45 protein-coding genes and 1 tRNA gene (2 of these 46 running past the window's edge) are annotated in these 57,671 nt (G+C 42.7%); 23 read left to right on the forward strand and 23 right to left on the reverse strand.

Translation table 11 applies throughout. The annotated features are described in order from the left end of the window. Nucleotides 1-1,073: the 5' portion of an anaerobic ribonucleoside-triphosphate reductase gene (gene nrdD, locus DW025_RS00780; protein ID WP_015533701.1), read on the reverse strand. It extends 1,054 nt beyond the left edge of the window; the window shows 1,073 of its 2,127 coding nt (coding positions 1-1,073); its start codon is at nt 1,071-1,073; its stop codon lies off the left edge, out of view. Nucleotides 1,074-1,555: 482 nt separating this feature from the next. Here nrdD and tig point away from each other — a divergent pair, with 482 nt between their 5' ends. The 7 genes from tig (at nt 1,556) to lysS (ending at nt 10,972) form a co-directional block, all read left to right on the forward strand. Then, nucleotides 1,556-2,794, forward strand: coding sequence for a trigger factor (gene tig / locus DW025_RS00785; RefSeq protein WP_118017187.1), 1,239 nt, complete (start codon nt 1,556-1,558; stop codon nt 2,792-2,794). Nucleotides 2,795-2,817: 23 nt separating this feature from the next. Then, entirely contained in the window at nt 2,818-3,924 is a 1,107-nt protein-coding gene (locus DW025_RS00790; protein WP_118017189.1) for an FKBP-type peptidyl-prolyl cis-trans isomerase, read from the forward strand. 182 nt (nt 3,925-4,106) lie between these two features. After that, nucleotides 4,107-6,314, forward strand: a complete 2,208-nt coding sequence (locus DW025_RS00795) for a fibronectin type III domain-containing protein (RefSeq protein ID WP_118017191.1) — start codon at nt 4,107-4,109, stop codon at nt 6,312-6,314. Nucleotides 6,315-6,331: 17 nt separating this feature from the next. After that, nucleotides 6,332-8,527, forward strand: coding sequence for a hypothetical protein (locus DW025_RS00800; protein WP_118017193.1), 2,196 nt, complete (start codon nt 6,332-6,334; stop codon nt 8,525-8,527). Between the two features lie 178 nt (nt 8,528-8,705). Next, nucleotides 8,706-8,789: transfer RNA gene (locus DW025_RS00805), tRNA-Leu, on the forward strand. Between the two features lie 77 nt (nt 8,790-8,866). After that, entirely contained in the window at nt 8,867-9,352 is a 486-nt protein-coding gene (gene greA / locus DW025_RS00810) for a transcription elongation factor GreA (RefSeq protein ID WP_117550872.1), read from the forward strand. A 6-nt stretch (nt 9,353-9,358) separates the two neighbouring features. Further along, nucleotides 9,359-10,972, forward strand: coding sequence for a lysine--tRNA ligase (gene lysS / locus DW025_RS00815; protein ID WP_119998156.1), 1,614 nt, complete (start codon nt 9,359-9,361; stop codon nt 10,970-10,972). A 384-nt stretch (nt 10,973-11,356) separates the two neighbouring features. Here the strand turns inward: lysS and DW025_RS00820 are convergent, their stop codons facing one another. The 22 genes from DW025_RS00820 to DW025_RS00925 form a co-directional block, all read right to left on the reverse strand. Next, a complete protein-coding gene (locus tag DW025_RS00820; protein WP_133302851.1) occupies nt 11,357-12,103 on the reverse strand; it encodes a hypothetical protein in 747 nt (248 codons plus the stop codon). A 10-nt stretch (nt 12,104-12,113) separates the two neighbouring features. Then, the gene (locus tag DW025_RS00825) at nt 12,114-13,916 is read right to left on the reverse strand and encodes a DHH family phosphoesterase (protein ID WP_119998160.1); all 1,803 of its coding nucleotides are present in this window, start codon (nt 13,914-13,916) and stop codon (nt 12,114-12,116) included. Nucleotides 13,917-13,930: 14 nt separating this feature from the next. After that, the gene (locus tag DW025_RS00830) at nt 13,931-16,819 is read right to left on the reverse strand and encodes a hypothetical protein (protein ID WP_119998162.1); all 2,889 of its coding nucleotides are present in this window, start codon (nt 16,817-16,819) and stop codon (nt 13,931-13,933) included. Next, nucleotides 16,774-17,883 (reverse strand): hypothetical protein, encoded by a 1,110-nt coding sequence (locus DW025_RS00835; protein ID WP_119998164.1) that lies wholly within the window; start codon nt 17,881-17,883, stop codon nt 16,774-16,776. The genes DW025_RS00830 and DW025_RS00835 overlap by 46 nt, the downstream gene beginning before the upstream one ends. Next, on the reverse strand, nt 17,880-18,989 hold the full coding sequence (locus DW025_RS00840) for a CHC2 zinc finger domain-containing protein (protein WP_119998166.1): 1,110 nt from the start codon (nt 18,987-18,989) through the stop codon (nt 17,880-17,882). Before DW025_RS00840 ends, DW025_RS00835 begins: the two co-directional genes overlap by 4 nt. 14 nt (nt 18,990-19,003) lie before the next feature. After that, nucleotides 19,004-21,397, reverse strand: coding sequence for a hypothetical protein (locus DW025_RS00845; protein ID WP_119998168.1), 2,394 nt, complete (start codon nt 21,395-21,397; stop codon nt 19,004-19,006). Continuing rightward, on the reverse strand, nt 21,394-21,774 hold the full coding sequence (locus DW025_RS00850; RefSeq protein WP_119998170.1) for a hypothetical protein: 381 nt from the start codon (nt 21,772-21,774) through the stop codon (nt 21,394-21,396). The genes DW025_RS00845 and DW025_RS00850 overlap by 4 nt, the downstream gene beginning before the upstream one ends. Nucleotides 21,775-22,131: 357 nt before the next feature. Beyond that, nucleotides 22,132-23,616 carry a hypothetical protein gene (locus DW025_RS00855; protein ID WP_119998172.1) on the reverse strand — a complete coding sequence of 495 codons (1,485 nt, stop codon included), beginning with the start codon at nt 23,614-23,616 and terminating at the stop codon, nt 22,132-22,134. Nucleotides 23,617-23,630: 14 nt separating this feature from the next. Then, nucleotides 23,631-24,497 (reverse strand): hypothetical protein, encoded by an 867-nt coding sequence (locus DW025_RS00860; protein ID WP_119998174.1) that lies wholly within the window; start codon nt 24,495-24,497, stop codon nt 23,631-23,633. A 27-nt stretch (nt 24,498-24,524) separates the two neighbouring features. Further along, nucleotides 24,525-25,007, reverse strand: coding sequence for a hypothetical protein (locus DW025_RS00865; protein ID WP_119998176.1), 483 nt, complete (start codon nt 25,005-25,007; stop codon nt 24,525-24,527). Between the two features lie 6 nt (nt 25,008-25,013). After that, complete coding sequence (locus DW025_RS00870) at nt 25,014-28,592, reverse strand: LPD11 domain-containing protein (RefSeq protein WP_119998178.1); 3,579 nt, start codon at nt 28,590-28,592, stop codon at nt 25,014-25,016. 14 nt (nt 28,593-28,606) lie between these two features. Then, nucleotides 28,607-28,897, reverse strand: a complete 291-nt coding sequence (locus DW025_RS00875) for a hypothetical protein (protein WP_119998179.1) — start codon at nt 28,895-28,897, stop codon at nt 28,607-28,609. A gap of 78 nt (nt 28,898-28,975) precedes the next feature. Continuing rightward, on the reverse strand, nt 28,976-29,953 hold the full coding sequence (locus tag DW025_RS00880; RefSeq protein ID WP_119998181.1) for a hypothetical protein: 978 nt from the start codon (nt 29,951-29,953) through the stop codon (nt 28,976-28,978). Continuing rightward, entirely contained in the window at nt 29,950-31,002 is a 1,053-nt protein-coding gene (locus DW025_RS00885) for a hypothetical protein (protein ID WP_119998183.1), read from the reverse strand. The genes DW025_RS00880 and DW025_RS00885 overlap by 4 nt, the downstream gene beginning before the upstream one ends. A gap of 89 nt (nt 31,003-31,091) precedes the next feature. After that, entirely contained in the window at nt 31,092-32,459 is a 1,368-nt protein-coding gene (locus DW025_RS00890) for a hypothetical protein (RefSeq protein WP_119998185.1), read from the reverse strand. 260 nt (nt 32,460-32,719) lie between these two features. Further along, a complete protein-coding gene (locus tag DW025_RS00895; protein ID WP_119998187.1) occupies nt 32,720-33,256 on the reverse strand; it encodes a metal-dependent hydrolase in 537 nt (178 codons plus the stop codon). A 106-nt stretch (nt 33,257-33,362) separates the two neighbouring features. Beyond that, a complete protein-coding gene (locus DW025_RS00900) occupies nt 33,363-33,926 on the reverse strand; it encodes a hypothetical protein (protein WP_119998189.1) in 564 nt (187 codons plus the stop codon). A gap of 13 nt (nt 33,927-33,939) precedes the next feature. Next, a complete protein-coding gene (locus DW025_RS14710; protein ID WP_165854719.1) occupies nt 33,940-34,203 on the reverse strand; it encodes a hypothetical protein in 264 nt (87 codons plus the stop codon). A gap of 49 nt (nt 34,204-34,252) precedes the next feature. Continuing rightward, nucleotides 34,253-36,049, reverse strand: a complete 1,797-nt coding sequence (locus DW025_RS00910; protein ID WP_119998193.1) for an ATP-dependent metallopeptidase FtsH/Yme1/Tma family protein — start codon at nt 36,047-36,049, stop codon at nt 34,253-34,255. A 29-nt stretch (nt 36,050-36,078) separates the two neighbouring features. Then, nucleotides 36,079-36,450, reverse strand: coding sequence for an H-NS family histone-like protein (locus DW025_RS00915; protein ID WP_119998195.1), 372 nt, complete (start codon nt 36,448-36,450; stop codon nt 36,079-36,081). A 423-nt stretch (nt 36,451-36,873) separates the two neighbouring features. After that, entirely contained in the window at nt 36,874-37,419 is a 546-nt protein-coding gene (locus DW025_RS00920; protein WP_133302853.1) for a hypothetical protein, read from the reverse strand. Nucleotides 37,420-37,433: 14 nt separating this feature from the next. Next, nucleotides 37,434-37,739, reverse strand: coding sequence for a hypothetical protein (locus tag DW025_RS00925; RefSeq protein WP_119998199.1), 306 nt, complete (start codon nt 37,737-37,739; stop codon nt 37,434-37,436). A 1,476-nt stretch (nt 37,740-39,215) separates the two neighbouring features. Here DW025_RS00925 and DW025_RS00930 point away from each other — a divergent pair. The 16 genes from DW025_RS00930 to DW025_RS01005 form a co-directional block, all read left to right on the forward strand. Then, nucleotides 39,216-39,704, forward strand: coding sequence for a replication/maintenance protein RepL (locus DW025_RS00930; protein WP_119998201.1), 489 nt, complete (start codon nt 39,216-39,218; stop codon nt 39,702-39,704). Further along, a complete protein-coding gene (locus DW025_RS00935) occupies nt 39,694-40,035 on the forward strand; it encodes a hypothetical protein (RefSeq protein ID WP_119998202.1) in 342 nt (113 codons plus the stop codon). The genes DW025_RS00930 and DW025_RS00935 overlap by 11 nt, the downstream gene beginning before the upstream one ends. Before the next feature lie 12 nt (nt 40,036-40,047). Beyond that, nucleotides 40,048-40,401 (forward strand): hypothetical protein, encoded by a 354-nt coding sequence (locus tag DW025_RS00940; RefSeq protein ID WP_119998204.1) that lies wholly within the window; start codon nt 40,048-40,050, stop codon nt 40,399-40,401. A gap of 21 nt (nt 40,402-40,422) precedes the next feature. Then, the gene (locus DW025_RS00945) at nt 40,423-40,842 is read left to right on the forward strand and encodes a hypothetical protein (RefSeq protein ID WP_119998206.1); all 420 of its coding nucleotides are present in this window, start codon (nt 40,423-40,425) and stop codon (nt 40,840-40,842) included. Next, nucleotides 40,839-41,210, forward strand: a complete 372-nt coding sequence (locus tag DW025_RS00950) for a hypothetical protein (RefSeq protein ID WP_119998208.1) — start codon at nt 40,839-40,841, stop codon at nt 41,208-41,210. The genes DW025_RS00945 and DW025_RS00950 overlap by 4 nt, the downstream gene beginning before the upstream one ends. Beyond that, nucleotides 41,207-43,393, forward strand: coding sequence for a type IA DNA topoisomerase (locus tag DW025_RS00955; protein ID WP_119998210.1), 2,187 nt, complete (start codon nt 41,207-41,209; stop codon nt 43,391-43,393). The genes DW025_RS00950 and DW025_RS00955 overlap by 4 nt, the downstream gene beginning before the upstream one ends. Before the next feature lie 70 nt (nt 43,394-43,463). After that, nucleotides 43,464-43,748 carry an HU family DNA-binding protein gene (locus DW025_RS00960; RefSeq protein ID WP_119998212.1) on the forward strand — a complete coding sequence of 95 codons (285 nt, stop codon included), beginning with the start codon at nt 43,464-43,466 and terminating at the stop codon, nt 43,746-43,748. A 100-nt stretch (nt 43,749-43,848) separates the two neighbouring features. Continuing rightward, complete coding sequence (locus DW025_RS00965) at nt 43,849-44,346, forward strand: hypothetical protein (RefSeq protein WP_119998214.1); 498 nt, start codon at nt 43,849-43,851, stop codon at nt 44,344-44,346. Then, entirely contained in the window at nt 44,309-44,683 is a 375-nt protein-coding gene (locus DW025_RS00970) for a hypothetical protein (protein WP_119998216.1), read from the forward strand. The genes DW025_RS00965 and DW025_RS00970 overlap by 38 nt, the downstream gene beginning before the upstream one ends. Nucleotides 44,684-44,971: 288 nt before the next feature. Next, on the forward strand, nt 44,972-46,318 hold the full coding sequence (locus DW025_RS00975; protein ID WP_119998218.1) for a plasmid recombination protein: 1,347 nt from the start codon (nt 44,972-44,974) through the stop codon (nt 46,316-46,318). Between the two features lie 18 nt (nt 46,319-46,336). Then, nucleotides 46,337-48,910 (forward strand): VirB4-like conjugal transfer ATPase, CD1110 family, encoded by a 2,574-nt coding sequence (locus DW025_RS00980; RefSeq protein ID WP_119998219.1) that lies wholly within the window; start codon nt 46,337-46,339, stop codon nt 48,908-48,910. A 263-nt stretch (nt 48,911-49,173) separates the two neighbouring features. Further along, a complete protein-coding gene (locus tag DW025_RS00985) occupies nt 49,174-49,404 on the forward strand; it encodes a hypothetical protein (RefSeq protein WP_119998221.1) in 231 nt (76 codons plus the stop codon). Next, nucleotides 49,352-49,792: a hypothetical protein gene (locus tag DW025_RS14675; protein WP_133302854.1), complete on the forward strand. Its 441-nt coding sequence runs from the start codon at nt 49,352-49,354 to the stop codon at nt 49,790-49,792. The genes DW025_RS00985 and DW025_RS14675 overlap by 53 nt, the downstream gene beginning before the upstream one ends. Nucleotides 49,793-49,814: 22 nt before the next feature. Continuing rightward, nucleotides 49,815-50,873: a GGDEF domain-containing protein gene (locus DW025_RS00995; protein WP_119998225.1), complete on the forward strand. Its 1,059-nt coding sequence runs from the start codon at nt 49,815-49,817 to the stop codon at nt 50,871-50,873. 11 nt (nt 50,874-50,884) lie between these two features. Further along, complete coding sequence (locus DW025_RS01000; protein ID WP_119998227.1) at nt 50,885-51,511, forward strand: hypothetical protein; 627 nt, start codon at nt 50,885-50,887, stop codon at nt 51,509-51,511. 30 nt (nt 51,512-51,541) lie between these two features. Further along, a protein-coding gene (locus DW025_RS01005; protein WP_119998229.1) for a hypothetical protein crosses the window boundary here: on the forward strand, nt 51,542-57,671 show its 5' portion. 905 nt of this gene lie beyond the right edge of the window; the window shows 6,130 of its 7,035 coding nt (coding positions 1-6,130); it begins with the start codon at nt 51,542-51,544; its stop codon lies beyond the right edge, outside the window.

Raw genomic sequence — 57,671 nt, forward strand, 5'->3', positions numbered from 1 at the left:
AGCTCTGTGATATAGTCGTACTCACCGCCCTTGAGGCAGTTGTGCTCGTCAAGGACATATATGAGCTTAGGGAATGCAGGTGTAACATACACGCCTGCCTCGTTCTTGATTCCCTCAAGTCTCTGTCTGAGGATCTCCTCGATGATCATGGCGTTCTCCTTGATGTACTCGTCGTCCTCTCTGAGGTTGAGGAAGAGAGTGACAAATGGAGACTGGCCGTTGGTGGTCATCAGAGTATTTATCTGATACTGGATAGTCTGGACTCCTGACTTCAGCTCGTCCTTGAGTCTCTCTGTGATGAGCTTCTCAAGTGTGTCAGGGTCTATCTTGTCGCCGAACTCTTCGGTGTATCTCTTTTTATATTTGTTGTAGCTCTTTCTGAGGTACTTTCCAAGGTGACGGACATCGACTGACTGACCGCCGTACTGGCTGGATGCGACAGATGCGATGATCTGAGTCACGATGGTACATGCCACCTGGAAGCTCTTCGGGCTCTCTATGAGCTTGCCGTTCATGACTGTGCCGTTGTCAAGCATATCCCCAATGTTGATAAGGCAGCAGTTGAATATAGGCTGGAGGAAATAATCTGCGTCGTGGAAGTGGATAGCGCCCTCCTCATGAGCCTTGGAGATCTTCTCAGGGAGGAGCATTCTCTTGGTAAGATCCTTTGATACCTCTCCTGCGATAAGATCACGCTGTGTGGATGCGACGGTGGCATTCTTGTTGGAATTCTCCTCCATGACATCCTTATTCCTGTTCTGGATAAGACTGAGGATAGAATCATCAGTCGTATTTGCCTTTCTGATGAGCTCACGGCTGTATCTGTATATAATGTAGGTCTTGGCAAGGACAAACTTGCCGTCGGCCATCAGCCCCTGCTCGATGATATCCTGGATATCTTCAACGAGCATTCTCTTTCGGTTCTTGGCTTCGATGCTTCCGACGATCTCCTCGATCTTCTCGTCAGAGATCTTCTCACAAGGCTCCACCTCCGAGTTAGCCTTCTGGATAGCCAATATGATCTTGCTTCGGTCGTAAGTAACAGCACGACCGTCTCTCTTGATAACTTGCATTTCCCATTCTCCCTGTGTGTGATGTGAATGGGCGTTAAAAAAAGTACGCCCCCTAAATATTGTATACTACCATACAGGAGACATCAATATATGGTATGCCGGCTGAAAAAGCCGCAAAAAAATTAGCGACAAATAAGGTGCCTCGTCGCAAATCTCACACTGATGTCTCAACATGGTCGATTATATCATTCCCAATTTTGTTTGTCTACAGGTTATTTGCAAAAAGTACAAAATATAGAAAAATAAAAAATATGTAGACACAACATATTGTGGATTTGCCTTTGATTAATGTGGGACAGATAAAATACATCACAAAAACAGATGTAAAACTGCCTGTTATAGGAATGTGAAATCATTTGTGAGAATTCTATGAATTATTTCAAATTGCTTTATTTTTACAGGAAAATATGGTATAAGTTTACTCGTTGAAGTTTATCATGAAGATGGTTACACTTCTAATAAAAAGTAAAAGAGGTATGATTATGCGAAAATTTAATAAGGGATGTGCAGTTGTTCTTGCACTCGCTCTGTCCATGTCATTTATGACAGGCTGTGGCGACAGTAATGGTACGAGTGGAAAGCTGGATAATACAGCGAGTAAGGCAACATCTTCTGATGCTACAGAGAGTGCTGACAATTCATCAGAAGAATTTGCTTCTATAGAGGATATGGTGGATCAGTATGCGGCAGATGTCACACTCGGTGAATACAAGGGCATGGAGTATGAGGAGAAGGGCACTGATGTCACGGATGATGAGGTTCAGGCCAAGGTTGATTCATTTGTGAACGGACTTGCTACATTTGATAAGGACACAACCAGCGAGGCGAAGAACGGAGATACAGTAAATATTGACTTTGTCGGAACTGTAGATGGTGAGGAGTTCGAAGGTGGTAACACCAACGGAAGCGGATATGATCTCGTCCTTGGTTCTGGTTCATTCATAGATAACTTTGAGGATCAGATAGTTGGACATAAGCCGGGAGAGACATTTACCGTGAATGTAACCTTTCCTGAGAATTATGGCAAGGATGAGTTAAATGGCAAGGCGGCCAAGTTCGAGACGACACTTAACTATATAAAGATAGATAAACCGGCTACATACAATGATGAGCTGGTTGCAAACAATACTTCATATAAGACAACTGCTGAGTATGAGGCATCTGTACGTGAGCAGCTTAAGCAGAGCAAGGAGGATTCAGCTCTTGCAAGTGCTCAGAATGAGGTCATGGTTGCCGTTATAAACAACAGTACAATAGAGAACATATCAGCAGATGATGTTCAGGCGAATGCTGACAAGATCATAACATCCATAAAGACTCAGGCAGAGACAAACGGAATAGAGTATGACACATATATCTACTACTACTATGGATATGATGACAGCGCTGCATTTGAACAGTATGTACAGCAGGTTTGTGAGGAATCACAGAAGGAGAGAATGGTAGTATGTGCCATTGCCAAGAAGGAGAATATCAGTGTCACAGATGACGAGGCTGATAAGTATATAGCTGATTATGCAACGAAGAACAGTGTTGATGAGTCTACACTCAGACAGAATCTTACAGACGTTGAGATAAAGTACAACGCTCTGGCAGAGAAGGTCATGAATTTCCTTATGGACAATGCAAAGGCAACAGCGGCTTCGACAACTGAAACGACAGAGACCTCAGAGTCAACAGACAGCACAGAGGCCGCTGACGCAGAGCAGGCTGAAGAGTAAATAAAGGGGTACGGAGAAAAGATATGAGAGCAAGGAAGATAATTGCAGCAGGAATGGTGGCAGTCATGTGCGCAGGTCTGATGACAGGCTGTGGCAGCAATGACACAAAGAGCCAGTTTAAGAAGTTTTCAAAGTGTGCGACCATAGACAAGGCGGCATACACTGATATCGAATATGTTCCAGCATCGAGAGAGGTGACCGAGGACGATGTAAACAGTGCGATAAGCAGTTTTTGCAGTGACAATTCTGAGACTACACAGGACAAGACCAGCACAGTGGCAGATGGCGACAAGATCAATGTGGACTATGTTGAGACTGTCTCAGGAACAGAGAAGGACAGCAAGACAGATTACACACTGACCATGGGAAATAACACTCTTGGTGATGGCAGTGACGATCAGCTCATAGGAAGCAAGCCGGGGGATGTCAAGACGATCACAGTGACATATCCTGATGATTACAGCGACACAACAGTTGCCGGACTTACAGCAGAGTACAAGGTTACGATCAATTATATATCAGTTACCACGGTGCCTGAGTACACAGACGCACTGGTCAAGAAGGCTACTAATGGTGAGTACACAACAACCGATGACTACACAGCACATCTGAAGGAAGATGTTCAGAAGGACAAGGACGATTCCGCGGACGAGACAGACAGAGCTTCTGTTCTCAAGGCTGTTGAGGAGAAGGTTACATTTGACAAGTATCCTGAGGATGAGGTAGCTTCATACGTTCAGTCCATGGTGTCAAATGTGAGAAGTGCCGCAGACAACTACGGAATCGACTTCGAGGCATATATGAAGTATTTCTATGGATATGAGGACGAGGCATCATTCCTTGAGTACCTTCACACCACAGTTGAGAACGTCATGAAGGAGAAGATCGTTGTGTCATGCATAGCAATGGACAATGACCTCATCGCCGATAACGCAGACATAAAGGCGTACAGACAGAAGGTTATGGACAAGAACAATCTGGAGAATGACTCAGACGTGGACAAGTATTACTCAGAGTCAGACCTGATGTTCTATGCCACAGAGGAGAACGTGCTTGACTATCTCATGAACAGATCAGTTCAGGTGGAGGCAACTGCAACAGATGCATCTGAGGCAGCCACAGAGGAGTAAGCTGCACTCGATATATTTGAATATGGATAAGCTGATAGAGACCGAGGTTTTATGCCCGGTCTCTATTGTCGTCTATAGACAAATGAATCTGTGGTTTATCCACATTGACTAAGGGGCTCCGGGAATTTAAAATAAAAGAGAACATGTCTTTATTTTAAAGATAGAAAAGGAAAGGGGATATTATGAGAAAGAACATTGCGAGAAAATGTCTGTGCATTGCTCTGGCTTCAGCCATGATGCTCGGTGAGGCGGGCACGGCTATGGCAGCCAGTGTGGAAAATGCGGCAGACGGAAGAATTGCTGCCACAGTGGCGGCGGAGGAACAGGCTGATGTGGCGGCAGCCAATGTCAGCATATGGTATGCGGGAGCTTATAAGAACTCAAGGACCATAACGATCAATGCAAGCGGCCGGGCTTACAGAGTTGAGGTCTGGGTCAATGGAGTAAAGTGCGGGGAACAGTACAACGGAGAGGACCAGCAGTCCTTTAGTATTAACTGTGAGATCCCGGCGCTGCTTGATTCCACCTACAACGCAGAGGTCAGAGCCTACGATTCAAATGGAGAGGTGACTGTACAGAAGGTTTCACCGGTCAAAACTGACAAGGTGAGCTTTGATGGTGATCCTAGTGTTAGTGCAGGATATACAGTCGGAAGCACTGGCTATGCAAAACCAGGCTATGTGTCTGTCAGCGTATATCTTGATAGCAGGCATTCAGATGAGGTCAAGTATGAGGTTCAGAGAGCGACCAAGTCAGGTGGGCCATTTACCACGATCGCAACGGGAAGTGAATCTTACACGTCAAGACTTGCATATCTTGACAGCACTGCGAAGACCGGAACTACATATTATTACAGATTCAGGATCGTGAGCGGTTCAGATCAGTATGTGAAGACGAGCAAGGTCATAGCTACAAGTAAGACAGCTTCAGTAAAGGTGGGCATTCCAGAGGTGGATCAGCTCTATGCTTCAAGCATGAATGTATCAGAAAAGATAAGTAAGCCGGGAGTATTCCTGTGGATGACCAGCAATTTTGCAAATCAGTACGATGTGTACCGCTCAACAAACAAGAGCAAGGGCTACAGAAAGATAAAGACTATATATTCTGCTGATTTCACGGACACAGCGGTCAAGAGTGGAACGGTATACTACTACAAGGTAGTGCCAAAGTATTACGACTCACAGACACGAAAGATAACAACAGGAAAGACATCTGGTGTTGTCGGCGTAAAGTTTATCATGAATGCAGCAGGTGCACCTAGCCTTATACAGACAGGCAACAGATCACTGAAGTGTACATGGGCTGCGGACAATACCGCAGACGTATCATACGAGGTATGGGCAAAGAGAACCGATATAACCGGTGATGCATACAAGCGTATGGTGGTCACCAAGAAAAACTCATGCACCCTTACAAAGCTTGATCCGAACGGAACATACAAGGTGATGATAAGGACAGTCAAGAAATCAGGAGCTGCCGTGAGATATGAGACGACAGATACATCTGAGAGGACCATGGGTTACACCAAGAGAGTCCAGGATCTGACTGCGGGAGCTGTATCTTCATCACTGAACGGCAAGAAGGATGTCCTGTCTGTAAGATATTCTCTCACATGGTACAGAGACTGGGGCGCATCAGGATATGTTATATCAGGCCTCAACAGCAGTACAGGCAAGATAGAGACCATCAAGAAGATAACATCGGGAAGAAAGACATCATATACATTTACAAACACAAGTGCCAAGGGCAAGGAGCGCAAATACTCCCAGATATATGTGAGACCATATAAGGGAAAGGCAAGCGGCGAGGATAACACTCTGTGGAATTCAGAGATGCCAAGTGCAAAGCGTGTTAAGGCTGTAAAGAAGAGCGCGACATCGACCAAGATAACATGGTCTGCTGTAAGCGGTGCAAGGGAATACTATGTATACAGAACTACAGAGCTCGGTGTACGTCAGTACATAGGAGCCACAAAGGCGACCAACTTCACGGATGTGAACGTGACAGACGGAATGAAGTATACATACTCTGTTGTTGTAGGCACAGACTTTGGATTCAGCAGCGGATATGATATGTATGTCAGTGACTATACACACAAGCTTGCATCACCGGCCATAACAAAGGTTGTAAATGGTTCCAAGGGTACAGCGACTGTAACATGGAAGAAGGTTACAAATGCAACCAGATACTATGTATATCGCTCAACCAGCAAGAATGGAACATACAAGCTGGTCGGCAAGACTGGAGCTACAAAACTTTCATACATGAACAAGAAGCTCAAGAAGAGAACGACCTATTACTACAAGGTTGTGGCTTCAACAGTTAATGATGGAGGAAAGACAGTCAAGTCAGTTGCATCACATGCAAAGGGAATAAAGATCCGCAAATAGATGAAAAGGGGTAAACTATGAAGAATAGATTGATAAAGAAAGCTTTATGCGTGGCGCTTGCTTCAACCATGGTGTTTGGTGATGCATTGCCAGCAATGGCAGCAGACGGCAGTGCAGATGTACAGTCCGCTCAGGCTGAGGTGGCGTTTGCTGAAGAAGCATCCATAACATATTTTAGTGTAGGAGGTCAGGATACCGTAAGCAGCGGTTCTGTACATATAAGCGCTCTGGGATATGGAACAGAGGCTGTTCTCTATGTAAATGGAGCATGGTATGACTCGTGGACAGACAGTGACTATGACGGAAGCTGGCATGTGGATACGGAATTCAGAGGAGTTGCCGGTGCGACATATCAGTTTAAGCTGGTAGTCAGTGATGACAATGGACAGACGGTGTCGCAGGAGTCGGGAAAGATATATTTTGAAGCACCTAAGTTCAGCCGCAGCAGGAAGCCTTCAGAATACGTATCATATTCTACGGGAGATACCGGATATAGAGAATTAGGTGGAGTATCTGTGTCGTTCCCATTTGACAGCTACGTACAGAATGATATCTGGTATGAGGTGTACAGATCCACAAAGCCATCAGGAGGCTTTACGAAGATTTTGTCGGGCGTCGGTTACATGTATGGAGCTTCTGAAGTGAGGTATTATGATAATAATGTAAAAGTAGGAAATACCTATTACTATATGGCGAAGATAGTAACCGGAACTGACTCATACAATAAGACATCCAGGGTTGTAGAGACATCAGCCGTTGCAAAGGTGGACTGCAGGCTTGGAACAGCGGAGCTTTCAGTCGATAGAGGCGCAAAGGGTGCTGATATAACGGTAAGCGATTACGGCGCTGCCAACCAGTTCGATCTGTACCGTTCAACTTCAAAGACAAAGGGCTTTAAGAAGATAAAGACGATATACACACCGGAGTATACAGATACAACAGTTAAGGCTGGAAAGACATACTACTACAAGGTAGTTCCAAAGTATTATGATGCCTCTACCAGAGCGGTTTCAAAGGGAACTGCAAGTGAGGTCCGCGGCGTAAAGATACTCATGGGTACCACAGAGCTCACAGCGGTTCAGAACACAAAGAGCTCAGTAAAGCTCACATGGGATAAGGCAGCCGGAGCAAATATGTATGAAGTCTGGTATATGAGATCCGATATATCGGGAGACAGATATAAGAGAGCTGTTGCGACAAAGGGAACATCATGCACCATCAAGGGACTTGCATCTGGCGCTGAGTATTCATTCAAGCTTAAGAGCCAGAGCGTTTCAGGTGGAAAGGTCATTTGTGAGAACGTGACATACAAATGGCTCCAGACCGGATACACAGAGAGCGTGAGAGAGCTCGAGGCTGTCTCATCCACGGTATCTGCAAGCAAAGACAAGAAAAACCTGACGATATACACCAATCTCAAGTGGAACAGAGTCTGGGGAGCTTCAGGCTACAAGATATTTGCGAGAAATAACTACACAAATAAGCTTGAGCAGGTTGCAGTGATCAAATCTGCAGCCAGAAATACATACAAGTTCAAGAATACAGGAAGCAGCAGTAAGGGTATTAAGTATTACTCTGCATACGTAGTGCCATACAAGGGTAAGAAGCAGGGCGAGATGACATCCGTCAGCGTCAACTATATCCCTCTTGCTAAGAATGTAAAGGCTGTGAGAAAGTCCACATCCGAGGTCAGAGTTACATGGTCAGCGGTGCCTGGTGCAGATTCTTACACAGTATACAGAATGAACCCTGTTCTCGGCACAACCCAGTGGCTGGGACAGACAACGTCAACAAACTTCAGTGACCGCAAGCTCACGACCAAGCTTGAGTATACATATTTTATACAGCCATCGACAATTGTCAGCGGGGTTAACTGCAGCATTGACTATGAAGTTGCAAGGCAGTATAAGGCAGTGTATACACATGCTGTAGGTACACCAAAGATGTCAGGTGCATCTAACACCGGAGCCAAGAAGATCACAGTAAAGTGGAGTAGCGTTACAGGAGCGAAGAACTACGTAGTATATCGCGCAACAAAGAAGAATGGTAAGTACTCTAAGATCGGTACAACATCATCATGCAGCTTTACAGACAAGAAGGCTGCAAAGGGCAAGACATACTATTACAAGGTCGCTGCAGTGGCAGTTAACGACGGTGGATGTGCTGCTCAGTCAGCATACTCCAAGACCGCCAGTGCCAAGAGTAAAAAGTAATGGCATATGTTAGGTAATAACAAGCAGTAGATATATTTGCGGGAAAACATATATACATGCATGGAAATGTGGTAGATATGTTTTCCCTTTTTTATGGGAAAATGCTTGCGGAAATGCAAAAAAAGTGGTTGACATACCAAGGCAAACAGTATATTATATTAACGTTCGTTGTGAACATGCGGAAGTGGCGGAATTGGCAGACGCGCAGGCTTCAGGTGCCTGTGGTAGCAATACCGTGTGGGTTCAAGTCCCATCTTCCGCATTTTTTTATACCATAGTATGCGGAAATGCTGAGCTGTGGAGTCAATAATTTATGATATTTAGGAGGTATGTGCGGCAATGGCAGAGAAGAAGAATGTGGTTACTTATTCAGGTCTCAAGAAGATAGAGGAAGAGCTTCAGGATCTGAAGGTTAATAAACGTAGAGAGATCGCAGCTAAGATCAAAGAGGCCAGAGAACAGGGAGATCTGTCAGAGAATGCAGAGTACGATGCAGCCAAGGACGAGCAGAGAGACATCGAGGCAAGAATCGAGCAGCTTGAGGCAATGCTTAAGAATATAGAAGTAGTTGATGAGGATGAGGTCGATACAGGAGTTGTGGGTATCGGATGCAAGGTAATTGTATATGACTACGAGTTTGCCGAGGAGATCGAGTATGATATCGTGGGATCATCACAGGCTGATATCATGAACAACAAGATCTCTGATGAGTCACCAGTTGGAATGGCACTCAAGGGTGCAAAGGTTGGTGAGGAAGTTCTGGTGGAGGCACCGGACGGAGAATTTAAGTACAGAGTACTTGATATTAAGAGACAGGAGCTGTAAGAGAAGATGGCAGAGCAGAATAACAAGGGAAAAGATCAGGATCTTAATAAGCTGCAGATGGTGCGCCGCGAGAAGCTGGCAGACCTTCAGGCGGCAGGCAAGGATCCATTTGTCATAACAAAGTATGATGTGCAGCAGCACAGCGCAGATGTGAAGGAGATGTACACAGCACATGAGGCAGAGCTTCTGTCTGGTAGACAGACACCTTCAGTTGAGGACCTTGAAGAGGCAGAGAAGAGAGAAGTTTTAAACAACGATTACAATGAGAGAAGAGCCATCATGGATGCTTCACCTATCAATGTGAGCATCGCAGGACGTATGATGTTCAAGCGTGTCATGGGTAAGGCTTCTTTCTGTAACATTCAGGATCTTAAGGGCAACATTCAGGTGTATGTTGCAAGAGATCAGATCGGTGAGGAGTCATACGCTGACTTCAAGAAGTCAGATATCGGTGATATATATGGAGTTAAGGGATATGCATTCAGAACAAAGACTGGTGAGATATCCATACATGCAGAGGAGATCACACTTCTCTCTAAGTCACTCCAGATCCTTCCTGAGAAGTTCCACGGACTGACAGATACAGATATGAGATATCGTCAGAGATATGTGGATCTCATCATGAACCAGGACAGCAAGGAAGTATTTATCAAGAGATCACAGATATTAAAGGAGATCCGTAACTTCCTGGCAGGACGTGACTTCATGGAGGTTGAGACACCTATGCTGGTCAGCAATGCCGGTGGTGCCGCAGCCAGACCATTTGAGACACATTACAATGCACTCAATGAGGATGTAAAGCTCCGTATATCACTTGAGCTCTACCTGAAGAGACTTATCGTCGGCGGTCTTGAGAGAGTATACGAGATCGGACGAGTATTCCGTAACGAGGGTGTTGACACACGTCACAACCCTGAGTTCACTCTGATGGAGCTGTACCAGGCATACACAGATTACTATGGTATGATGGAGCTCACAGAGTCCATGTTCCGTTACCTCGCAGAGAAGGTATGTGGAAGCACCAAGATCTCATACAACGGAATCGAGATCGACTTTGGCAAGCCATTTGAGCGTCTGACTATGGTTGACGCTATCAAGAAATATACAGGTGTTGATTTTGACCAGGTTGCTGATGACGCTGAGGCGAAGAAGATCGCTGACGAGCATCACGTAGAGTACGAAGAGCGCCACAAGAAGGGCGACATCGTGAACCTGTTCTTCGAGGAGTTCTGTGAGGAGAAGCTGATCCAGCCTACATTCATCATGGATCATCCGATCGAGATCTCACCACTTACGAAGAAGAAGCCTTCAGACCCTACAAAGGTTGAGCGTTTCGAGCTCTTCATCAACACATGGGAGATGTGTAACGCATACTCAGAGCTGAACGATCCTATCGATCAGCGTGAGAGATTTGCCGCTCAGGATGCGAATGCCGCAGCCGGAGATGACGAGGCTGAGCACACAGATGAGGATTTCCTCAATGCGCTTGAGATCGGTATGCCTCCAACAGGCGGTATCGGTTATGGTATAGACAGACTGGTTATGCTCCTTACAGATTCACAGGCGATCAGAGATGTTCTTCTGTTCCCGACAATGAAAAGTTTGAACAGTGAAAGTTAGTAAAATCAAGGGCTGGAGCAATCATACAGCCAAAATTTAACACCAACTTAACACCAATTTTTGAAGTTTAACACTGAGAACAAAATATGAGGCAAAAAGAAGCAGTCGAACAATGCAATTCGGCTGCTTTCTTTGTACTATGTGATTGTAAGTATGAGTACAGGTATAGCGAGGTATACCTATAGGAATCTTTTCTTATAAGAGAACGGTGTATGAACGTCAACACTATCGTTTGATTACTACGGTGCTATTTTGTACCGATTTTATTGAATCAATTCTAAGCTGTCCCAGAGCCGTTCTAAGGCGTTTCAATTTAAGGGGTATAAGTTACTTATGAATCGTCATGCAGGCATCAGAGCAAGCGTACAGGCATATCTGTGTGTACTATACACTCCAATTCATGTACTGAGCAACAATACGCTTTACAGCTTCATTTGACAGATACTTGTGCAAGTCATCTGGAAAGCATAGAAACACGTTTGCCGGAAGTTCGGCTGTCTGGCATGGCTTGCAGTCTTTGTTCAGCTGGTAGTTTGTTGCAACGGCATATGGAATCCCCTGCTCTGAAAAGCCGAGAGAAACAGAAAGTTCGTCTTCTGTGCTTTCTGTATCGGCAAGAATTGCCTGTGTGCGACCATCAACAGTTTCGATTTCTGCCGATAGTTTTTCTTTGGTCAGAATGTCATCAACGCTGTCCAGAAAATCCGCAAGGTATTCGTCCATCAGTCCAATATAAATGACAACACGAGCAACAGCTTTCAGTTCATTGCTGAGAGAAGATGTCAGCATCTCGTCCAGATGAAACAAGTGAAGCTTTGGCGTATCACCGGAGTAGTCCCATGTGGAAGCGATTAACATAAAAATTGCTCCGTCAGATGCAATTCCGAGTGTCAGGGAATCAGAATGATGCTTTAATCTGATAGACGTATTGTAGCAGTCAAGCTTTTCAGATTCTTCAACAGAAACGCAGATGCCGTTTTGCTCAATAGAACTTGTCAGGAGAGAAAAACGATGCAGTTTCTCTTCTAAAGAAACAGCTGTGCGGTATGCAATACTGGCAAGCTCTTGCACTTCTGTACTTCCCTGCATCAGTTGCCTTGTGTTTTCAGAAATATATGTGATTCGATTCATCTTTTGTCACTCACCGTTCGCTTGATGTATCTTTTTCAGGTGTCGAATGATTCTTTTCCTGAAAATGTGTTTTTTCAAGTTCCGCAGAAAAAGCACGGTCAGTTTTTGCTGTCAGCTCTACATGGATTCCCTTGTAATCGCTGATACCAAGTTCTGCTACCAGAGCGATTCTGTTGCCCTCAAACTGCGGATAAGATTTTTCGTTATATGCCCAGTCTGCAATATCGAATTTTTCTTTGGTTTCATCATCGACAATACGAACAGATTTCCAATCCGGTCGTTGTCTTTTATAGAGCTGGTTACGATTATTTTCCTTGCCTTCCACAACAACAGACGGCAGTTGCAGTCCAGTACCAGTCGGTTCAAGAGCCATTACTTTTGCAAGTGTTTCCTGCGAGGAAATATCACTGAGCTTCATGTCAAGATATGTCCGGTCTTCCAGTGGCTTTTGTTTCATATCGTCCTGAAACTTATCAACCAACTGCTCCAGACGTGTGATGTCATTCAGAGCAGAAATGCCGATTGCATCGCTGTGTCCACCATAGGTCATTTGAAGCTGCTGGTCTCCGAACGCTTCTGCTTCTCTGGCAACAATGGAATCCACAAACGCTTTCAGACTGGTTTCGTTGTTTGCAGTATTTCTGCCACTGCCGGAGTAAGACTGCGTTTTATCTTCGTAGGTCACGCACAGAATTGCTTTGTCCGTTGCTTCGGCAAGTTTTCCTGCAACCAGTCCGGCAAATGCGTGAGGCACGTTATCCGGAAGCTGATAGACAGCAATGTTGTTGTCCTTGTCATTGCCGTAGCGTTGTTCCTGCACAAACGCCTTGTATTCGTCCGAGGTCGTCAGTTCTCCAATCAGAGCTTTACGCTGTGTGTTTTGTTCCTGCAAGAAATCAAGCTCCCGATAGGTTTTTGCTGACGATTCATCGCCAGTGATAGCTTTGTACATTCTTGCTGCACCATTCTCGCCAGCAATTTCACTCATGCGTGATGCGGAATTTAAGAACGCACCAACATTGAATGCCAACTGGTGTGCAGTCACACCGTCCGGAATATTGTTTCGTGCAAGCATATTGCCGATTACAAAATCCAGATTCTTTTCATCTGCGTTGTCGATTCTGCGTAGTCCGTCTTTGAGGATTTCACGATTGTTGCTGTGTGTGTCCAACACATCAACCATATCCGTGGCTGTACCGATAGCAGCCATGACAGCCATCGTGTTTTCCAGCTTTTCTGTAATTTGCGGTTGAATGGATTTGTTCTGTGCCAGAGCAGGCATTTCTTGAAAAACACGATACGCAAGTCCGGTTGCACAATATTGTGCATTCATTTCATCGTTTTCATGCAGGGCATGGGGATTCAGAAGTCCTTTGTTATTGTCAGTGTTGTCCACAAAAGCATTGCGGATTGCATCGTCTTCAATTAGATGATGGTCGATGATAATAACATCATCACCGAGCTGTTCTCTGGCAAAGGGAAGCTGATTGCTTCCCATATCAGAGATGATATAATGACGGTCATCTTCACCCTGTAAATCTGGAGACAAGCCGTAAGAACCACGCCTGTCATTCAGCTGCACATCTACATCGCAGTCCGGAGCAATCGCCTTGACGGTGTGTTCCAGAATGTATGCAGAGCAAATACCGTCTGCATCGTAGTCAGAGAGAATCGTCACTTTTCCAGACACAGCTGCATCAATCAGTTTTTCTGTAGCATTGTGAATCATTTCTGTGGTTTCTTGTGCTTCTTCTGTGATAGCTTCTCTCGCTTTCACATCGTCAAGCATTTCATCGAGTGTAAGTTTTGCCATGCAATGCTCCTTTCTCAGTCTAAGCTCATGTCAAGGTCGTTATTCATATCTGGTTCTTCCGGCGGTTCAGGCATATTTTCAAATTGGAAGTTGTCCTCTACGTCACTATAAGGGTCTTCTGGCAGTTCATCTGACGGATAGTTCGGGTCGAACGCAGCATCTTCCTGCTCCGGATAATCTTCATAGGGGTCGTGTTCATCGAACGGTGGCATTTCCGGAATTTCATCATGTTCAGGCTCAGTCGGAGAAGAAATTTCTTCCTTGCTGTCTGTTTTTTCAGGGATAGATTCGTCACGGTCTGCCTTTTCTTCTCGTGTGTACTCTGCGTAGCTGATAGCAAGCAGATTTGTGAAGGCATCAGAATTACCTTCCTTGAACTTCTGAGCGTATTCTTCCTGTGTAACAAGGCAGGTATGAGCATCATCGCCGGAAATTACGCCGAGTTCTTCCAGCGTGTGAATTGCACTGTTTGCATTAACATTCTTTTCAGCCATCGAAGGATTTATGATTATATCATCAACGGAAATGCTGCCTTTTTCAATAGTTTCCATAACCAGTTCAGTGATTGCTTCTGCATACTCCAGTGTACCCATATCGTGAGACATTTCATGCTGGAGAGCAACTTCTTTCAGATGAGCAATATCATCGCTGGAAACGAGAATCTTTTTATCATTTTCGCCTTCCACAATGCCCATACGCTCCAGCTCAACCATAATATTGCTTGCCTCTTGTGATGATTTTCCGGTTAATCTCTGGAGCTTTGCCAAGTCGATGCTGTCGTGTCCGTTGTTCAGTCTGGTTTCGATGGCAGACATGACAACATCAGCCAGACCGTATTCTGTTTTATTCAGAACAAGATACGGATTCCAGTCATACTGACAAGCATCTTCATAGGAATCAGTCAGATAGGTTGTGAAATTGTTCTGTTCAGCATCAGAATTGGAAAGCGATGAAAATTCTGCTCTTGCCTGCGGATTTCTGGCAAGGTCACTGATTGTCTTTGCATAGTCTTCTTCGGACATCAGACTTTCATGTTTCAAACTTTCAGAAACCACTCCCAATTTCACTAAAGCGTCCAATGCCTGCTTTGTCTTGATAGTGTGTCCTTTGGTTTCTTGCTTGATTTCCTTCATGGAAATGCTTCCGTTCCGAATTGCACTCAGAGCAAGCTGGTTGATGATTTTTGCATCATTTTTTTCATGTAATGGAATCCAAGAATCCATATCCTGTTTGGTCAAGCCACGTTCTTCAAGCGGAACAGCAGTGTAGATTTCTGTGTAAGAAGATTCTGGCTTTGCAGTTTCCTGTTTCTCGTAAGGAACATCGCCGAACTTCAAGATGCCTCTGTCCAAGCCCTGTTCCTGTAAAGCGTCAACAGCAATATTGTACAATTCACGGAATGCAGGGTCGTTCCACAGAATCGTATGATAGTTCTCAGAAGTAGTACGAGCTGCGATATTGTATGCGAACTGATTGTTGTAATTGATTGTCAGCGGTGTGCCGTCTGAATTGAAGGAGATAGAAAGCTTCGGGTTTTCTTCACCTTTTCCTTCATCTTTCACGACATTCAGGAATGTGTATGTTTTGTTGTGGTTCTTCTTCTTCGGAGTTGTTTCGTAAACCGAAGCGATAATCTTTTCATCAGGGTGATTTTTAGCAATCGACCTTGCACACGATTCTTGAAGAGCAATTACGTTGGACATTTTCGCTTCGTCTACTTTGCTCCATGTTGCCTTGCTGTCTGTTCTGTGGTGGAAGGACTGGTTTTGTGCTTCCAGAGAGATACCGTTCATTTCAAACCATTTCTGAACAGCGTCACTTCGGAGCATAGATGTTACGTTGTCACTGCCAAGAGAAAGACGGAATTTGCCTGCAAGGATTCCTTTTTCTTTCTGTTCCCACTGTCCAAGCAGAATTTCTTTACTGCCTTTCGGCACATCGAAGCTCTGTGTGTCCTGAGAAAGGAATACCTGCATTTTGTCTTTGTCAGACTTGATACGGAGCATTTCGCCAGTTGCTTTGTCACGAATCCGGAAAGTTGCATCATCACGCTTATAAATACTCTCCAGATTGTCTGATTCCTGTACAGCAGTTTCGTACCGTTCACCAAGAAATCTTGCCTGCGGAGAAACTTTTTTCTTTGCTTCTTCAAGAATCCGGCGTTGTTCCTTTTCTTTGTCGTACACAAAAGTTTTATCGCTTTGTTCGCAAAGTGCATTTAGCAAAACAAGCTTTGCATTTCCCTGCATATCTTCTGGAATTTCCGCAAAAGAATATCCTTGTGCAAGTTCTCCGTTTTCAGTGAAAACAGATTGTTCCGGTGGGATAGCACTCATTATCAGAACGATTTGATTTTGTCTTTCATCAAGTCTCGCCATCATGCAGTGTCCTTTGTATGATAAGATGGCATTTTCGTTGTCGCCATCAATCTTGACAACCTGTGCGTTCTTCATCAAGTCCTCGGCAAAAGCTTCGCTGGGGTCAGCCTTGACATAATATGCGATTTTTTTGATAAAATCATCTGAAAATTCCGGAGAAGTATAAGATTCTTCATTCCTTTCAGCAACAATTCTGATAGACTGCTGCAACTCGTCTACAAACGCATCGACATTTTCCGGAGTAAGCGTATGCAGGCGACCAGACATTGTATTGAATGTTTCTGTCAGTTCCTTCACTGCATCTTCGGTCATGCCGTTCTGAGCCAGCATATAGTCCATTTCCTGTTGCATTTTCTCCATTCGCTCCACAACACTTCTCTTATTGAAGATAGAGCGAAGTGCGTTCCATAGCTTTGTGAACGCTTCTTTCAGTTTGTTCTTGTCCTCTTCGGAAGCAGGTCTCACTTGATTCGCCATAGTTATTTTTCCTTTCTGGGTTTCTTCTTTTTTCGCTTTTTGTTCCATTGAAGTACGTTTCTCTGAGCTTTGGAAGCCTTCTGAGGTTTCCTCACTTCGATATAAGGCTGCACCTTATCCGCAAACCACGGAACAACAGGCAGCTCTTGTAAGCTCATTAGATAATCTTTTAACTGTTCTATTGTTAAAAAATTTCCGTCAATGATGTACAACGGTCTGTCTCGTGTACCACCAACATACATTGTCAGAAAACGCTCCGGTGTAAGGTAAGCAGTGATTCTGGTATCTTTATAGCAGATGCCATAAGCATTTTTATAAACGCTCTTTATCAGCTTTTTGGCTGTGTCATAAGCGATATAGACATCTTTCTTTTTCCATGAGGTGTGTGTGTTCAAGTCCTTTAAGCATTTTGCGGCAGTGTTGCTGAAAACGTCCTTTTGAGAGAACTTCATCTGCCGATACTGCTTCACGGCTTGATATACTTTCATATCAAAAACAGATTCTTTACCGCCAACTATATCTCTTTCAAGAGCAATATCTATCAGCATTTCTCGGTCGGAAAAGTTTATATCATTTGAAAAAAAGCGATATTTCTCGCACGGAACAGCAAGTTCCAGTTCTTCCTTTGCGATTTGTTCTTTCTGTATCACTTTTTGAAATCTGTGAAAGAAAACTGGTTGGTGGTATGTCAAATTGATACGTTTGCAGTCATACAGATTGCGTTCCAGTTCAACATATCCCACAGAAATCAAATACCAGCGTGGAGTGCCACGAGTGTCCTGAAAGATGCTCTGGAGCAGTTCGAGCATATCCGGCTGATTCAGCAATTCTGGGTGCTTATCCAGCTCATTTGCCATGCGGACTGCCTGTGAACTGGAAGACAATTCTGTTCTTGTGAAATAAACCAGTCGTTCCGAAGCGTAGAGAGGTTGTATCATGTAGCAATACTTAGCATTTTGCGTGTTGATACCTGCACCGTTCAAGAGTTCTGCAAATTCAGAAGTGAATCTCACAAGTTCCTTTGCACGAACTTCAATCGGAATGAAACGTATCATATTTTGGTTTGGTGGGAGAGGAAGCACTGTTCCTTTGCTGTCAATTGCGTATCTCATATATCATCTCTGTCATCTGTGTTTTTGGTGGGTTCTTCCACAGTAGAGCGATAGTTCTGTGGGTGCTTTTTCATATCTTTTTCTCGCTCTGCACGTCTTCCCATGACTTTTTTATAAGTTGCCTCAGCCTTTTCGTTTCTTGCTTCAAAATAACCGGAACGCAGGATTTCACGATAGTTGTAAACCTGCATAGTTTCAGCCATAGCACGTTCTACCTTTGGACTTTTTACAGCAGGCAAAGAAATGTCTGAGCCATTTTCCACACGCTCCAGTCCTCGTTCGATATATTCCATGCAAAGTTCTTTCAGACGATTCTGTAAATCAGGAGAGTAAGAAGCATCATAAGAAGCAACTTTTTGTTCCATAAACTCTTTATTCTTTTTGTTGTTCAGGAATGTTTCATCGCATTTTCCGATAATCATATCTTCAATGCTGATTTTGTCTTCCCAGTTTCCGTCCAGCCACATCTGCCGTAATGAGAAACCTTTCTGATTTTCCTCATTAGCAAAAGATTGCGGAAGAAAATCGTATTTTGCTGCTTCCTCAAACGACACTGAGATTGTACCGCCGTCTTTGCCTTCCATCGGAACATCACCGCAAACCACTTTGAAGTATTCATCTGCATCAAGCGTTACTTTGAACTGTGCGTTTGGAATCAATCCGATGTTTTCAATCTCACTATTTTCTAAATACCACGAATCAATAAACTTCCGTTCGCTGGCAGGCTTCCAGTATTCTTCAACTTCTGCAAGATTGGAATAACGGTACTTGTCCAATCCAAAATCCTCAACCAATCGTTCACACGCCTGCGGAAATGGCAAATCGCAGTTTTGCATTACAACTGTGATAGGCGTGAAAGTGGTAGCACACGACCAGCATCTGCAAGTGTTTCTGTCATGGTTTACAGTGGCAGAAGGGTTCTTGTCAGGGTGCTGAGGATTCGGGCAATGGAATTTTTTGTTGCGTTGCATTGTACTGCCAGCATAGCGAGACATAACTTCTTCGATAGGAATATCCTTGTTTATCTCTCTCGAATTGTACTTCAAGGACGGCATATCACTGGGGAGATTCTTCTTTGGGCTGTTGTTCCAATTGTTCTTTGCCATATGTTGCACACTCCTTAGCTTGCCGAACGGTCAGCGACTTCAAGATTTCGTTCGTTTTTCTCGTATTCATGCTGTGCTGTTGTCAGAGCTTTGTTTGCAGAAGTCATGTAAGCTGCTGCCGAACGAGGAAAATTTTCAGACATTTCCGAAATTTCTTCCTTCAAGCTTTCAATTTTCTCCACAGGATTCTGCTCTCTGGAAACGGAACGCTCTCCGGTGAGAGATTGCAGGATTTCATTCTGTTTCTCCAATGCCGACACCAAACGCTGATTGGTTTCCATTAACTGCTGATTTGTCCGCATCAGTTCTGACTGCATCTGAATCATGCTTTGTGTCTGCTTGCTCAACGCCTCAGACAGAGACGCTACAACGCCGTTTAAGGCTTCGTTTGTCTTGGCAAGGTTTTCTGCTTGCATAGTTTGCTGTGGAGCAGGAGATGGTTTCTGGTGGCTTTCTGACGGCTCACGAGTAATTGTTCTGCGTTTTCCCTCTTGCTGTTCTCCACGGCGGTATCTGCGAACCTTTCCAGTTTCCTGCTGTGCCTTTTCACTGGCAGCATTTTCAAATTCTTTCCGGATTGCTGCTTCTGCATCGGTAACCTCTTGCGGAGTAACGGAAGCAGGCTGTTCCTTTTGTGTTTCCTGAACAGGAGCAGATTCCTGTACCGGAGATTCTTTCACGTTTTCCGCAACAGGTTCTTTCTGCTGAGGAATATCGGATTCTTTCGGGGTCTGCTCTTTATCCTGTGGGTGGAAGAGTTCAATTTGCTGTTGTTCAGCTTCATCAAGGAGCTGTCCCATCAGTAAGCATTTTGAAATAGCAGATTTCGGAGCATCAGCACCACGGCTCTCAGCCACATCATTCAAGCCAAAAGCCTGCATTTTGTTCATGTCAAACAGAGCAACATCGCCATGATACGCCTCATCGTGGCTTGCAAGATAGGCATATTCTTTGATTGCTTGTGTAGCATCAATGGACGGCTCATTGATTACAGAGAAGTTGCCAAGATGCTGGAGACTTCTCTGAGCAAAGTCTTTGCTGAACGTAACAATGGTATAGTCTTCTGGTGGAAACATCTGGAACACTTTATGAATCCGTTCCTGTGCTTCTGACTGGCTGAAGACATCTTTGCCAGCTTTGTAATCGTCTATATTGATACCGGATTCTGCGAAAGTATCGTATTTTCCGGTGCGAATATTTTCTTCGACGTTTGCCATACTCCTTGCAGGAGCTTGAATCAGCATGGTTGTAGCAGCTTTATGTGACATATCAATTTTGCCTTCTTCGTCACGCTTATAAACTGCTGTTGCAAACTGAATCGGGAATCCAGTGTCAGTTCTGTTCCCCTTTCTCTCGAATCCAGTAGTAGCAGTATGAATCATCATAATGCCTTTGTTTTCGCCGTGTTCAATTGCATCAATCAATTTGTGGAACTGACTGTCGCCTGCAAGAATTTTTTCCGGATTGATAACGTGCTTGTTAATGAGTGTCTGGAACTTCTCATCAACATTGCTTTCACGGTACTTTTCCTTACCACGTTCAGACCACTGACGTGTCTTGGCAGCATCACTTTCACGCATACTGGTGAGATATTCGTTTTCCAGAATCTTTTCTTCTCTGCCATACTCTGTAATAAAGTTGCTGATTACCTGAATCCGCTGGTCTCCACCGATGATTTTTGCAGATTTTCTGTCAAAATCTTTCTTCGTCACATCGTATGAAGATTCTGAAATATCTGGGTGAGCTTCCATGAAAGCATCTTTTGTCATACCACTCAAATCTTTCAGTGTTGCTTTATCCGCAGTTGCAAGAAAGGAACTCTTAGGAGAACTCATGCGATAATTCCGCAAAGCTTCCAATGTTGCCTGTCCTTGTACATCGTGCTTTCGGAAATACGCTCTGGTCAGATTCACTTGGTCAAGTGTCTTGCCCTGTTCCCTGATTTCACGAAGCGTATCAGCCGACTGGATTTTGTCCATGAAATGAAATGCGTGAGTTTGATTGTTGATGATAAGGGTAGCATTGGATTCCTGAACCGCAGAAATTGCGGTCTGAAATTCTTTCTGAAATTCTGCAACAGGCAGCACATTTTCGCCACGGAGATACGCCTCTTTGTTGATTCCACCGTTTGCAAAAACATCGTAAGAACTTTCATTCTTCAACGCCTCTTGGATTGCCTCTTGCGGAGCTTGCACCAGCTTATCAAATGTGAAGCCACTCTGATAGCTTTTGGTTTCGTCATCAAACTCAAACTGCTTCATAACAACACGAGTAGGAAAGTGTCCTTCAAACTCGTTCTCTTTGTCAATCCCTGTGGTAGACACCACAAGGACAGCGTATGGTTCGTGTTCTTTCAATGTGCTTTCCAGCTGTTTCAAATCGCCAGAAGCGTAGAATTTACCTTTCATGCAGTTTCTCCTTTCAAGCCAATAGATTCACGGTCGAATTGATATGCTCTTGCAATATCAATGAACTCCTGCGGAATCTCAAACATTTTCAAGCCGCCAGTCATCGGGTTTTGAAACAAATGTGCATTTTGTCCGTTATGATAAGTTTTCTGCACAAGGATTCCGAGCTTTTTGCCATTTTCTGAAACAAGCTCCCCGAACTTCTGATAATAGAAATCTTCGCCTGCATCAGAAGCATGAAATATCACTGTGAGAGTGCCTTTGGCGTTTTTGTATTGCAGGGAATTTTCTTCAATGTTGTAGTAAACTGTCATGCTATCGCCAACACGTTTCTGTTCGTGCTGGAAGATGCGAAATAGGTCAACTGTGTTTTTCATGGTATCACTCCTTTTTTTCGATTACTCTGCAAAATATCCGTTATTTTGAGGTTAAGAAAAAGGACGCTCTCAGAAAATGATTCTCAGAACGCCCTTTGTATATTTATTAAGCCTGCTGATGTTTTGCTCTTTCCATTCACAAATGTTGCGTGACAAGAAAAGAACAGCAGGTAACAGCTAATAAATAATATAATCGGACTTTCCTTCCCTTGTGAAGGTGCTACCGCATTTGTATCATTATCTGCCGTCACGGATTGGACAGCATAGAAGTGCTACTATATACTTCCTTTATATTATAGCACAAACAATCCGTTACTGTCAATACATATCCGTTATTTTTGGTTAGGTGTACAAAAATCAAATCTCTGGTTCATCAATCTCTGACAATTCTCTTGATTCTTTTATTGCTTCGTCAAGATTCTGGTCAAGCGTTACACCGTTTTCTTTCTGAATGTACTTGTCTGCTTCGTCCAGAACAATACGCTGCTCTGTGTCAGAAAGTGGAACAGTAAGTTCCACATCATCGCTGGTATACAGTGTAAAGGAAACTTCTTTATCCTGATTGATGTCAATATATCCGTTGACTGCTGTTTTAACAGCACCGTCTTCATCATACATCAGTGTTTCAAAATTCTCTGCCTGATATGATGGATTGCCAAGCTCAAAAGCTCCAGCTCTGTCCAGAGCCTGTTCCATAAAATCGTCCGTCATGTACAATGCCAGATTGATGGTTGCCTTTGTTTCTCCATCGGCAGTCTCGGTGTCCATAATAACTTCGCTGTCAAACTGTACAATCTCGCTTTTTTCAAATTCCAGCGGTTTTGTGTACATTTCCATCTGCTGTGCAACTTCTACTGCCTGTTCCACGATTCTGTCAGGAAGAAGGAAGATGCCTTCACTGGTTGTCCGTTGCGAAACGTCAATCGCTTTGTCCAGTTCCGCAGTAAGTCTGGGCAGAATTTCGGGAGAAGTAAGTCCCTCTTCGATACGCTGAATATTCTTTTCCAGAGAAAATTCTTTTTCCGGCTCTTGATACTCCTGATATGCTGTCACGAATTTACCGACCGTTTCGGCAAGAGCGTGAACTTCTTCCTGCGAGTAATTATGATTCGGCTCGGCAGTTTCAAAAAAATGCTGGACAGAAACATCAAGGCTCTGTTCCACGTTTTCTTTGACAGCATCTTTGATTTCTGCAATTGTATTATCATCAAGAGACAAGGGTACTTCAATTTCCTCGTAACCGTCCCTCATGATTGCAGAAGCCTGCACGGATTCATCACGATTTATTTCTGCTGCCAAAATAGGAGAGGCTGCATCATTGAAATAAACCAGCTCGTGAATATCTTTTCCTTTCAGCAAGGGCGAGTTGGCATCATTCAGCATCTCTTCCATACGAGAACGATTCACTTCCATCGTGGCAAAGAGATTGCCGTCCTCATTTACCAACATATTTCTGACTTGAACAGTAGCCATTGCTTCTTCCATCAATTCATCAATTGTCATTTCATTGTATCTGGCAATGCGGTCAAGTTCGTCCCTTAACGCCTGTTTTTCGTTGTCTTCCAACGGTACAGCATAGCTTTCGTAGCCATAAGTGTCACTCTGCATATTCAATGTTGCAGACACTTCACCGTTCGGCGAAAAATTGACGTACATATCAAGAAATGTGTCGCCGTCTTCCAGAAGCTCTTCAAAGGTAGCCTCAGCGTCTTTCAGTAAATTTGTACGTTCGGCAAATTCCTTGTACTGTGCATCAAAAAGAAAGGCAACAGCATTTATCTTTCCGTCATCAATCATGATTCCGGCATTTTCGTCCAACATGATTTTGCTTTCGTTTTCCATAAAGTATTTCCTTTCTATGCTTTTTCAATAGCATCTTGTTCTGTAGCGTGTGTGTTGATTGCATCAGCAACAACATCAATTGCTTTCTCGAAATTTTCAATTTGCTTTTCTAAATTGTTGGCAATTGCTATCAATGTCGCTTCTTCTGGTTGCAAAAGCGGAACAGCAGTTTGAAAGCCAGATTTCGGGTCAGCAAAGTGAAGGTCAGCTGCGGTTTGCTCTTCGTTAGTATCTACATACAGAATACACTCACTCTCATCAAGTTCTTCACGTTTCGGCATTGGAAGCGTAGCTTCTTTTTTTGATACTACAACATTTACAGTTGACATACGGTCAAGAATCTGGTCAAGCAATTCTGCGGTCGGCATCAGAAGATAGCTGCCTTTTTCCGTTTCGCTAAACCGTTCCATTTCTACGTTTGAAAAGTCAATCGGTTCTTCGTCTTTTAATGATTCTTCTGGGAAGGTCAATACCGTTCCTTTATCAGAAATTACAGGAATATCAGGAAAAAGTTTTTTTCCTGCATCTGTAAGTTCCAAAGAAGAATCTCGAAGCAAATCTTCGGCTGCATCACGATTCAGCTCTTTGTAAATTTCCAAGTTCCACTCTGTATCAGTAGCAGAGTGATAATACTTATCATTCAGCTGGAACAACTGGTCAATGTAATTCTTGTTTGTTTCTTCATCTCTGAACTCATGTGAAGCAACAAGCGTTGCATAGTTCAAAGGGATTCGATTCCATTCTGCATCGGTCAATTCATATTCTTTTGGATTCCGCATCAGAGCTTTATCCTGTATTGCCAGAATTTCTTGTGCCTCTTCCGGAGAATAGATTTGCGAAGCAGTGGCATTTGAAGCGTCAACGCTTGTTTTCGTCCACATACTCGTCTTTTTGTCCTTTCTTATTGCTTAATCAAAGTCAGGTTCGATTTCATCATATTCCGGATTATCGTATGATTCATAAGCTTTTTCAAAAATTTTGTCCACGTCATCTGACCTGTCAGCAGTGATTTCTGCGTTTGCATCAGGATAACCAAGGTCTGCCATTGCCTCATCAATGATACCTTCTAAATCACGTTCTTCGTGAATCAGGTCATCAGCATCAGGCGGCTGATAATAGTCCCCATCAAACTCAGCGAACTTCACCGTGCCTTCATCTTCAAATTGAATGTTGACGTTGAATGTAGCAACCTCGTCTACTTTATCGTAGTAATCCAAGTCTACAGTTACAGTCGCTTCAACGCCCTCATTCTCTTTGATTTTGCTTTGAAGCTTATCCTTCAAATCAGCTTCAATGTCCATTGCTTTATCTACAGAAGCGGTTTCTACGCTTGCCTGCAAATCTGCGTCATAGTTGATTGTAACGCCCATAGAGCCATGTCTGTTGCCCATAAAATATCACTCCTTGTCAAAATCAAATTCCAACTGCACAAATTCTTTCTCGTTATCTTCCTTCGGCAGCTCTGGTTCAGCTTTGTCCAGAATTGCAATTTTTTCAGATAACGCATGGCATTCTTCTTTGTAAAGCGGAATTTCTACATCAATATCCGGATTTATCAGCTGTAACCGCATGGAAATACCATCGTCAATATCCGGATTCATCTCGCCATAAACCATATATGGTTCATCTGCTTCAATTACTGATTTTTCCGGCACACCATTTTCAACAAAGAAGTTTTGAAGGTCTTCGGAAACGTCTGCTGCCCGATTCAAGGCTTCCACAACTGTCTCAATGGACAGCTCAAATTCATAGAAGCCATCATCAGTTCTTGTGATGTCAGCAATATCACAATCAATTGCAACAGATTCTGAATGTTCTGGAGCAGGCTGTTCAGCATTTTTCTGCGTTTCTTGCTCTGCGTGAGCTGTCTTTTCCGCATCAGGTTCAGAAAGCCGTTCAATGTCGGCTGTGATTGATGCGATAGCCTGTTCAATTGCTGTGATTGCCTGCGGATTCAGTACATTTCTGCTGACTTCCAGCGTTTTCATCATGCTGTCAAGAGCAGTCTTTTGTGCTTCTAAAGCAGAAAGTCTTGCTTCATCAGCAATCCGATTTGTTTCAGATTCTTGTTCTGAAACAGCAGGAGAGGGTGGTTCAGTCTTTTCAGCCTCTTTTTCCGGAATCATTTGCTGTGCATATTGATTGATGTCTTCCTGTGTTAGCCATTCTGGTTTTTCAGGGAGCATATCATAAAGCTCCTGCATTTTTTCAATCTGAGCTTCCGGATTACCAGCACACAGATGATTGTTTTCTGCGGTTTCGCCTGTACCAAGGAAGTATTCACAGTCCGAACGCAAACGGTCAAGAAGCATATACTCATACGAATGGTCGTTTGTCGCTGACTGAGCATCTGCCTGTTCTGTGTTCTGAACATCTTCTTTCGGTTCAGTTACTTCCGGAGCAGGCTCTGCTTGTTCCTGTGCCATCTGCTGTTCGGCGACAACTGCATTCTGGAGAATTTCAGCAAGGTCATCTCTGCCAATCGACTTTACAAAATCTATGACACCACCATCTCCATCGCCAATGTCTTGACGGAAAGTTTCCTGTGTGCCGTCATTCAAATTTATCGTAAATGATGTTTTATCATAGCCGAGGCTGGCATAATAAGACTGTTCATCTTGTTGCTCCCAAGCCCTCTCACTGCCGTACTTTTCCAAGCCTTCTTTGCGGTTGCTGACACGTTCATCGTCAAGCTGTTTCATGGTCGCATCAAACTCTGATACGGAATACGTTTTACCACTTTCAATTCCAAGGCTTTCGGAATAAATGCAGGTAATTGTAACTGGACGTTCTTTCTGCTGTGATGTTTCCTGTTCAGCAGCCATTTGCTCTGCAAGCTGTTGTTCTTTTGTCTGAATCACATCGAAGCCCTGTGTGGCGAGTTTCTTTGTCCACGGTTCGTCCGGTGTAGAAAAATAAGAACTGATACCATTCATTTTTGTGCATTCTTCATCAGAATATGTTTTGAAACTGATAGAAGATTCACTAACAGAATCCACTTTTGCATATGTTGGTGGCAATTCGGTAGGTTTCATGGTTCTGGAATCTATGGCGGTATCACCATAAAGGCGAACAATATCCCCTTCCTTCAAACTTTCCGCATCGACCATCATCTTTGCTTTCTGCATTGCATTTTCAACAAGTTGCTGCAAGGTCTGTTTGGATTCTGTGCTTGTTTTTTGGCTTTCAGAGGCAGGAGATATAGCAGGAGAGGACTGAATCTGTTCTTCCTGAGCGTCTTTTTGCACAGTATTCGTTTGCTCTTTCGGTAGCTCTCTGCCACTGTCATGAAGAATCTCCATTTCTTTCAGCCGTTCAAAAAGCTTATCGAAAGCATCGTTGATGCGTTCTCTTTCTTTGCCCTGTGGAGAAATGGAAACTGTGGTTTCTGTCCCATCTTTTTTAGTGATGGGATAATTGCCTTCTGAATGACCTACCAGATAATCAGATTCGCCCAATTTATCATGTACATAAGATGCAAAAGCACGAGCAAACATTTCTGTTTCGCTCGACCAGTACAGCCCTTTTTTATTGCTGCCTTTCTGGTTTCCTGTTGTGCTGTAAGCATCGTCCAGTGCCTTAGCATCACGATAAAACTGTGTTCTGCCAGTATCACTATTGTCATACTTCATTGTGTTCAGCAGATTTACCATTGGATTATCTACGCCGTAAATGTGGTCTATCGAAGCACCATCTGATGCGAACATCTCATGAGAACCAATTTGCTTGGCAATATAATTGTCGAGAGCGTGTCCCCATTCATGTCCCAGAGAGCCAGCACCTCTCATTTTTGTGAGGTTGATAACATTTTCTGCTGGTTCGTAATGAGCAACTGCTCCGCTGTGACCTCTTGCACCATATGCAATTGCCAGCTGTCCACCAAGGGTAACATCTTCATCGTGAATGTGCAGAGCTTTGGCAAGGTCTTTGAAAGCATCAAATGACATATTCAGATTTTCCTGTCTGTCATTCTGGTTTGTCCAGTTGCCAAACTGTACGCCACGGAACGGAAAAGTAGCAGTAGAGCTATCTTTCATAAAATCGTTTTCAACCACGGGCTTACCCTGTCTGTAATCTTCTGTGGTCGGTCGGATATGCTGTAATTGCAGTGGCTTCAACGCCTTCTTACCAGCTTTTTTTGCCTTCTCTGTCTGTGGCTTTTCCTGCTCTATCGCAACAAGTTTTTCTTCTAAGGCTTCTCTTGACGGAATATTCATTGCAATCAAGTCTACTTTGCTTTTAGCAATCGCAAAGTATGTGTCCTGCTTCCAGTTGTCAGGGTTTGCCTCGGTTTCGTTATTAGCAAGAAATATTCGCTTACCGTACCCGAATGACACGTTCATGTAATCTTTGTGATAAGCTTTAGAAAGCTGCTCGTCACGTTTGACGTTCTTCCCATCATATTTGTAAATCTCATAATTACTCAACAATTTTTCCTTGTCGGAAAAGCAGAATTTATTTTTTTCAAGTTTGCTCTGAAATCTTTGATAAGTGTATTCTCCCCATCTACCGTCAAAATCCAGAACTTTCTTTGCATCTTTTAAGATTTTATCGCTCTTAGGGAGTTTGGCAGCAGACACTTCATTAAAGAACTTTTTGAAATCCTCTGGCTTTTCCAACTGCATCGCTTTTTGATACACATAGGAAACAGTCGTCAGATAATCTTCCTGAGCCTGCCTTTTCGCTTCTGGAAGCTGTTCTGGCGTATAAAGACTTTTTAAGGGATAAAGCGGCTGTGTAGGTAATTTGTCACGAAGTGTCTTAATGAAATACAAAACTTCTCTGTCTTTGCCGTCTGCATACTCTTTCTTGTAGTCAACTTTCGGGAATGCAGTATTCTTCGTTACATTTTGTTCTCTTTCAGCATCTGTCCAATCGCCGATGTCTGTAGCACGAAGTTCACGATTCAATTGGGCAAGATGTTTTCTTGCACCGAATATTTCTTCGCCGAAATCTTCGATTTTCTTCTTTGCCATGTGGTACTCCTTCCTTAATCTTTACAAACGAAAGTGTATGTGCCGTCACTTGTTTCAAAACTATATTCAGTCTCATCATTTTCTGCTACAGGAGAAATGGTGAAGCCAATTACATCGAAGCTATAAACAATGTTGCAATCTCTTGCTCTGAAAGAGAAGTGCAGAAAACTGTCATTGTTGTTCACATCAAGCAATAGTTGTCCGTAAATCGGAATATCAGCCGTTTCAATGACTTCCTGAATTGCATCATCAGGGCAATCTGTAAGAATTGCGTTTTCAATCTTTTTTACATTGAACTTTTCCATATAAACAATGCCTTTCTATTTACTCTGCGAAATATCCGTTATTTATGGCGAAATAAAATAGCAGGAGAGTGCCTGCACTTATCTATCCATATCATAATCGGAGTTGTCTTGTTCTTGCTGTTCCTGTTCTTCTTCGGAGAGAACACCCTGAGCTTCTTCAATTGTTCCGAGGTCATCAACTTCTTCCAATTCAATATTACCGCCAACTTCGGATAAATCATTGGTGGTGTATCTGGGCGGTTCGTTGTGAACAACTTCATTTCCATTTTCAATTTTACTGGAAACCTCGTGATAATTCTCAGCAGTGATTTCTTCGGAAGTATTCATAACATAGCCATCATTGCTTTCCACAATAACAACTTCATCATCGCCGTTATGCTCTTTGTCTTCTGAATGTTCTGCTTCATGCTCATATCGTTCTTCGGAAAGCATATTTGCTTTGTCAAACTCAATATTCAGCTGAATCTCGTCCATCGTATCTTTCAGAACACTGTCTTCTCGAATATCGTATTCAGAAAAAAGCTGGTTGGTGTAGTCGATTACAGCGACCATTTCACCAACAGTAAGTACATCAGCTTCTTTATCCGGAAGTTTCTCATCAATCATCTGCGAGATTTCTGGATTGTTCAGCGGAGCATTTGCAATGGAATTGAATTGCCCCACAGGGATTTCCAACTCTTTGTACACTGGGGTTTCTCGTGTGGATTCCATTGCTTCTGATAGTCTGTCATCAAATCCGGCAGTCAGCGTTGTTACAGCTTCACTGTACTCGTCAGCATCTTTGTACAGAGACTGTACCTGCGTATTGCCTTCTCGTGCATCTCCAGTGACAATATTCACAGTGGACGCTCTGGTAAAGTCCAGAGCATTCCGTGCGTGATTCAAAAAGTCACGATTTTGTTCGTAGTCGTCCAAAAGTTGTGACTGCTTCTCTGTAAGTTCTTCTTTTGGAACATCAGAGGGCAGAAGAGCAACTTCTTCTTTTAGCTTGTCATAATCGTCAAGCATCTCCTGAATGGTACGTTCATCATTCAGTGTGAACATATCTTCGTTCATCGTTCTACCTCACTTTGAATTACTTTTTCGTTTGAAGTAAGGGCTTTTATTCCTGCCTCATACTCTCTTACAAAATATTTCCCAATTTCTTCGCTGCCAAGTGTAGCGTATTTTTGGTGAAATATCTTGTCATTTAACAGCTTTGACGCAAATTCTTTTGTGTTTACTGCGGATAAATTAACATCAACAACAGTGCCAACAAAATTATCCAGCATATATATGCCGCTGATAGGAACATCTTTTCTTACAAAATCAAATTTCGCATATTTCAATTCAAATTCTTCCTTGTTTTTCAAAGGATTTGTAAGTGTGAAGAACAGATGTAAATTATACCGCTGAACAGGATTGCTCCCATTCATATACAGCATATCATTTTTTAATGCAGGGACACCAACACCTAACGCTTGTCTATTCTGGCTTAAAAAAGGAAACATCGTATAGTCTGTTATTCTTTTATCCGGCTGTAAATCAACAAACATTCCGCATTCACCTGTTGCAGTATTATAAAAAGGCATCACGTCAGAGACTTTACTCCAATGGAAATCGTTTTTGATTGCATCATCAACCATACGCTCTATTCCAGAGAGCAGGCGGTCAACGCCTTTCAACTTTGGAACACGATAATACTTCTTGTTGAAGCTTTCGTATTTCATGCCTTGCTCCAAGTCGTCAATCATATCCAGTAAACGATTGCCTTCATCAATCATATTACCAGCATCATAAAACGGCAAATCGCCAATTTTTTTGAGTTCATCATAAACGAATCCTCTCGCAAAAGTGTAATTCGCAACATAGCATGAGTGAGAGCAGAAGAGGGCAGGCTGCCCCTGATAAGTATGATGCTTCATCGGGTGAACACCACCTTCCATCGCATCATCTGACATCATGTTTTCTACTATCGGTATCAATCGTTCAGAAATAGCATCTTCTACAATGCGATAAGTAGCCTTTTCATTTTCGCAAGCAGTTAAATAGCGTCTTAACTGCTGGTCAACATTATCTACAGAAACTTTAATAGTATGGTTCTTAAAAAAAGAAGTGTCACTCATATGTATTCCCCTTTCACACGATTTTGTTCTTTGAGTGTACCATGTTTGAAACGCAGTGGCAACTTGCAAAGGGAATCTGTTGAGCTTGCTTAATCCAGTCCAAAATCGTCTTCCTTGTCATCTTTGATTACATCGTCTTTCTCAGGCTCGAAGTTGTTCAGCTTCTCGTATGTTTCCTTCATGTTTTCTTGTACTAAAGTCGGAGCTTTATCTGTAATTCCTTTGTAGGAATCCTGCCACTGAGTGCCTACAAAACCATAGGTATCATCAACAGAATATCCAATGTTGTCCTTTACAATATCATGTCTTCCAGAGGATTCCATTTGAACAATTTGAACCATTGTAGTCGGAATCACCATATCTTCGTCCAACTGAATTTCAAAGTCAGAACCTGCACCGTTCATACGGTCATACAGACCGATTACAGTATCAGTTCCAAGAACAATATTATCCTTGCCCTCTGCAACCTTGTCTAGCATCTCCACAAGGTTGTTACCGTTGATGCTTATGAGAGCAGTGAGCTGTTCATTATAGTCAGAATATGTGCCGTCCAGTTCATTGACAACGCTTTCAATAAATCCTGATGTATCGTAGTTGTTTTCAGCAATTCTTTCCTGTACTACGTGCATCATTTCTTCAACTGTATACCCCTGCTGATGTACAAGGTAGGAAAGAGCATTGTCAGAATATGTTTCAAGCTGGTCGGCAGCAGTGACCGTCTTATCATGAAAATCATTATAGTCCTTCAATGTCAGCTTGCCGTCTTCGCCTATGATGCCGTGTGCCATTCTGGAAATAGAAGTATTGTCGTAATTGAGTTCCTGTTCCGTTGCCAGAAGGAGATTTACCTTATAATCGTGGTCAAGGAACTCTGACATATCTACAGTTGCTCCTTCATAGCCGAACTGTTCCAGTAACTCATAAGGCAAGTCTTCGTCCAGATTTTCAAGAGCCTCTACGAACGCATCGCCTTTTTCTTCGGCAAGTGTTTTTATCTGTGATGCAAGTTCTTCTTCCAGATATGCAACATTATCAAACAGGGAATCCTGAATTTCATCGTACAGGTAGTTTGAAAAAGACGTGTTTTCTGGTCGTATGACTTTCGGCTTGTTTCCTGAATACTCCTGAAAAGCATTCAAAATAGTCGAAGAAGAAATGAAGTCGTCATATCCAGACGGTGTAATTACAAGTTGGTTTGTTCCGTTCGTCAAGTCACTAAGCGTTTCTTTGCCCCACGCAATAACTTCTTCTTTGGAAACCGTCTGTTCCTGCTCCGGAGCTTCCATTTCAGCAACGATGCCATGCAATGCTTCGGCTAAATCTTCTACGCTCATTGTGTCAACGTCCAGTTCTGCAAATGCTGCGATTTTTTCCAGTTCCTCTTTGTCTAAGGAAATGGTAACTTCCGCAGATTCACGAGTGTGTTCTTTTCTTTCTGCATTATTGTCCCAAGCCATAGTTTAATTCCTTTCTCAGCAAATAAAAAAACAGGTACAGTGAGCTACACCATACCTGTAAAATCGTTCGTTTCTATTCCCTTTTTCATTTCCTGCTATATCACAAGCAGGTTGTAAAAGCATAAAAACGGATTTTCCTTGAAAAATGATAAGGTGCTACCGCATAATTATGTTGCTACCTGCAACAAAGGGATTCTCTGCTTTTTATTATATCATTTATATCAATATAGGTCAATGTTTATTCTGTTAAATATCCGTTATTATGTTAAAGGAAAAAGATTTAGCTGGAGTACGAATCCGACCACCAGCACCAGCACTACGTTCAACCAAGTAAAAATCACGCTTTCTCGACTGCCGGACGGTATTTTCATCAGGTGCAAATGCTTCACACCGAATAAGAATGGCACACCTGCCGGATTAAACATATCTAAAAATAAATGCGATAAGCAGCCGATAAAAAAGCCGATGAGTGGAGTGAAGTGTTGGCAACAGAGAAACAGTCCTACAAGATAGACAAGAGGGTCATGCAAAATACCTCTGTGATTTGCTCCTGTTTTACCAGATGTCGTTCCCAACACACCAAACAGCTTGCTTAATGGAGAGGATAGCTTTCCGACATAGCTGGTAGGATTGTCAAGGTCAGGAAAAATACCGCCTATCAAGCCACCAAAGATAAACAATGTGATGTTTTCAGGAGAAACGGCAAGGGTGGGAATGATTGCGGATAGTTTATCCATATTCATGGACAGGGCAGTGGCTACGGAAGCACCATAAACGAAGTGACAGTTACCATTCACAGCTTATCACCGCCACTATTCAGCCCAAAATTCTTGAAACTTTGGGCATACGAAGTCTTCCAGTAAGCATAAGTCAACATGAGCCATTGTGTCCAGCCTTTCTGTGTCAAATTGACACGTCAATATTTATATGGTCGATGATTGGGCTTTTCTTTAGATGTTCAGACAGCTTGTTGGCAGCAGGCAAAAAGTCAACCTTCATTTTGCAAGGGCGAAGCAGAACGTGATAATGTTCCGGTTTGGCTTCTTCTGATTTTCCAATAAGTTGATTGAAATGTGATACCATGAAGAACAGATACAGGTCTGTTCCCCACAGTGCATTTTCAAGAAGCTGCCGAATCTCTTGAAAAGCTCCGGCAGTGTCGTACTCTGTATTTGGCTTTACAAATCGAAAGTCATACGACAGGTACATGGAAATGTAGCTTTTGGTTTGCAACTCACGCAAAATTGTAAGCATGGCATTTGCCCTGTCGCCGTAATAATCTCCGAGAGTGAGCGTTGCTCCGTTTGCGAAGAAAGGAGAGCAGAAGCTGTCATCTTCCAGAGATTCTTCTGGTCGTTTGAAAGTGCGGAAATAATTGTGAAATTCTCGGATTGGCTTTCTTGTTGGAAATAGCTTTATTTCCACTTGAAGACGAATATATTCCAAACGGTTGAGATGTGTAATCACAATCATTCTCCTTTCAAATAAATTTGATTTTTGATGCGTCATACCTCTGGAGACTTTCGCTCAGTTTGGCATGAGTGCTTTCCTGCTCCGGCGTATTTTCTGGCATCATATCAGAACAAAGAAAACGCTTATGCTGATTTTCTGCACTGATACACTGCCACGCAATATTGTCCAGCTCTTTTAATCCTTTGGCTGTTCTGTGCAAATCGTATTCTTCCTTTGTGATGGAGTAATAACGAGTATACCGCCAAAGAGCAAGTACATTGACTGCCAGCACATAAGTGTCCAAAGTGTAACTGTAGCCGATGTCATACACACCGCAAATTCTATGCTTGATTCTTCGTAACATGGTCTATCAATTCCTTTGCTTCGTCTCCGGACATTGTTTTTACTTCCAAAAGATGCTGTGCCAGAACTTCTACAGCATTGTAATTTTCAGAAAGAAGATGCAGTGCTTTTTCATAGAACTTGTTTGAAAGCTCCGAAACACGCTTCCGCACATCGTCACCGTATGACGTTGACTGGAATGCTTCCATATCAACCAGACCATACTCACTGTCAAAACCGAACTTTGCAACATAAGCAATCAGTGTTTTTGTTGCCTGAGAAATATCGTTGCAAGCTCCTTGCGTGATGTTATCAGAACCAAAGTGAATTTGTTCAGAAGCTCTGCCTGCATAGGCAATCATCACATGACTTTCGTATTCGTGTTTTGTTTCAAAGAAACGGTCACTGTCAGATTGGAAGACTGCACCGCCAACGCCACTTGTCATACCCATAATGGAAATTCTGGACACTTCTTTACCGCAGAGAAGTGTCATGACAGCGTGTCCTGCCTCATGATAGGCAACAATGGCAAGGTCATCTTCATGCTGCTTGTCGTCAGAACGATTCCCTTTGAAGACTTTTTTGTCGATTGCTTCTTCCAAAAAGTCAGGCGTGATAGTTTTGCTGTCCTCACGGAATGCAATCATTTTTGCTTCACGGCATACAGCAGCAATATCAGCCCCAGAAAAGCCGACTGTCTGTTTTGCCAGCGTATCAATCGAAGATTCTTCCATAGGATTTCCTTTCAGGTACAGCTGGAAGAGTTCTTTTCGGGTTTCCCATTTCTTTGGAATATCAATTCTGATTTGACGGTCAAAACGTCCGGAACGGAGCAGGGCAGGGTCAAGAGTGTCTGCTCGGTTGGTTGCTGCAATCACCAGAATATCGCCTCTGGCATCGAAGCCGTCCAGTTCTGTCAGCATAGCATTGATAGTTTGGTCGTTCTCACGATTGCTTCTCTGAGAACCACGTTCTGCACCAACAGCATCAATCTCATCAAAGAACAGAACGCAAGGTGCAAGCTTTCTTGCCATCTTGAACAGGTCACGGACACGTTTTGCACCCAGACCAACATACATTTCGATAAATTCACTGGAATTTGCAGAAATAAAATTGACACCTGCCTCATGAGCAATTGCTTTTGCAAGCATGGTTTTACCTGTGCCAGCACCGCCTTCAAACAAAACACCATGAGATAAGTCTTTGGCATCAGCACCGTTTTTCAGTTGCTTTACCAGCAGTTTGAGGTCGTCCTTGATTTCGTCATGTCCAATCACATCGTCAAAAGAAACATCAATATCTTTGGCGTTGATAATATGGGCGAAGTCTTTGCTGGAAGCAGGGGAGTTCTTAGAAATTATCCAGAACATCAAAACGGCAAGGAAAAAGAACAGTGTAATATCACCGTATCGGTCTAAAAATTCTGTTGCCTTATTATTTGATTTTCTTACCAAAACGCCTTGTTTCAGCAAATCGACTTTGAAGTCATCATTATCCGGATAGATTACCTCTCGAAGATAATCGTTATCATCGTATTTGTACTTCTCTCGTTCTTCGACAGTCATTTTTCTGGTTTTATCAGAAAAAAGGGCAACTGTCATATACTCATCGTTCTCGTTGTAGAACACGGTATCAACATCGCCCTTTTTCACTAAATCCATGTATTCTGTGTAAGTGATTTTCTCAATATCATTGCTGTTGCTCTGACTGTGGACAAACCACGCCGAACCACTTACAAGGACTGTGCCAATCACAAGAGCAAGCAGAGCTTTTCTTTTCTTAGTTGGCTTTTTCATATATCAATCCTTTTTTTGAGTGAGTTTTCTTAAAAAATATCGCTTGCACTTACCGTTTCAGCAGTGTCATCACCAGCGGTATTTTCGGAATCGCTTGCAGACTTTTCGGAAGATTCCATTGATTCCTGAATTGCATACAAGTCGTTGTTTGCAACCGCATTGAGCAGGTCGTCTACAGAAATGCCCTTGTCATTCATCATAGTGCTGATAGCTTCCAGCTTCTCAGCCTTTTCCTGCTTGCGGAGTTCAGCAATAACCGCTTTCTGCTCTTTGATGTCCTCATTCATGCTGTCCAGCTTCGCCTGAACATTGGCATTGTATTCATTACGCTTGGCAACCAAAGTGTCAAGCTTTTTCTGCTCCTTTGCAATTTTTGCAATTGTCTTTTCAGCAACATTCATTTTATATTCCTGCTTTCTTGTTATTTTGTTTTGTTAAAGGCTTTAACTCCTTATAGCTTACATCTCGCAGATACGCACAAGTTGCAACCGGTGTTGCTGGCAGTATCGTGTCTTTTGTATTCTCCTTACATCTCGCAGATACGCACAAGTTGCAACGCATCGTGCCAACCCCAACCACGTACTCATAGACTTACATCTCGCAGATACGCACAAGTTGCAACAGCAAAGATGTACAAAACTATAAGATGCCTGCACGGATTTTATGTGCAGGATTTCAAACTGCGTCTTGCAGTTTACCTTGCCGAGAGTGAATGCTACTCTCCAGAGAGAGGATTACGCACACTATCTCGGCTCAAAGACGTTAAGTCGCCTTAGTTTGAACTGCGAACGTCCCAGCATTTTTCTGGAACTTCCGGTTCGCACTTACTTTCTTTTCTTGTAAACGATTGCACCAACAGTGCCGATAATGGCTAAAACGCCAGTTGTAATTATAATTGCCTTTTTCATGTTTTTACCTTCCTTTTTGTGTGCTGTTGTTTCTTTGGCTTCTGGGTTTTTTAGTTCGGAGATAGTTTCCATTATGTCAGACAGGTATTCCGGTTCGTGAATTACCGCATTATCTGTATCAGGAACATTCCATACAACTGGAATCGGAACATTGTAGAACCATTCGCCTTCATCATTCTGGAAAACCGGAATGCAGTCAGCTTCCTGCATAATAGCGTCCTTAATCAGAGCTAAATCATCAAAACTCTTATCACTGAGTTCTTTGTCTTCTTCACTGGACAGGCATCTTTTCTCCCAGTTCAGGTGTGAATCAGACACCGATAAGAACTCGTCAGCAGTCATATTGATATACGCATGAGAAGTAGAACCTTTGATGTCATGAAGCATTTCTCTTACAAAAGTCGCCAGTTTCTCCAGCAGTTCCTGCCGAATCGGGACACAGTTTAATTTATAATTATTCATCACGATAAATCCTTTCATTTTTCAGCTGCTGCCATATCGCAGAGAGCTTGGTACTCTTCATCGGAATATCCATCAATGGAATCGACAATTATATCGACCTTGTAATATTCCGCACGTTCACGCTGATATGCAAGGAACTTTCTGATGCACTCTGCATAAACACTTTCCATCGTAGAGCTGACCGCAGGATTGGCTTCAAGGAAATCTTCCACAAGGGAATCGTCCATTGTTCTCTGCTTCACGATTTCCACAATATCTACCTTGTCTTTATCAGCCTGTTTGAGATAACCGTATTTATAAATATCAGGGGACAAACACATATCACAACTTCCTTTCTTTGTAAAATCTCCAAGAACCATTCGCTTTACCAACGGACGGCTTCAACGTGTTCTCACTTGCTATATGTAAGGTTTAAGGGAAAAACGGATTTACACCACGAGCATCTTTTTACAACGCAGGAAGTTCGAGATAATCCAAAAGCCGTTCAGAACGTCCACAGGCGGTCTGTAATGCTTTCTGTAGTGTTTGTGATGAATTTTAGCAGATAGCTTTCAGAAGCCCTCAGAATGGCTCTGAGAAGCTTTAGAAACGACATACACAAACAGTGCTATTTATAAGCAATCACATAACGATGATATGAAATAACATAGGTATATATCAAAAAGAACAGCTTTCCTCATAGAAATCTATATAGAATGCTATATAGCAAGTGAAATAATAGAAAGCTAATAGAAATCTATATAGATATTTATATATAGCAATCTATATAGAAAATAAGATATAGAAGTCTAATAGAAAGCTATATAGTTATCTATTAGAAGTCTAATAGAAGTCTAAATCATAGAATACATAGTCTAGTTAGAAATCTATATAGAATGCTATTTAGAAGTCTAATTTAGATAATAATAATTACTCATAGACATTCGTAATTATTATTATCTAGCTGTCTTAATTTATTTCGTGTATTCTGTGATTTACTTCGTGTATTCTATGGTGCAGTCTATGAACCAGCATTCTCCGGTGTCACGAAGTCTAAGTGCGTCTATGATGCAGTCTATGAGATTAACAGCAATGTGCAAGTCTACTGAAAGTTGTGTCTATGGTGCTGTCTGTGAGATAAGAAAGCGATTTCGCTTTCAGCGACAAGGGAGTAGCCCTTGACCCCTGCTCTTTGAGAGAGGGCGTGCTGTGTCATCGACTTCTATTCCTGTCCCAAAGACTGCAACCTCACTTGACATCGCAAACCATAGACAGAAGGGACACCTACCTCACAGACAAACAGTCGCTGAGCCAGAAGGCGAAGCACGAAGCGTAGCTTCGTTTGAGAAGTCTATGGTATAGAAGTCGCTAGAAGTCTATATCATAGATTTCTAGTAGAAGTCGAATGTTCGATGTCTATTGGAATGCGATATGTTCGACAGCGAAATAGAAGTCTATGGAATTTGTATAGCAACCGGACAATAAAACTGATAGGAGAGGACTGGAATGTCCGGCTATGATATAGAAGTCTATAGATATAAGAGGGCGTTTTTGAAGAATGGCGAAATTGCATTGTTTTCGGAAAAGCGAGTAGTCATACTGTGACTACTAACGTGTTCATACTGTGACTACTTACTTGTGGGTGTAGCGATTTTTTCAGAAAAGTCAATAGTCATAGTGTACAAAAATGGATTCATCAATGATAACGGATATTATACAGATTAACAGTTGACAAATGTACACTACTATGCTATAATAATATCAGAGGTGAACAGATGTTTGTCATCTCTGACATATAGATACAAGGGAGAAATGGCATGGCAGAAGAAATCACAGTCGGAAAGACAAAGGATTTTGACATGACTTTCGAGCAACGAGAACGGTATCTGAGAGAAACTGAAAAGGAAGAAATGCGAAAAAGAAAGCAAGCTGAAAAGTCTGCATACAGCAGATTTGCCCAGCAGAACATTGACAGGCTTGATGTTCTGATGAAGATTGCAGATTCTCCGTTGGCAACAAGAATTTATCTTTTGATTGTGAAGAAGATGAATCAGAAAAACGCACTGGTCACTTCTTATCAGTTTTTCATGGAATACTTTGGTGTTTCCAAGTCTTCGGTAAGGAGAGCAATCTCTTTGCTAGAATCAGAAAACATTCTGCAAATTAAGAGAAGCGGCGGTGCAAGCGTGTACTTGCTCAATCCTGATGTGGTATGGAAAGGCAAAGGAAATCAGGTACAGTATTGTGAGTTTGAAGGAAACATTATCCTTACAAAGAAAGAATGGGGTGATAACGATGAAAAATAATCGGATATTGCTTCCAGATGGGACATTTCAGGAACGGCAGTACGAGAATGCTCTTATCATGGAGCATGGTTATCAGGAACGCTACGAAGAGTTGCTGATGAATGACACAAGGGAAGGCATGGTACTGGCATTCATTATTTCCAAAATGGACGATGAAAACGAGCTTGTATGCAGTCTTGACACGATTGCACAGGCACTGCATTACTCAAAAGCTTCTGTAGCACGAGCAATTCGGTTGTTCCGAGAGCGATACACAGACCTTGTGACAATCGGAAAAGTTGGAAACACAAGCCGTTTCACCATCGACCGCAACAGATGCTTCAAAGCATAAGGAGAGATGTAAATGTTGACAATTACAGAAAAAGACGGAGCAACAATTATCACAATTGAGAATCCGTCTGCATCAGAGCAGGACATCATAAAGAAAGCAAAAAACGCCCAGCGTGTTTCAGCGTGGGTAAATGGAGCGAGCAAGGCACAGCCTGCAAAAGCTTCAACGCCTTCGACAACTTCTGCACCAGCTGCTGAAAAGCCTTCCAGCTGGGGAAAGCCGAAACAAACAAATGCGGTTTCCGGTTGGAAGCCAGTTGCACAAAGCCCTGCGAAAAACAATCAGCTTACGGAACAGCAGCTTTCCGAACTTGGAAACCTTGGGGATTTTGAAGAAATCATCTCAGAGGGAGAGCTTCCGTTTTAAGCGTAGAAAGGAGAGAAAAAGTTGTTTTTTGATAATCCTATCGAAAACAGAAATCGGTATAAGCCAAAAACAGTTCGTTCTTCCAGCAATTTGAAACAGGCAATTCTGTATGGCATTATTGGCGTACTTTGTTTGTTGAGAATCCGACAACTTTGGCTGTTCGCAATCATTTTCTTTGCCTGTATGGGTGTTTCTATCTGGCTGTATATCAGACACAAAAGAAAAGAAGAAAAGCTTGACGACATTATCAACGGTTTTGCAGAAGAAGATGATGACACAGACCGGAACGAATTGCTCCAGAGAGCTGATATGACAAAAATGTCATCAAAAGACCGTAAGCAGAGAAAGCAGGAGTACGGACAGTTTCTGGAAAATCTGGAACACGAACTCGGCGACTTCGATGAATATGAAGAGTATGACGAAGACGAGGTGGACGAATGAGCAGAAAAACATATCCAACGATGATTCTGTTTGGTGTCAAAGGACACAAGAAATGCCTTGTCGGGTATCATAACAAAATGCTTGGCGGTATCAGTGTGGCGATTTGTGAATATGCCGGAGCAGAAGAAGACGATGCAAAAATTGACTTAGCAGATATTGAAGGGCAATGGTCAACACTGCATTTCTGCAACAAAGAAGCACTGGATAAGTTCGTGCATTTCTTTGAAAATGTGCAGGAAAAGTGGGACGTGCTTTCCAAAGATACGCCGACAGAAAAGAAACCGGAAGTTCAGAAAAAACAACACAAGCCATACTTGGACTGTGTTGCTGAACTTGAAAAAATCGCAGAAAGGAATACGGAAGAATGAAAACGATTTTTATTACGGAAAAGCCGTCTGTTGCTCAGGAATATCGTAAAGTGTTACAGATTCAGAGCCACGAGAAAACGGACGGTTATATCGAAGGCTATTCCCCTGTTCTGAAAAAAGATGTCATTATCACATGGGCGGTTGGTCACTTGATTGGCATTTCTTCTCCGGAAGAGCAAAATCCGGAATGGGGTGGCAGATGGAGTACAGATAAACTGCCGATGATTCCTCGGCAGTTCAAGTATGAACCACAGAAATCTACATACAAGCAGTTCAAGATTGTAAAGTCACTGTACACCAGAAAAGATGTTGGTGCAATTTACTACGCAGGTGATAGCGGACGAGAAGGAATCTACATTCAGGCTCTTATCCGAAATCAGATTTTTAAGACTGCACCGAAGCTTGATGAACGTGTTGTTTGGATTGACAGTTACACAGAAGAATCAATTCTGGGTGGAATCCGAGATGCAAAGCCATACAACAGCTATCAGCATATGGTTGACAGCGGTTACGCACGAGCAATGTCAGACTGGCTGATTGGAATGAATTTCACAGAAGCGTTTACATTGACCAGTGGCAAGACACTCAATACAGGTCGTGTTATGACACCAACGCTGGCAATGATTGTGCAGCGTCAGAAAGAAATTGAAAATTTCACGAAGACCTACTACTATGGAATCAAGGCTGGAGAAAATATCTTCTGGAAAGCAGAAAAGAGAAGTCGCTTTTTTGAGAGTGACGACCTGTACAATGAAAACGGTTTTCTGAAAAAGGAAAAAGCAGATGCTCTGGTTACTGAACTGATGCAAGACCAGAAGCTGACAGTCGAAGATGTAAAGGTGCAGCAGAAGACAGAGTATGCACCGTATCTGTTCAACCTTGCAGACTTGCAGGCGTATTGTTCAAAGACTTACAAAATTTCTCCGGCAAACGCACTGTCGATTGCTCAGAGCCTTTACGAGAAAAAGTTTACAACCTATCCCCGAACAGATTGCCGTTTCCTTTCATCTGCGGTTGCTGTTGAACTGAAATCAAAGGGGTACAATGTTCCTCAGAGATACATTGATGACAGCAAAGTGACAGACCACTATGCTATCATTCCGACCTTTCACGGAAATGCTTCGATGCTGTCCGGACTGGAAGAAAAAGTGTATCAGGCAGTTCTTAAACGCTTCATGGACACGATGAAACCACCGTTTGTCTATGATGCAGTTTCTATCACATATCTGCATTCCAACAAAGAACGATTCTTCGATTCATTCCGAAAAATCAAGCAGACTGGATTCAAGGAATCTGTCAATGAAGAAGATGTGGCAGACAGAGAAGTTCCGTTAAAAGGCAACACGATTCCGGCAATATTTACACTCAGAAATCTGGAAACAAAACCACCTGTTGCTTACACGACTGGTACACTTGTCATGGCAATGGAAAAAGCCGGAAAGCTGATTGAAGATGAAGAACTTCGAGAGCAGATTAAGACTTGTGGCATTGGCACATCGGCAACCAGAGCTGCCATCATCGAGAAGCTACAGGACAAAGGCTTTATTGATGTTGACAAAAAGCAGAAAGTTTCTCCAACTGAGTTCGGTAAGGCAGTCATTCCGATTGTAGAACGATACGATGAAGCTCTTATCAGTCCTTTGAAAACGGCAGACATGGAAGCAAAGCTGAATGCAGTTGCATCTGGAGAGCTTGCGTTTCCGGAGTACATGGAAATTGTCAATCAGTATGTGGCTGACACGACCAAGAAAATTATTTCCGGCAACAAAGAAAATCTTGCCGGATTTGGCAAGAGTGGTTCGAGCAACACATACGATTGCCCTGCTTGTGGCAAGCAGTTGAAGTTCGGAAGATACGGTTGGTATTGTGACTGTAAGTTCTCATTCGGGCTGGAAATCTGCGGACACAAAATGAAAGAAACTGACCTTGCAGATTTGATTGCCAAAGGCAAAACCAAAGCGTACACTTTCAAGTCTAAGGCAGGAAAAAGTTTCAAGGCAAGACTGCTTTTGGATAAGCAAAATCACAAAACAACCTTTGAGTTTGTGGACACGCCTCAGAAGAAAACTGCTGCCGGAAAATCTTCCGAAAAAGCAAAGAGTTCTGGAAACAGCTGGGGCAATTCCAAACCGTCAAGCGGTTCTTCCGGCTGGGGAAAATCATCTGGCTGGGGTAAAAAGTAAACGTAATAACTGCCACAAAAAATTATCGTGGCTCTTATAAATTATAATTTTCACGAAGGAGTTTTTCAAAATGAACAAGAAAGAAATGATTCGCAAGGTAGCAGAGAAGAACAACATGACTAAGGTTCAGACCGAGGCTGTCATCAATACTTTTCTGGAAGAAATTGAAGAGTGTGTCGCCAGTGGTGACAAGATTACTTTTGTTGGCTTCGGCACATTCACACCTGTCAAGAGAGCAGCACGAACTGCTACCAATATGTATACCAATGAAACGATTGAAGTTCCGGAAAAGATTGTTCCGAAGTTCAATGCTGGGACTATTTTCAAGGAAAAGGTTGCATCTCACAACGCCTAACCACAACTGCATAAAGAAAATAACAAAGTGAAAGAGCAGGGCGTTGCAGAATCAAAGCGATGCCCTGTTTTCTTTATGTGAAATCTGAAAGGAGACATTCATGTCACTGCACGATTTTTTGATTGTGATTTGTGTGTATGGAATCCCTCTCGGCATCTTTGTTTGGTATAAATTTTTTCGGGCAGAAAAAGAATATCCGCCACTTGATTTTGTTCAGGCAATGAGTATCATTGAACGACTGAATCTGAATCAGAATCGTTTGAAAAGCATCGAAGATTTACTCACATCATCTCAGTTGTGCGATGATGAACACGAGCAAAACATCAAGTGTGTTTGGAGCAGTGCCGAGAATAAAGAAGGGTACACATTCACACTGAATGAAACAGCAAATCACTTTACTGATATGGCTGTTGAGGAACGAGAAAAGCTTCGCTCGGAGATTGTTTCTGACATCGACCTTTTGTGCGATTTAAGACGTAACGGCATAACGGAAACAGTAACGCAAAGGGAAGAAGAACCACCAGATTCAGAAGAAATTAAAACGGAAGGGGAGTGCGAAGATGAGCCAGTTGAAGCAGTACCCAGACAATGGATATGAGATTGATTACGACTTCAACAATCCTGCTCTTTGCAAAGTCAACGGTGTCATTTACAGCTACTGTACACAGTGCGGAACGTACATCGGCTGTGAAACAGATACAAACTGGTATAAGCTGATAAAGCAGGAGTGTTGTCCGAGCTGTCGAGAGAAAATTATTCGGGAGCAAACAGCAATCCGGCAGAAGAATTTTCGGAAAAGAAATCGTGAAGAAAAGCGTCTGGTCAAACAGCAGAACACGCTGCTGAAACAAGAAAACAAGTTGCTAAGAGAAGCAGTCATGGCTCTGCGTGATGACGTGGAACGGCTGAAAGCACATCAGGAACGAGCTTGCTGAATACGGAATACAGTCCGACAGAAAGAGGGAACAGGAAAAATTCACCTGTTCTCTTTTTTGTGCTTTCTTTTCTCCGAGGACAGCCTGAAAGCATCTTTAAGTATACCTTGCTATACCTGTACCTATGTAGAAACCACCAAAAACATTCCATTTTACATACCCCTTTCATGTCAAGATACATACATATTAAAAATATAGGGCAGTACGATGCTGTTTTTCCCTTAAACCTTACATATAGAGGGTAGAGGGTATAGATATATACCTGCGGAAAGGCGGTAAGCAGACCGAATGGCACAATTCAGTAAATACTCGCCTGCCAGCATTGGACGACTGTTCTTACACAACAACCGTATGCAAAATGACGGCGTTGTACACAGCAATGAATCCATCGACAATGAACGAACTTACCAAAACTATCACTTCAAAAAAGGGACACCGGAAGATGTCAAGGAGCGATTGTCAGAAGTGTTTATCGCAAAAAAACGAAACAACACAACTGTGGTTGGAGAGTTCGTTGTGACACTTCCGAAAGATGTCAAAGACGAAGATGAAAGAGATTTTTTTCAAGCCGTTTATGATTTTTATTGCAATGACCTTGGAGAAGAAAACATTGTCAATGCAGTTGTTCACAAAGATGAAACGACACCGCATATGCACTTGGATTTTGTTCCAGTGTTGAAAGGTGAGCAGCCACAGTTCACAAGCAATGAATGCTTGAAGTCGCTGGAAGATTGGAAGGCAAACCACGGCGGTGAAATGCCGACCGAAAGAATCTGCTGCAAGGATTTGATTTCCCGAAAATATCTTTCAACGATGCACCAGCGACTGAGTGATTATGTTCAAAGCTATCTGGGATATAAGACAGAAATTTTGAACGGTGCAACGAACGGTGGCAACAAAACTGTTCTCCAGATGAAAGTTGAAAGTCTGAAAAAACAAATCGGACAAATGGAAGAGCAGAAGGAGCATCTAGCAAAAGAACTGAACTCTATGCTGACAGTTGCAAAGAATTATGGAATTGAAAAAAACGACATCGGAATTTATCCGTTGCTGCAAAGAATTGCAGACCTTGAAAATCAGAATGACGTTCTAAAAAGTCTGATTACCAGACAAGGGTACTCGTGGAAAAAAGACGAACTTGTTGCAATGCAGGCAAAGAAATATGTTCCTGCAAAAGCAACTCCGGTGAATTTCTACAGCGGTTCACTTGTGGACGCTGAGATAGAAGATGATGCAATCGTCATCATCGAACTTCCGAATCAAACTCCACGTCCTTCGCCTCAGCAAAAGTTTTTGGACGAAGACATGGATTCGGAAAGACAAGCATTGTTTGCACGTTCCTCGTCCAGACCTATCACGGTTCGACCGTCCAGAACCAGCAAAAGAAGTTTGGTTTTCATTAAGACAGATAGTCCAAAGGAAACGATGGAAAATCTGATTCTGCTGGAACACCAACTGAAAGCTATGGACTGCAAAGGTCGCCGTGTTTACATGGACAAAATGGAAACCGATGAATACGACCTTGCTCGTGCGATTCTGGAAAAGAATCACATTGAAGCATCTTACTTCATTCATCTGGAAGATGAAAAGGAAAAAGCAAACGATTCACAGGAACAAGCACAGGAAAAAGCATAACCGAAAGGAGAAACTGCAATGGCATTTATGAAGAAAGCCCCTGCAAAGAAGAATACCAAAGGTGGAGAAAACACACCTGCAAAGGCAAGAAAAAAGCCGATGAAAATTGCTCGCACTGCACAGGAAATTATCGACTTCGATTATATCACCGAAGACGGCATCATCATTTCCGGCAACTACTACAGCAAGCTTTATAAACTGATAGACAGTAACTTTGTTACTGAACCGGAAGATAAACAGGTTGATTATCTGGTCAACTACACAAAGCTGATGAACCGCTTCCCTGATAATGTGGATATTTCCGTCATCATTATCAATGAACGCAACACAAAGGAAGACATCACAGCGGCTTATCATCTGAAAGAAGCTGGCGATGGTCTGGACGAATATCGTACTGACTATAACCATATCATCGACAAGAAAATCGAAGAGGGTCACAACGAAATCAGCAAGGAAAAATACATCATGCTTACCATTCGTACTGCCAACGGTTTGTCTCAGGCAGAGATGGAATTTAACTCCGCAGATGTTTCCTTACAGGAAGCTGTAAAGACCATTAACAAGGTCGGCGTGAAACAGCTGGACGCAATCGACCGTCTGGCAGTAATGCAGAAGATTCTTCGTGGCTCTGACTGCGTTCCGTTCCACAAGGAATATGAGCGTTACTTTGCAAAGCACAAAGACGATGAAGGCAACGAAAAGCTGTCCCTCGATTTGCCTGCTCTTAGAAAATCCGGTGTGTCTGTCAAGGACTTGATTGCACCGCAGGTAATTGCAAAGACAAGACAGTGCATTCAGCTTGACGATGAAAGATACTGCAAGAGCTATGCTTATGCAAACCTGCCTCAGCAGCTGGACACTTCGTTTCTTACCAACGTAACCAATCTTCCTTATGAGATGGTAACGGTAATTCAGTTCAAGCCTGTTCCTCGTAAGAAGGCTCTCCAGCTTGTAAAGATGCAGAACACTTCTGTAAAGGCTGACGTTATCAAAGCTTCTCAGCAGGCGTATAAGAGTGGTTACTCCACCGACCTTATCAATGAGGATTTGATTCAGGCAAGAGAAGATGCTGGTAAGCTTCGTCATGATGTTGTAAACGAAGGCAAGAAGCTGTTCTTCGCTACAATGGTTGTTTCTATCTTCGGCAAGGACGATGAAGAAATCAAGAACATCACAGCTCAGTACACAGCGAAGTGTGCAGACTATTCTGTTACACCTTCTTATCTGATTGGACAGCAGGTCGCAGGTCTGAACACAGCAATCCTTTGTGGCAACAGCAAAGTGATTATCGACCGTATGCTGACATCAGATAACGCCTGTGCATTGTTCCCATTCAACATTCAGGAGCTGACAGATAAGAAGGGACACTTCTACGGCTCGAATGCAATCTCCAAGAACATGGTTATGTACGACCGTAAGCGTTCTCGTCTGGCGAACGGACTTATCTTTGGTCAGTCTGGTTCTGGTAAGTCCTTCATCACAAAGGGCGAGATTATCCCGAACCTGCTCGATGGCAACGATGACATGATTATCCTCGACCCTGAGAACGAATATCATGTTGTTGCAGAACACTTTGGGGGCAGAACCATCGACCTTGAATTGAAGTCTCAGTATCACATCAATCCTTGCGATATGGCAATGGAATGGGACGACCCGAAGGCTACTCCGCTGGCTGAAAAGTGCGACTACATGGTAGGTCTGGTTGAATCTATTCTGGGTAAAGGCAGAGAGTGCAACATCTATGAGACAAATGCAATTCATCGTGCCTGCACTCGTATGTATGAAGACTACATTGAAGAGATGACACGCCGCCACAGAGATGGCTGTGAAGAAGGACAGTCTGACGAACTGGACACTGAAATTTGTCCGACACTGGTTGAGTTCTACAATGAACTGATGGCTGACGGTACACAGGAAGGCACTAAGGTTGCACTGGCTGTTGAGCAGTATTGCATTGGTAACTACAACGTATTTGCTCATCACACCAACATTGAAGGACACAGCAGACTGACAATTTACAACCTGCTCTATCTGCCGGAAAAAATGACAGAGATGGCAATGAAGGTGTGCCTGTCGAACATCTGGACAAAGATTGTCAAGAACCGTGAGGAAAACGAAAAGTATCACACTGGTAAGGCTATCTGGGTGTACCTCGATGAGTTCCACCATTTCTTCAAAACAGAAAGCTCTGCTTCTACGGTAATGGCTTACTACAAGCGTGTTCGTAAGTACGGCGGTATCATGACAGGTATCACACAGGACGTTGCCGACTTGCTGTCCACCAGACAGGGTACTGCAATGTTCAACAACACAGGTTTCTTCATTTTCCTGAACCAGTCTCCTATCGGCAGACAGCAGCTCCAGAACCTGTACGGCATCTCTGATGCACTGATTGATTACATCAAGGATAAGCCTTCTGGTACTGGTCTGATTTACAACAACTCGGTAATTATTCCGATTGACTATAAGCTTCCGACTGATAGTGAACTGTATCACATCATGTCCACAAACCCGAACGATGAAGCAAGAAAAACAGCTATCAAACGCAAGGCAAATGAAGAGTTTGATGGTGAAAAAGAAGACGAAGAATAAGTGCTGATTTGTAAGCAAGACACAGCCTATTGGAAGAAATTGGCAGTGTTTATTTGAACTGATATACCCCTTGTAAACCCTTGAATGTGTTATAATTTATGATGTACTCGTTCCCTGATTTCTTATGCGGAACAATGATATATCGTGGCACATTTAAGGGCTTTGCAATAACTAGAGATTGCAAGGACGATGTGCGTTTCTTATAGCCTAATCTGGCGTGTTTTCCAGAAACACCATCGGAACTGAATAAGGAGAGTGATTAGATGAAGCTTAACAAAGATGAAATGGAAGCGTTCCTCAATGATGTTCCCTTTTACAAAAACAATGAATGTTTTTGTCTCGGCAAAACGCTTGAAGACGCAGGAAAGATTTTGAAGCAGTTAGCAGATGAAAACGAGAGAAGAAAGGGTGACACCAATGTGGCAATGGATACTAGAAACTTTGACGAGAGCTGTAAGGTCGATTCCTCTAACAAAGGACATAGCGAGCATTGAAAAGGACGATGTAATATCCAATGTTTGTCTGTACTTATGTGAGCATCAGGACGTTGCAAAAGACATTTACGAAGGCAAGAAAGCTTCAAGCCTGTATCAGCTTGCGAAATTTGAAATTTACGAGCTGAGAAGTAAGATGTTTTTCAACAATAAAGCTGAACTATCACAGTATCAGAGAATAATGGCGGTTTGTGAGCAATATCGCATCGACCCAATTCCAAAAAATGCTTATAAGATTGCAGCGATATTAAATGACCGAAATTTCAGTATTTCTGGAGTGGCAGCACTTCTTTCCAACGACACGCCTTTGCATAAAGGCTATAGCAGATGGGAAGAAAGTCTTGATGCCCTTAGAGATAAAGAGATTGAAGATAAGAACCAGAAATAATCAATAAAAGGTGATAAGACAAATGGAAAACAGATACATTGACTATACTGGTGAAGCAATGATTACAGTCCCGAAGCGGAAGCTCTATACAGACAGCGAAGGCTTTCCGAATGAGAATGCTTTTCGTGATTTTGCAGAGCATCTTACGGCTGAATACTATCTTGCTTGCATCAGCGTAGACGTGACCAGAAGCAATGAGAAAAAAGGGTATGGATTTGGTTCTCGTGTGTTAAGAAAAGCATTTCTTCAATTGAGAGACAATTTTTATATTTTCCGAATCAGTGGCAATAAATTCAATTTGTTTGTCACGGAGAATGAGTTCTCAAAGTTGAAGAATATGCTGGAATCAGGAAACGAGGATTTTTTTACAGTCTACTATGGAATTGTAGAAGACACCTATGTAACCAAAGAGAACTACACGAAGCTCTGCGAACGTGGCAAAGAAATGATGTACCACTATAAAGCAGAGAAAATTGGAAAGGCATATACAGATGCCAGAGATGATGTGATTGTCGGAAACAAAGGTAACACCCCAGCTGACTTGCAGGAAACAGATACCTGTAAGTACAGAGAAACAATGTGGTATGCCACAGTACATCTGGAAGAGACTGAGCCAGCTGCCAGAACGGTGACAGCATATGTGTTCCCGACTGAATATAAAGAAAGTCTTGCATCTCTGAATATGGTCGTTGTTGTTGATGACTTCGTAAAAACACGAATCTACAGCGGCACAAGTGTCAGCTTCGGATTTGATGGTATGAAATTTATGATTTCTTCCAGATTCGACAATGAAGGACATATGAATGTGTCCTGCTTCGGAGAGCGAGAAAACAAAGGACAGTGTGACATCACGATTGATGTGCATGAGGGAAACTGTATTCCTGCTTCCTTCGGAAAACGTGTCAAGCGTGGCGTTTCTCTGTTCCCTGTAAAGCCAAACACCAGAGGCACATATGAATATGCCCTTTGGAATGATAATGAAAAAACAGCCGAATATCAGGAATCCGGACTGATTGCCATAGATGGAGCAGACTACGAAGTTCATGCGGATAAAGTTGCAATCAATCTGGTTCGCCAGTGAAAGGAGTATACATGAGAAAGTTGACAGAGCTGTCTACAGACAGTGATTTTGAAGAGTTTTCAACCATCTTGTCCAAGCTTCATGATTCTCACGCAGTAATTACCATGAAACAGGCAGTACAGCGAAAAGATGGTGAATATAACTATGTAGACTTACAGCAGACCGTAACAGAAAACCGGACTACCGTGCAGATTAACGGACAGTTTGTATTCATTACACTGCACAATTCCAGAAGAAAGAGTTCTCAGAAGGCAAGAACTATGTGGAACACTGTTTTGCAGAGAGGCACGAACCAGTTCAAGAAAGGCGAAGCAAACGATTATATCTTCGTACTGGATATGTGTCGTTCTGAACTGGATAAAGGAACTGCTTACTGTTTGTCTGCGTTCCAGCCGATTTTCATGTCTGGAGAAGGTGATTCCGACCTGTCATTTGTCTTTTCGTTGGAAAGCGTTGCTTGCGGAATCGAAAGTGTGTCAATGTATGACATTGAATACGAGCTGGAAAATGAAGAAGAAAGCAGCATCAACACCGATGCAGACGAAGGCGATTATTCTGATGAGCCGGACGATGCAGACGAAAACTACGATGCAAATGATGATTTCCTGAATACAGATATGTTTACCAATCCACAGTAACAGTAACGTATGAAAGGAGCGTGAAATTGCGTGGCAATCGAATTTTTTAACTTTGGTGTGAATGCTACATCAGAGGTTGCAAGCAAATTGCAGAAGATTGCAAATAACGAAGTCCAAAAAGAAACTGACGAAATGTTCGGCAGACTTCATGAGGACTATATAAAAGAACAAGAAAGAGAAGACGCTGCAAAGAAAAAAGCTGATTACAACCCTTACGAAGATGAGGAACGTCAGCAGGAACAAAAGCAGCGTGGTGGTTACAATCCGGACGACTATGAGCGTGTTGCTTTCTCCGGAGCTGTCGGTGCAAAGAATCAGGCTTTATACTTTGCACAGTACATGAAAGACCAAGGCGTAAATGATGTCGTGGTATCTCCGGTCAAAATCAACGGCGAATACATGGTGGAAATTCCGAAAACTGCTATGATTCGTGAAAAGATTGAACCGGAGCAGGAACAGCCTACGGTAACAAAGCTGAATCATGATGAGCAGGATTTCCTTCGCAGACAACTGGAGAATGTTGCTGCACAGGAAGAGGCAAAAAAGCCGAAGCCAGCTGAACCGGAAATGACGGAAGCTGTTACAGATGTTACCGCAGAACCACAGCAGGCAGCAGCCCAACCTGTTCCGGAAGCAGAACCTGCCTATAGCGAGCCGGACACTTACGAAAGTTCTTATACGGAGCATACTGATACAGCAGAGCCTGTATATGACCAGAATATTCCAGCAGCAGACCCGATGCAGGCAGAAACTACAGAAAATGCTCAGGTTGAGGCAGAATCCGTTGCACCTGCTCCGGAAAACAGCTATAACAGCTCATTCGGCATGGAAAGTACGTCTTCTACAGAACCTTTTTCTGCATATGGAGATGTTCAACCAGATGAAGCTGTTGATTATGGTTCGACACAGCACAATGATAACACAGGGTACATTCCCAAAGGTTTAGAGCCAGATTTCACATCACAGCAGACAACGGTTGCAGATAAAGCTACAGCAGAGCCACAGGAAGCAAAAACGAATCCGTTTTCCAATGAGCCTGTTTTTATGCCGAGTACAGCTCCAGAGCCTGTACATACAGACAGTCAGTCTCAACCATCTCCTTCTTATTCTGGGTACACTTCAAGTTTTGAAGAAACATCAGCAGAATCGCAGAATACAGCATCAACTACTCCGTACAGTGATTTTTTGAGTAATTACGACAACATGAAAACGCTGGAAAGAATCGTAGAAACTGGTGAAGTAAGAAATGATAATGACCGCAGAATCATGCAAGAGTTTGTGGCTTTGACAAATAATTCTTTTGGCGGTGCGGTTTCTGCTGCTGAAAGTGTCAATTTGACACAGCAAAAAGAGCCTGAGATGACATCGGTTCGACTGAACGAAAATGAGAAATCGTTTGTTCAGAAGAGCATGGATTCTACGCTTATGGGGCAGTTTCTGGAAGACCGCCCTGACGTTGCAGAAGCAATGGAAACGATTCAGGAAAAAGGAAAAATCACCACTCCGCATGAACGACAGATGTTTCTGGACTATCAGAATGCTATGCACGATATTGCGACTGAATTTCATGCGAAGACTGGTACAGAGTGGGATTCTAACAGCAGTTTAGAAGCAAAGAGCTTGGCAAGCAAGGCAAGCTTTATGAGGACGGAAAGTGCTGTTCAGTCACTGAATCAAAAGTTTCAGGCTGATGACAAACATGGTGCTTCTACAAAGCCGCAGGAACATTATCGAAATGTAGCAAAATCTGCGGAACAGTTGATTGCAGACTTTACAGAAAAGACAGATATAGATGTCAAGCAAGCTGGCGTTCATGGGCAATCTGATAAGAGCAAGGAAATACAGGAACTTCGTGATGAACAGGAACAGGGTGGACTGCGAGCTGTTGAAAGTGAAGAGCAGAAGCTGTTCACATATACGTTTGGACAGATGGGACTGTTCGGCAAAACAGTCAATAAGAGCATCAATGCTGTAAACGACCTTGCAAAGTACAGTGCTGTAGCGACCAATAAGCGAATCTTTGAAGAGGCTACACTTCGACAGGAAACATTTGAAAGAAGCAGCTCTTCAATGCGACTGGGTGCGGCTCAGAAAAATCGTGGCATTGGCAAGGCAATTGTCTTTGGCAATGATATGGTTGTAATCAACGGCGAAATTGTTACTGATGAAAAAATCAGGGGCAAGGTGCTGGCTGAACATCATAAGCGTGTTGCACAGTCGGCACAGATTTTGCAGGAATCTGCTCGAAGAAAAGAAAAGGTAAAAGAAAAGCAAGGGGAATACGATGATGCGTACAAAGTAAAGAAAGACAAATATTATGCTACACATCAAGAGGAACTTGCTGACTTTGCGAAGCAGGAGAAGAAACGTAAGGACGCTTTCGACAAGAAAGAAGACAAGCGATATGCCGACTTTATCAAAAGTGGCAGAAATCCGGACGAATTTATTCGCCGTGAGTATCAGGCAAGAGGCTTCTATAAAAAGAAGAAGAAAATTGCTACAGAACATATCAGTGAGAAGCAGGAGAGAATGGTTCGTAATGCACAGACCATTCAAAACAACCTGTATCGGCAGGAATATGCTGCTCCAGTCGTTACGAAGTCTGGCTTCCGAGATGGTGGTTCTCTGGACGAGATTAAAAACACCATCAACACAGGTGCAATTGCACTAGGAGCATCTGTAACAATTGCATTGTCACAGCCGGAGCTTGACTTTATCCGGAAGAATAAGTCTTCGTTTACCGCCGAACAGAGAAAAGTGCTGGAAAAGGTGATGAGAGGTGAAAGCATCTCGGTATATCACCAGAAAAAAGTGCTGTCTGAATGGTCAGAGACTATGAAACACGCTGCGGAAACAGGCAAAATCAAATTGTCTGATGATGATGCGGAAGTGCTGAAATCCCTTGGCAATAAGGTGAAGCTGTCTGACGGTGAAAAAGCTATTTTCGCAAGATATGACAAGTTTGCTCAGAACTTGAAGAAAGACCTTAATCTTGATTTTATTGCAGGTGGCATTACAAGAGCTGATGTCTTGAAAATCAATGAGGCGTTTCTGAAAAGAGCAGAGAACAAAGGCTATCAGTTTATCACTGCTACAGGCAAGTTTGATGTGGCAGCACTGGGTAATCTTACAGCAAAGCAACTGAAAGAACTGGGAATCAGCAACAGCACTAGAAACGCACTGATGCAGTTAAATAATCCGAAAGCATGGGGAGCGTTGGATATTGGTGTTGCCGCAAAGCTGGCTCAGAAAGGTATGTCTGGAGCTACAAAGCTTGCTGGCAATGATGAAGATATGCGAGCTATGATAAGCGGTGGTACAAAGACTTACAGATATGCAAGAAAGACCACTGACGGCGTAAAGAATACCGTCAAGGCGATTCAGAAGCATCAAGATGCAATGAAAGCAAAGTTTGCCAATGTAAAAAAGACAAACAGGCTGAAAAATGTAGATTCTGTAAAACCACCGAAAAAGAAGCCGACAACAAAGAAAGCCGCAAAACCGAATCCGAAGCGTAACGAAAGATTTCTTGCAAAGCAGGAAAAAAAGTTGGCTCGACTGCAACGCTCTGAAAACAGCGTGTTTGGTAAAGCAAGAGGCAAAATCAACGGTATCAAAGCAAAGTTTATGAACAGCAAGGTCGGTATGCTGGTGCAGAAAGTACAGGCAGGCGTTTCAAAGGCAATGCTGGTAATTGGTAAGTATGTGGCAATTGGCATTTTGTTTGTTGCGACAGCCTTGACCATGTTCGTTGTTGTGATGACTATTATTGAATCTTTCACCAACTTCCTTGCAGCAAAGACCTACAAAGATACTGTATGCTATAAGCTGTATGAATCGCTGGAAGAACAGGAAACCTCATGGAAAGACACGATTGTTGACTATGAAGGTTTGTGGGACGATAAAGCAAATGTAACCTATGGCACAAAGGGCATGAGCTATTCCGACTATTTGAAGCGTTTTGACAATCTGCTTGAAGCTGACACTCAAATCGCTATCAATCCGTGGCATCAGAAAGATGCTGTGGCATCATTGTCAAACAACACCAAGTATCTTACTTATCTTGATGCTTACAATGGCGAAAAAGAGCTGAGAATGACTGCAAATGCGAACCTTTATGGAAAGCTCAGTCCCAGTGCCGATGAAGCAGTGTACTATTCTTCAACAGAAAGCGGACACACCAGCAATATCAAAGATATTATCTCTATGACTGATGTAATGTACCAGTTTGAAACAGATGCAAATTCTGATAAAGAATTAGGCGATGTTCTGGGAATGTCTCCTGCGGAATTGAATTGGGAAAACTTCAAAAACAGATTCACCGGATTTTTCAAGATGTTAGGAAATAACATCAGCGAGTTTGTCAAAAATTTGTTTGGTGGCAAAGAAGATACTGAGCCGAATTACATTACATGGGCAGATGCTTCTGGAACAACCTTTAGTTACAAAACATTGCAGAACTATACTGCAACGCTGTTTTCTGCATCACATCAGCAGACGTGGGATTACACAGTGAAATATTGCAGTCGCTTGGGTAATCCTACTGTAAAGGTGAACGGTTCAATTGAAACGATTGATAAGCTGTCTGAGAGTGAAGCAGCAGAGCTGGGCTATTGCACGAATCCAAAAGTAGAAGATTTCTACGTTGGTATTGAAAGAAGTTCGGACGACAGCCCTCAGCCTTATATCATTGGCTCTGACTTCAAACGCTATTACACCAATCATGCAGGTGCTTTTGATATTACTGTTGATACGAACAAAAACCTTAACGGCAGTAAGAACGACCTGTGTTTATGGTCTGGTATGACGAGTAACAAAACAACATTTGATGCAGTTGTTACTTGGATAAGCAATCACAGTGGCAAGTGTTGGAGCAGCAAGACTGTTAATCCGAGCAGTGCTAGAATCAGTGGTGGTATATTCAATTACAACTTGCAAAACAAAAATGGCAAATGGTTCGATTCTGAAAGTGGTGCGAAAACAGATATATCGAACAAATTGAGAAGCTATCGAGATACATACCATTTGCCAGATGACGCTTATCACATTTACCGAGAGGAAGGAGATTACTCTGTCACAAGACTAACAAAAGATTTTGCGACCAAAAGTAATTCCAACCCGAATGTTGGCACATTGAAAACCAATGTAGTTCAAACATCGTCCAAGCAGGAAAAAAGATGTGTATACATACAAAATGCCACAAAATACACAACCGGAAACGGCTATGTGTATGAGCAAGGCGGAAAAGCAGAAGTTCCCATTCTTGATTATACAGATAGCACACATTTGATTATAGATAAGACAAACGATACTTGGAAAGACGAAGTGTCAGCAGAGCAGACAAATTACAATAACATTAACGGAAAAGAGAAAGCATATTTTTATATGCCAATTCCGAAAAATGAAGACGTGAATGATTTTGCCAATAACTATTTGAAAGATAGCTCTGGTAACTACCTAACGATTGATAAAATATATCAAAAAGTGAAAAATCGTTATCAGGCAGGCGGTAATGTGTATCATATCAACACTACTTTTGTTACAAATTACATGAGCTGGGACGACCTTAATTACATGATTGGCAGAGTGTTGACGGCGAGAGGATATACTGGACAATCGTATCAAGATGAATACGATTTGCTCACAAGCGTAATCTGGTATAGAGTTGCAATTCAAGTGAATACAAACATTAAACAATATAAAAAACAGTATCGCTATGAGAATGGCTCTATTGAGATATACCGAGATAGTACAACTACTCTGACAAGAAAGTGTAAGGGACATTCTTACCAGTATTGTGGCGGTCATCTTGGTGTTATCTCCAGAGGCAACGTATTCTCCATGACAAACGAACAGCTTGCACTTGTTGGCACATACAACGAAGATTATCAGTTCCCTGTTCAGATGGATTGGTCTGATGACAGATATGATGAAATTCGTGGCAAGGTGATTACGGATAAAGTGAACTACAGTGACACTGTTTCTGATGCGGCTTGGTCTGGTGGCAGTGAAACACCAGCATCTGATGTACAAGGAAGTTATATGGGACACAGCTATGGACTGAACTTGTATGTGGAAGGTGGCAATTGGAAAGAAGGCTTCCATGTTGTTGGTGAATCCGACAGTGAAGAAAATAAGCAGTATCTATGCCGAGACATCT

Source organism: Coprococcus sp. AF38-1, from assembly GCF_003603945.1.
Taxonomy (GTDB): domain Bacteria; phylum Bacillota; class Clostridia; order Lachnospirales; family Lachnospiraceae; genus Coprococcus; species Coprococcus aceti.

Bases quoted from the DNA above. Each gene is read 5' to 3' on its own strand.
- DW025_RS00985 (WP_119998221.1), top strand. From the start codon at position 49,174: ATGAAGCTTAACAAAGATGAAATGGAAGCGTTCCTCAATGATGTTCCC.
- DW025_RS00835 (WP_119998164.1), bottom strand. From the start codon at position 17,883: ATGAGATACGCAATTGACAGCAAAGGAACAGTGCTTCCTCTCCCACCA.
- DW025_RS00890 (WP_119998185.1), bottom strand. From the start codon at position 32,459: ATGGCTTGGGACAATAATGCAGAAAGAAAAGAACACACTCGTGAATCT.
- DW025_RS00950 (WP_119998208.1), top strand. From the start codon at position 40,839: ATGAGCAGAAAAACATATCCAACGATGATTCTGTTTGGTGTCAAAGGA.
- DW025_RS00830 (WP_119998162.1), bottom strand. From the start codon at position 16,819: ATGGAACAAAAAGCGAAAAAAGAAGAAACCCAGAAAGGAAAAATAACT.
- DW025_RS00915 (WP_119998195.1), bottom strand. From the start codon at position 36,450: ATGAATGTTGCTGAAAAGACAATTGCAAAAATTGCAAAGGAGCAGAAA.
- DW025_RS00825 (WP_119998160.1), bottom strand. From the start codon at position 13,916: ATGGCAAAACTTACACTCGATGAAATGCTTGACGATGTGAAAGCGAGA.
- lysS (WP_119998156.1), top strand. From the start codon at position 9,359: ATGGCAGAGCAGAATAACAAGGGAAAAGATCAGGATCTTAATAAGCTG.
- DW025_RS00840 (WP_119998166.1), bottom strand. From the start codon at position 18,989: ATGGCAAAGAACAATTGGAACAACAGCCCAAAGAAGAATCTCCCCAGT.
- DW025_RS01000 (WP_119998227.1), top strand. From the start codon at position 50,885: ATGAGAAAGTTGACAGAGCTGTCTACAGACAGTGATTTTGAAGAGTTT.
- DW025_RS00860 (WP_119998174.1), bottom strand. From the start codon at position 24,497: ATGTGGACGAAAACAAGCGTTGACGCTTCAAATGCCACTGCTTCGCAA.
- DW025_RS00965 (WP_119998214.1), top strand. From the start codon at position 43,849: ATGTCACTGCACGATTTTTTGATTGTGATTTGTGTGTATGGAATCCCT.
- DW025_RS00995 (WP_119998225.1), top strand. From the start codon at position 49,815: ATGGAAAACAGATACATTGACTATACTGGTGAAGCAATGATTACAGTC.
- DW025_RS00800 (WP_118017193.1), top strand. From the start codon at position 6,332: ATGAAGAATAGATTGATAAAGAAAGCTTTATGCGTGGCGCTTGCTTCA.
- DW025_RS00870 (WP_119998178.1), bottom strand. From the start codon at position 28,592: ATGGCAAAGAAGAAAATCGAAGATTTCGGCGAAGAAATATTCGGTGCA.
- greA (WP_117550872.1), top strand. From the start codon at position 8,867: ATGGCAGAGAAGAAGAATGTGGTTACTTATTCAGGTCTCAAGAAGATA.
- DW025_RS00850 (WP_119998170.1), bottom strand. From the start codon at position 21,774: ATGAAAAACACAGTTGACCTATTTCGCATCTTCCAGCACGAACAGAAA.
- DW025_RS00955 (WP_119998210.1), top strand. From the start codon at position 41,207: ATGAAAACGATTTTTATTACGGAAAAGCCGTCTGTTGCTCAGGAATAT.
- DW025_RS00885 (WP_119998183.1), bottom strand. From the start codon at position 31,002: ATGAGTGACACTTCTTTTTTTAAGAACCATACTATTAAAGTTTCTGTA.
- DW025_RS00970 (WP_119998216.1), top strand. From the start codon at position 44,309: ATGAGCCAGTTGAAGCAGTACCCAGACAATGGATATGAGATTGATTAC.
- DW025_RS00820 (WP_133302851.1), bottom strand. From the start codon at position 12,103: ATGAATCGAATCACATATATTTCTGAAAACACAAGGCAACTGATGCAG.
- DW025_RS00875 (WP_119998179.1), bottom strand. From the start codon at position 28,897: ATGGAAAAGTTCAATGTAAAAAAGATTGAAAACGCAATTCTTACAGAT.
- DW025_RS00930 (WP_119998201.1), top strand. From the start codon at position 39,216: ATGGCAGAAGAAATCACAGTCGGAAAGACAAAGGATTTTGACATGACT.
- DW025_RS00855 (WP_119998172.1), bottom strand. From the start codon at position 23,616: ATGGAAAACGAAAGCAAAATCATGTTGGACGAAAATGCCGGAATCATG.
- DW025_RS00920 (WP_133302853.1), bottom strand. From the start codon at position 37,419: ATGAATAATTATAAATTAAACTGTGTCCCGATTCGGCAGGAACTGCTG.
- DW025_RS00980 (WP_119998219.1), top strand. From the start codon at position 46,337: ATGGCATTTATGAAGAAAGCCCCTGCAAAGAAGAATACCAAAGGTGGA.
- DW025_RS00795 (WP_118017191.1), top strand. From the start codon at position 4,107: ATGAGAAAGAACATTGCGAGAAAATGTCTGTGCATTGCTCTGGCTTCA.
- tig (WP_118017187.1), top strand. From the start codon at position 1,556: ATGCGAAAATTTAATAAGGGATGTGCAGTTGTTCTTGCACTCGCTCTG.
- DW025_RS00975 (WP_119998218.1), top strand. From the start codon at position 44,972: ATGGCACAATTCAGTAAATACTCGCCTGCCAGCATTGGACGACTGTTC.
- DW025_RS00960 (WP_119998212.1), top strand. From the start codon at position 43,464: ATGAACAAGAAAGAAATGATTCGCAAGGTAGCAGAGAAGAACAACATG.
- DW025_RS00910 (WP_119998193.1), bottom strand. From the start codon at position 36,049: ATGAAAAAGCCAACTAAGAAAAGAAAAGCTCTGCTTGCTCTTGTGATT.
- DW025_RS00880 (WP_119998181.1), bottom strand. From the start codon at position 29,953: ATGAACGAAGATATGTTCACACTGAATGATGAACGTACCATTCAGGAG.
- DW025_RS00865 (WP_119998176.1), bottom strand. From the start codon at position 25,007: ATGGGCAACAGACATGGCTCTATGGGCGTTACAATCAACTATGACGCA.
- DW025_RS00845 (WP_119998168.1), bottom strand. From the start codon at position 21,397: ATGAAAGGTAAATTCTACGCTTCTGGCGATTTGAAACAGCTGGAAAGC.
- DW025_RS00935 (WP_119998202.1), top strand. From the start codon at position 39,694: ATGAAAAATAATCGGATATTGCTTCCAGATGGGACATTTCAGGAACGG.
- DW025_RS00790 (WP_118017189.1), top strand. From the start codon at position 2,818: ATGAGAGCAAGGAAGATAATTGCAGCAGGAATGGTGGCAGTCATGTGC.
- DW025_RS00940 (WP_119998204.1), top strand. From the start codon at position 40,048: ATGTTGACAATTACAGAAAAAGACGGAGCAACAATTATCACAATTGAG.
- DW025_RS00925 (WP_119998199.1), bottom strand. From the start codon at position 37,739: ATGTGTTTGTCCCCTGATATTTATAAATACGGTTATCTCAAACAGGCT.